The organism is Thermasporomyces composti, assembly GCF_003386795.1.
GTDB lineage: Bacteria > Actinomycetota > Actinomycetes > Propionibacteriales > Actinopolymorphaceae > Thermasporomyces > Thermasporomyces composti.
Genome location: NZ_QTUC01000001.1, coordinates 575,170 through 632,840 on the forward strand (window position 1 = coordinate 575,170; position 57,671 = coordinate 632,840).

At 70.2% G+C, this 57,671-nt stretch carries 49 protein-coding genes (2 of these 49 only partly in view); 18 read left to right on the forward strand and 31 right to left on the reverse strand.

Features of this window, described 5'->3' with window-relative positions:
• Together DFJ64_RS02485 and dapA are read right to left on the reverse strand one after the other, a co-directional pair.
• A protein-coding gene (locus tag DFJ64_RS02485; RefSeq protein ID WP_115848967.1) for a ribonuclease J crosses the window boundary here: on the reverse strand, nt 1-632 show its start. It extends 1,060 nt beyond the left edge of the window; the window shows 632 of its 1,692 coding nt (coding positions 1-632); its start codon is at nt 630-632; its stop codon lies beyond the left edge, outside the window.
• Nucleotides 629-1,546 carry a 4-hydroxy-tetrahydrodipicolinate synthase gene (gene dapA / locus DFJ64_RS02490; protein ID WP_115848968.1) on the reverse strand — a complete coding sequence of 306 codons (918 nt, stop codon included), beginning with the start codon at nt 1,544-1,546 and terminating at the stop codon, nt 629-631. The genes DFJ64_RS02485 and dapA overlap by 4 nt, the downstream gene beginning before the upstream one ends.
• Nucleotides 1,547-1,945: 399 nt before the next feature.
• Here dapA and DFJ64_RS02495 point away from each other — a divergent pair, with 399 nt between their 5' ends.
• Complete coding sequence (locus DFJ64_RS02495; protein WP_115848969.1) at nt 1,946-3,379, forward strand: aminoacyl--tRNA ligase-related protein; 1,434 nt, start codon at nt 1,946-1,948, stop codon at nt 3,377-3,379.
• Between the two features lie 39 nt (nt 3,380-3,418).
• Here DFJ64_RS02495 and thyX read toward each other — a convergent pair whose 3' ends face one another.
• Nucleotides 3,419-4,225, reverse strand: coding sequence for an FAD-dependent thymidylate synthase (gene thyX / locus DFJ64_RS02500; protein WP_115848970.1), 807 nt, complete (start codon nt 4,223-4,225; stop codon nt 3,419-3,421).
• A 331-nt stretch (nt 4,226-4,556) separates the two neighbouring features.
• Here thyX and DFJ64_RS02505 point away from each other — a divergent pair, with 331 nt between their 5' ends.
• The 7 genes from DFJ64_RS02505 to DFJ64_RS02535 all read left to right on the forward strand — a co-directional run bounded on the left by DFJ64_RS02505 (nt 4,557) and on the right by DFJ64_RS02535 (nt 12,510).
• Nucleotides 4,557-5,555, forward strand: coding sequence for an aldose 1-epimerase (locus DFJ64_RS02505; protein WP_170152470.1), 999 nt, complete (start codon nt 4,557-4,559; stop codon nt 5,553-5,555).
• Between the two features lie 279 nt (nt 5,556-5,834).
• On the forward strand, nt 5,835-8,924 hold the full coding sequence (locus DFJ64_RS02510; RefSeq protein WP_115848972.1) for a discoidin domain-containing protein: 3,090 nt from the start codon (nt 5,835-5,837) through the stop codon (nt 8,922-8,924).
• Nucleotides 8,925-9,187: 263 nt separating this feature from the next.
• Nucleotides 9,188-9,808, forward strand: a complete 621-nt coding sequence (locus DFJ64_RS02515) for a CGNR zinc finger domain-containing protein (protein ID WP_115851768.1) — start codon at nt 9,188-9,190, stop codon at nt 9,806-9,808.
• A complete protein-coding gene (locus tag DFJ64_RS02520) occupies nt 9,805-10,398 on the forward strand; it encodes a GNAT family N-acetyltransferase (RefSeq protein WP_115848973.1) in 594 nt (197 codons plus the stop codon). Before DFJ64_RS02515 ends, DFJ64_RS02520 begins: the two co-directional genes overlap by 4 nt.
• Nucleotides 10,399-10,428: 30 nt before the next feature.
• Complete coding sequence (locus tag DFJ64_RS02525; RefSeq protein WP_170152471.1) at nt 10,429-11,142, forward strand: AzlC family ABC transporter permease; 714 nt, start codon at nt 10,429-10,431, stop codon at nt 11,140-11,142.
• Nucleotides 11,139-11,444: an AzlD domain-containing protein gene (locus DFJ64_RS02530; protein WP_115848975.1), complete on the forward strand. Its 306-nt coding sequence runs from the start codon at nt 11,139-11,141 to the stop codon at nt 11,442-11,444. The genes DFJ64_RS02525 and DFJ64_RS02530 overlap by 4 nt, the downstream gene beginning before the upstream one ends.
• A gap of 163 nt (nt 11,445-11,607) precedes the next feature.
• On the forward strand, nt 11,608-12,510 hold the full coding sequence (locus tag DFJ64_RS02535; protein ID WP_115848976.1) for a phytanoyl-CoA dioxygenase family protein: 903 nt from the start codon (nt 11,608-11,610) through the stop codon (nt 12,508-12,510).
• A 62-nt stretch (nt 12,511-12,572) separates the two neighbouring features.
• On the opposite strand, the gene dapB is transcribed toward DFJ64_RS02535, so the two are convergent.
• The 12 genes from dapB to rimP form a co-directional block, all read right to left on the reverse strand.
• Nucleotides 12,573-13,322, reverse strand: a complete 750-nt coding sequence (dapB, locus tag DFJ64_RS02540; protein WP_115848977.1) for a 4-hydroxy-tetrahydrodipicolinate reductase — start codon at nt 13,320-13,322, stop codon at nt 12,573-12,575.
• Between the two features lie 27 nt (nt 13,323-13,349).
• On the reverse strand, nt 13,350-14,699 hold the full coding sequence (locus DFJ64_RS02545; protein ID WP_115848978.1) for a M16 family metallopeptidase: 1,350 nt from the start codon (nt 14,697-14,699) through the stop codon (nt 13,350-13,352).
• Nucleotides 14,696-16,903, reverse strand: coding sequence for a polyribonucleotide nucleotidyltransferase (locus tag DFJ64_RS02550; protein WP_211310468.1), 2,208 nt, complete (start codon nt 16,901-16,903; stop codon nt 14,696-14,698). The genes DFJ64_RS02545 and DFJ64_RS02550 overlap by 4 nt, the downstream gene beginning before the upstream one ends.
• A gap of 212 nt (nt 16,904-17,115) precedes the next feature.
• Entirely contained in the window at nt 17,116-17,385 is a 270-nt protein-coding gene (gene rpsO, locus DFJ64_RS02555) for a 30S ribosomal protein S15 (RefSeq protein WP_115851770.1), read from the reverse strand.
• Between the two features lie 256 nt (nt 17,386-17,641).
• The gene (locus tag DFJ64_RS02560) at nt 17,642-18,616 is read right to left on the reverse strand and encodes a bifunctional riboflavin kinase/FAD synthetase (RefSeq protein ID WP_115848979.1); all 975 of its coding nucleotides are present in this window, start codon (nt 18,614-18,616) and stop codon (nt 17,642-17,644) included.
• A 132-nt stretch (nt 18,617-18,748) separates the two neighbouring features.
• The gene (gene truB / locus DFJ64_RS02565; protein ID WP_115848980.1) at nt 18,749-19,621 is read right to left on the reverse strand and encodes a tRNA pseudouridine(55) synthase TruB; all 873 of its coding nucleotides are present in this window, start codon (nt 19,619-19,621) and stop codon (nt 18,749-18,751) included.
• 104 nt (nt 19,622-19,725) lie between these two features.
• Complete coding sequence (gene rbfA / locus DFJ64_RS02570) at nt 19,726-20,163, reverse strand: 30S ribosome-binding factor RbfA (protein ID WP_211310470.1); 438 nt, start codon at nt 20,161-20,163, stop codon at nt 19,726-19,728.
• A gap of 96 nt (nt 20,164-20,259) precedes the next feature.
• A complete protein-coding gene (locus DFJ64_RS02575; protein ID WP_245940917.1) occupies nt 20,260-20,682 on the reverse strand; it encodes a DUF503 domain-containing protein in 423 nt (140 codons plus the stop codon).
• Nucleotides 20,683-20,694: 12 nt separating this feature from the next.
• Nucleotides 20,695-23,619 (reverse strand): translation initiation factor IF-2, encoded by a 2,925-nt coding sequence (infB, locus tag DFJ64_RS02580; RefSeq protein WP_115848982.1) that lies wholly within the window; start codon nt 23,617-23,619, stop codon nt 20,695-20,697.
• A gap of 84 nt (nt 23,620-23,703) precedes the next feature.
• Nucleotides 23,704-24,081, reverse strand: coding sequence for a YlxR family protein (locus tag DFJ64_RS02585; RefSeq protein ID WP_115848983.1), 378 nt, complete (start codon nt 24,079-24,081; stop codon nt 23,704-23,706).
• A 378-nt stretch (nt 24,082-24,459) separates the two neighbouring features.
• Entirely contained in the window at nt 24,460-25,467 is a 1,008-nt protein-coding gene (nusA, locus tag DFJ64_RS02590; protein WP_115848984.1) for a transcription termination factor NusA, read from the reverse strand.
• Nucleotides 25,467-25,979, reverse strand: coding sequence for a ribosome maturation factor RimP (gene rimP, locus DFJ64_RS02595; protein WP_115848985.1), 513 nt, complete (start codon nt 25,977-25,979; stop codon nt 25,467-25,469). Before rimP ends, nusA begins: the two co-directional genes overlap by 1 nt.
• A gap of 398 nt (nt 25,980-26,377) precedes the next feature.
• On the opposite strand from rimP, the gene DFJ64_RS02600 reads away from it, so the two are divergent.
• Together DFJ64_RS02600 and DFJ64_RS02605 are read left to right on the forward strand one after the other, a co-directional pair.
• Entirely contained in the window at nt 26,378-26,986 is a 609-nt protein-coding gene (locus tag DFJ64_RS02600; RefSeq protein ID WP_115848986.1) for a hypothetical protein, read from the forward strand.
• Nucleotides 26,983-27,465 (forward strand): ferritin-like domain-containing protein, encoded by a 483-nt coding sequence (locus tag DFJ64_RS02605; RefSeq protein ID WP_115848987.1) that lies wholly within the window; start codon nt 26,983-26,985, stop codon nt 27,463-27,465. The genes DFJ64_RS02600 and DFJ64_RS02605 overlap by 4 nt, the downstream gene beginning before the upstream one ends.
• A gap of 61 nt (nt 27,466-27,526) precedes the next feature.
• Here DFJ64_RS02605 and DFJ64_RS02610 read toward each other — a convergent pair whose 3' ends face one another.
• Complete coding sequence (locus tag DFJ64_RS02610; RefSeq protein ID WP_115848988.1) at nt 27,527-29,491, reverse strand: GxGYxYP domain-containing protein; 1,965 nt, start codon at nt 29,489-29,491, stop codon at nt 27,527-27,529.
• A gap of 461 nt (nt 29,492-29,952) precedes the next feature.
• Here DFJ64_RS02610 and DFJ64_RS02615 point away from each other — a divergent pair, with 461 nt between their 5' ends.
• Nucleotides 29,953-31,740, forward strand: a complete 1,788-nt coding sequence (locus DFJ64_RS02615; RefSeq protein ID WP_115848989.1) for a gamma-glutamyltransferase family protein — start codon at nt 29,953-29,955, stop codon at nt 31,738-31,740.
• 151 nt (nt 31,741-31,891) lie between these two features.
• Nucleotides 31,892-32,860, forward strand: a complete 969-nt coding sequence (locus DFJ64_RS02620; protein ID WP_115848990.1) for a DUF1835 domain-containing protein — start codon at nt 31,892-31,894, stop codon at nt 32,858-32,860.
• A 95-nt stretch (nt 32,861-32,955) separates the two neighbouring features.
• On the opposite strand, the gene DFJ64_RS02625 is transcribed toward DFJ64_RS02620, so the two are convergent.
• From DFJ64_RS02625 to dxr, 6 genes are all read right to left on the reverse strand, one after another.
• A complete protein-coding gene (locus tag DFJ64_RS02625; RefSeq protein ID WP_115848991.1) occupies nt 32,956-34,728 on the reverse strand; it encodes a proline--tRNA ligase in 1,773 nt (590 codons plus the stop codon).
• A gap of 274 nt (nt 34,729-35,002) precedes the next feature.
• Nucleotides 35,003-38,614 (reverse strand): hydantoinase B/oxoprolinase family protein, encoded by a 3,612-nt coding sequence (locus DFJ64_RS02630; RefSeq protein WP_115848992.1) that lies wholly within the window; start codon nt 38,612-38,614, stop codon nt 35,003-35,005.
• 62 nt (nt 38,615-38,676) lie between these two features.
• Nucleotides 38,677-39,522 (reverse strand): GNAT family N-acetyltransferase, encoded by an 846-nt coding sequence (locus tag DFJ64_RS02635; protein ID WP_115848993.1) that lies wholly within the window; start codon nt 39,520-39,522, stop codon nt 38,677-38,679.
• A 36-nt stretch (nt 39,523-39,558) separates the two neighbouring features.
• On the reverse strand, nt 39,559-40,716 hold the full coding sequence (gene ispG / locus DFJ64_RS02640) for a flavodoxin-dependent (E)-4-hydroxy-3-methylbut-2-enyl-diphosphate synthase (RefSeq protein WP_115848994.1): 1,158 nt from the start codon (nt 40,714-40,716) through the stop codon (nt 39,559-39,561).
• A gap of 138 nt (nt 40,717-40,854) precedes the next feature.
• Complete coding sequence (locus tag DFJ64_RS02645; RefSeq protein ID WP_115848995.1) at nt 40,855-42,132, reverse strand: M50 family metallopeptidase; 1,278 nt, start codon at nt 42,130-42,132, stop codon at nt 40,855-40,857.
• Entirely contained in the window at nt 42,132-43,367 is a 1,236-nt protein-coding gene (gene dxr, locus DFJ64_RS02650) for a 1-deoxy-D-xylulose-5-phosphate reductoisomerase (protein ID WP_115851772.1), read from the reverse strand. The genes DFJ64_RS02645 and dxr overlap by 1 nt, the downstream gene beginning before the upstream one ends.
• Nucleotides 43,368-43,569: 202 nt before the next feature.
• Between dxr and DFJ64_RS02655 the strand changes: the two genes are divergently transcribed.
• Nucleotides 43,570-44,478: a TIGR03620 family F420-dependent LLM class oxidoreductase gene (locus tag DFJ64_RS02655; RefSeq protein WP_115848996.1), complete on the forward strand. Its 909-nt coding sequence runs from the start codon at nt 43,570-43,572 to the stop codon at nt 44,476-44,478.
• A 34-nt stretch (nt 44,479-44,512) separates the two neighbouring features.
• On the opposite strand, the gene DFJ64_RS02660 is transcribed toward DFJ64_RS02655, so the two are convergent.
• Together DFJ64_RS02660 and purU are read right to left on the reverse strand one after the other, a co-directional pair.
• A complete protein-coding gene (locus DFJ64_RS02660; RefSeq protein ID WP_115848997.1) occupies nt 44,513-45,370 on the reverse strand; it encodes a bifunctional methylenetetrahydrofolate dehydrogenase/methenyltetrahydrofolate cyclohydrolase in 858 nt (285 codons plus the stop codon).
• Nucleotides 45,367-46,275, reverse strand: a complete 909-nt coding sequence (purU, locus tag DFJ64_RS02665; protein WP_115848998.1) for a formyltetrahydrofolate deformylase — start codon at nt 46,273-46,275, stop codon at nt 45,367-45,369. Before purU ends, DFJ64_RS02660 begins: the two co-directional genes overlap by 4 nt.
• A 282-nt stretch (nt 46,276-46,557) precedes the next feature.
• Here purU and DFJ64_RS02670 point away from each other — a divergent pair, with 282 nt between their 5' ends.
• Nucleotides 46,558-47,061 (forward strand): DUF6328 family protein, encoded by a 504-nt coding sequence (locus tag DFJ64_RS02670; protein ID WP_147304569.1) that lies wholly within the window; start codon nt 46,558-46,560, stop codon nt 47,059-47,061.
• Nucleotides 47,062-47,208: 147 nt separating this feature from the next.
• Nucleotides 47,209-49,485 carry an outer membrane protein assembly factor BamB family protein gene (locus DFJ64_RS02675; protein WP_115849000.1) on the forward strand — a complete coding sequence of 759 codons (2,277 nt, stop codon included), beginning with the start codon at nt 47,209-47,211 and terminating at the stop codon, nt 49,483-49,485.
• 12 nt (nt 49,486-49,497) lie between these two features.
• Here DFJ64_RS02675 and DFJ64_RS02680 read toward each other — a convergent pair whose 3' ends face one another.
• The gene (locus DFJ64_RS02680; RefSeq protein ID WP_115849001.1) at nt 49,498-50,379 is read right to left on the reverse strand and encodes a phosphotransferase; all 882 of its coding nucleotides are present in this window, start codon (nt 50,377-50,379) and stop codon (nt 49,498-49,500) included.
• Between the two features lie 130 nt (nt 50,380-50,509).
• Here DFJ64_RS02680 and DFJ64_RS02685 point away from each other — a divergent pair, with 130 nt between their 5' ends.
• Nucleotides 50,510-50,710 (forward strand): hypothetical protein, encoded by a 201-nt coding sequence (locus DFJ64_RS02685; RefSeq protein ID WP_115849002.1) that lies wholly within the window; start codon nt 50,510-50,512, stop codon nt 50,708-50,710.
• Nucleotides 50,711-50,848: 138 nt separating this feature from the next.
• Here the strand turns inward: DFJ64_RS02685 and DFJ64_RS02690 are convergent, their stop codons facing one another.
• From DFJ64_RS02690 to rlmN, 6 genes are all read right to left on the reverse strand, one after another.
• The gene (locus DFJ64_RS02690; protein WP_115849003.1) at nt 50,849-51,151 is read right to left on the reverse strand and encodes a hypothetical protein; all 303 of its coding nucleotides are present in this window, start codon (nt 51,149-51,151) and stop codon (nt 50,849-50,851) included.
• Nucleotides 51,152-51,212: 61 nt separating this feature from the next.
• Nucleotides 51,213-53,096: an SMI1/KNR4 family protein gene (locus DFJ64_RS02695; protein WP_147304570.1), complete on the reverse strand. Its 1,884-nt coding sequence runs from the start codon at nt 53,094-53,096 to the stop codon at nt 51,213-51,215.
• A gap of 65 nt (nt 53,097-53,161) precedes the next feature.
• Nucleotides 53,162-53,449, reverse strand: coding sequence for a hypothetical protein (locus tag DFJ64_RS02700; protein ID WP_115849005.1), 288 nt, complete (start codon nt 53,447-53,449; stop codon nt 53,162-53,164).
• Nucleotides 53,450-53,543: 94 nt separating this feature from the next.
• Entirely contained in the window at nt 53,544-53,675 is a 132-nt protein-coding gene (locus DFJ64_RS20045) for a hypothetical protein (RefSeq protein ID WP_281268479.1), read from the reverse strand.
• Nucleotides 53,676-54,060: 385 nt separating this feature from the next.
• Nucleotides 54,061-54,219: a hypothetical protein gene (locus DFJ64_RS19330; protein WP_170152473.1), complete on the reverse strand. Its 159-nt coding sequence runs from the start codon at nt 54,217-54,219 to the stop codon at nt 54,061-54,063.
• Between the two features lie 403 nt (nt 54,220-54,622).
• Nucleotides 54,623-55,846, reverse strand: coding sequence for a dual-specificity RNA methyltransferase RlmN (gene rlmN / locus DFJ64_RS02710; RefSeq protein WP_425452157.1), 1,224 nt, complete (start codon nt 55,844-55,846; stop codon nt 54,623-54,625).
• Between the two features lie 205 nt (nt 55,847-56,051).
• On the opposite strand from rlmN, the gene DFJ64_RS02715 reads away from it, so the two are divergent.
• Together DFJ64_RS02715 and DFJ64_RS02720 are read left to right on the forward strand one after the other, a co-directional pair.
• Nucleotides 56,052-56,465: a TIGR03668 family PPOX class F420-dependent oxidoreductase gene (locus DFJ64_RS02715; RefSeq protein WP_115849008.1), complete on the forward strand. Its 414-nt coding sequence runs from the start codon at nt 56,052-56,054 to the stop codon at nt 56,463-56,465.
• Nucleotides 56,466-56,735: 270 nt separating this feature from the next.
• A protein-coding gene (locus DFJ64_RS02720; RefSeq protein WP_245940918.1) for an ABC transporter ATP-binding protein crosses the window boundary here: on the forward strand, nt 56,736-57,671 show its start. The gene runs 1,140 nt beyond the window's last position; only the first 936 of its 2,076 coding nucleotides appear in the window; its start codon is at nt 56,736-56,738; the stop codon falls past the right edge of the window.

Here is a 57,671-nt window from a genome sequence, read left to right on the forward strand (position 1 = left end):
TCCGCGTTCGTCGAGTCGACGAGGAAGAGGTCCACGCCCTCCTCCCCCAGCCGGGCGAACGCGCGCAGGTCGGTCAGCCGGCCGTCCAGCGGCAGCTGGTCCATCTTGAAGTCGCCGGTGTGGAGGACCAGACCAGCGGCCGTGCGGATGGCCACCGCCAGGGCGTCGGGGATCGAGTGGTTGACCGCGACGAACTCGAGGTCGAACGGTCCGAACGCCACCCGCTGGCGATCCCGCACGACGTGCCGTGGGACGTCGTGCAGCCGATGCTCCCGGAGCTTGGCGTCGACCAGGGCGAGGGTGAGCTGCGAGCCGACCAGAGGGATGTCGGGCCGCTCCCGGAGCAGGTAGGGGACGGCGCCGATGTGGTCCTCGTGACCGTGGGTGAGGACGAGCGCCTCCACGTCGTCGAGCCGGTCCCGGATCGGCTCGAAGTCGGGCAGGATCAGGTCCACGCCCGGGTGGTGGTCCTCAGGGAAGAGCACACCGCAGTCCACGATGAGCAGTCGGCCCTCGTGCTCGAAGACGGTCATGTTCCGACCGATCTCTCCGAGGCCACCCAGCGGGATGACGCGGAGCGCCCCGGGCGCGAGAGGCGGTGGTGGGCCGAGCTCGGGATGCGGATGACTCATGAGATGAGGCCAACCTCCTGCAGGTCCTTCCTGAGCTGACGCACCTGCTCCTCCGTCGCGGGAACGAGCGGTGGACGTACCGCGCGCGTCGGCAGCACCCCAAGCAGCTCGAGCGCCGCCTTCGCCATGATCGCACCCTGCGTCCTCGTCATGATGGCCTGGTAGGCGGGGATCAGCTTGCGCTCGATCGCGCGAGCGGTCGGCAGATCCCCCTTGTCCACCGCGTCGATCATCGCCGCGTACTCCCGCGCCGCGACGTGTCCGACCACGCTCACGATGCCGACGGCGCCCACCGCGAGCAGCGCGAGGTTCCACTCGTCCGCCCCGCTGTAGTACGCCAGATCGGTGCGCACGAGCACCTCCGTGGCGGCCGCGATGTCGTTCTTGGCGTCCTTGACCGCGACGATCCGCTCGTGCTCGGCGAGCCGGATCAGTGTCTCGGTCGCGATGGGAACGCCGGTACGCCCCGGGATGTCGTAGAGCATGATCGGCACGCCCACGGCGTCGGCGACCGCCCGGAAGTGGGCGAGGAGCCCGGCTTGGGGTGGCTTGTTGTAGTACGGCGTCACCACGAGCAGGCCGTGCGCGCCGGCCTTCTCCGCCTGGCGCGACAGCTCGATGGCGTGCCGGGTGTCGTTGGTCCCCGTGCCGGCGAGCACGGTCGCCCGGTCGCCGACGGCCTCGAGGACCGCGCGGAGGAGCTTCTCCTTCTCCGCGTCGCTCGTCGTGGGCGACTCGCCGGTCGTCCCACTCACCACGAGGCCGTCGCAGCCGGCGTCGACGAGGTAGGTGGCGAGCCGCTGCGCCGCGGCCAGATCAAGGTCACCAGCCGGAGTGAACGGCGTGACCATCGCGACCACGTTGCGCCCGAACGGCGCTGACGTACCGCTGACCGAGGTTGAGCTGGAGGCCATGACATCTCACGCTACCGTTCCGGGCGGCTCCGAACACGGCGGCCGGGCAAGCCGAGACGTGCCATTCGGGCCAGGGCGGAATCGGCCGAAAGGTTGTCAGCGAAGCGACCGGTGGACCGCAGATTCATCGCTCTGAGCGACGCCCGCGAGTGCTCGCCCAGGTCGAGCGTGTCGCCACGACCGCGGCACGCGAGTAGGATCCCGCCCATGGCATCCGCGCGTGCCCGACTCGGCGCTCAGCCGGGTCTCGCCGTCACGACGACGCCGCACGCCGCTTCCGGCGGTGCGGCGGCTGTCACGTGACCACGTTCTGACGGCCGCGCGGACGGCCCCGGGAGCGATCCCGGGGCCGCTGGGGTCGCTCCTGCTCGACAGAACCCGACGACGAAGGAGCACCCCATGAGTCTTCGATCCCCGTCCCCCGCGGTCGGCGACCTCACCCGTCTCGGTCGCCGACAGTCGTCCGGTCGCCCGTCCGACCAGCGGTCACCCGATCATCGGCGGCTCGGTCGAGAGCTCGGGATCTTCACCGGAGACGAGCTGATCGGCGCGGGTTTTCCGCTCTGGCTGCCGGACGGCGCCACCGTCATCGCCGAGCTCGAGCGGTTCGTCATCGAGCTCGAGCGGCGATCCGGGTACCGCCACGTCCGGACCCCACCGGTGGGGCGGCGGGAGCTGTACGAGCGATCGGGCCACTGGGCCCACTTCGCGGCCGACATGTTCCCTCCGATCCCCGTCGGCGGCGGTCGTGGGCTGAGTCCAGGAAGCGGCGCGGACGACAGGACCGGGGAGAACGACCGTGGCGCCGGCGACGACACCTCACTGTCAGGGAAGGATCACGGGCGCGACGGAGCCCGGGAGGATCTGGTCCTGCGGCCCGTGCTCTGCCCGCACCACGCCCTCGTCTACCGATCTCGCCTGCGCAGCCACCGCGACCTGCCGCTCCGCGTGGGCGAGTGCGGCCAGATGTTCCGCATGGAGCGCTCCGGGGTGGTCACCGGGCTCAGCCGGGTCCGTTGCATCAACCTCAACGACGGGCACATCTTCTGCGCGCCGGAGCAGGCGGTCGACGAGGTGGCGCGGGTCCTCGCCCTGATCGACGAGGCGTACGACGTCCTCGGGATCGAGGCCGCGTATCTGCGGCTGTCGCTGCGCGGCCCGGACGAGGATGGGATGTCCTTCGCCCCTGGGGACGCCATGTGGCAGGCGGCGGAGGGGATCCTGCGGCAGACCCTGGACCGGCATGGTCTCCCCTTCCAGGAGGCACCCGGCGAGGCGGCCTTCTACGGGCCCAAGATCGACGTCCAGGTGTACGACGTCCAGGGGCGGGAGTTCACCCTGTCCACCGTCCAGGTCGACCTGTACCAGCCGCAGCGGTTCGAGCTCGAGTTCGTCGCGCCGGACGGCAGCCGGAGCCGGCCGGTCATGGTGCACCGCAGCGTGCTGGCGTCCATGGAGCGCATGGTGGCGTTCCTGCTGGAGCGCTACGCCGGCGCGCTCCCGCCGTGGTTGGCTCCGCTCCAGGTGCTCGTGCTGCCCGTCAGCGCGGACGAGCTCGAGTGGGCGTGCGCGGTGGCGCGGATGGCGGAGGCCGCCGGCCTCCGCGTCGACGTCGACGACCGGGAGGAGAGCCTGGCCGCCCGCATCCGGGACGCGCACGTGGCGAAGGTGCCGTACGTCGCGGTCGTGGGTCCGACCGAGGTGGCGTCCGGCGCGGTCGCTCCCCGCCTCCGCGGTGGCCGGAACGCGGGCGTCCTCCCCGCCGACCGCTTCGTCGCCGCCGTCCGCGCGGTCGTGGCCACCCGCCGTTCCGACGTCACCCTCGACGTGTGACCTCCGGCCTCGGCGGCGCGTCACCCGTCGCCGGAGTGATCAGGGTGCGACACGACCGTTGCGCTCGAAGGCCGCGTGGGTGAGTGGCATCAGCCGCGCCCACGCGGCCTCCATCTTCTCGGCCACCATCTCGATCTCGCGCTGCGGGTACGACGGGAACCGTGCATCGTCCCGGCGCGTGCGCAGCGACAGGATGTTCATCAGCGAGCGAGCGTTGACCGTCACGTACGCCGACGAGTAGATGGTGAGCGGCAGCACGATGCGCGCCACCTCGCGCGCGATCCCGGCGTCGAGCATGCGGCGGTAGGCGGCGTACGCCTCCGTGCACAACCGCCGGGTCTCCTCTTCGACCAGCTTGTGCTGGTCCGGCGTGCCGTCCACGAACTGGTACTTGCCGGGCTTGCCCTCCTGGACCAGCTTCCGGTCACGGCCGGGGACGTAGAAGACGGGTCGAAGCTCGCGGTAACGTCCGGACTCCTCGTTGTAGGAGGCGATCCGGTGGCGCATGAGCTCACGGAAGACGAAGATCGGCGCCTGCACGTAGAAGGTCATCGAGTTGTGCTCGAAGGGTGACCCGTGCCGGTCGCGCATGAGGAAGTTGATCAGGCCCTTCGACCGCTCTGGATCGGCGTCGACGTCTTCGAGGGACTGCTCGCCTTTGGTCGAGACGCGCGCCGCGAACAGCACGTCGGCGTCCCGCGCCGAGGCGCGGACGAGCTCGACCGTCACGTCGCTGCGGAACTCGACCTGGGGCTCGTCGCTGCCCTGGCCACCGCCGGCCTGGCGACCTGCGAGGTCCCCATCATTGGTCGCCGAACCAGACGCAGGTGCCCTCTCCTCACCCATCTGTCACCCTTCTCGTCGCGTACGCGCTCGTGCTGTCGAGGGCCAGCCGACGGACGGTCGTCGACCCCGCCTCTCGCGCCAGCCTAGACCCGAGGTCGGACAGCCTTTCCGACGACGCCGGCGCCGGGATGGGAGGTGATCCGGGCCGCCAGCGGACGGCCGCGGGCTGGCCACGGTCCGCATCCGGACGCCCACCGTCCGATCCGCCCGGTCGGCGATGGTCGCCTCCTATCCTGAGCGACCCAAGGTCGGCCTCGTGAGGGACGGCTCGCCAAGGGGCCCGTCTCGTGAGGCCCTGCGCCGTGGGACGCGACTCGACGAGGAGGTCGGCATGACCGTGCGCCGCGACGTCGTCGTTCACCGGGGCTGGGAGGTCGTCCGCCTGTGCACGCCCGACCTCTCTGTCGACGTCGTGCCCGGCAAGGGCGGTGACATCACCTCGGTCCGGTGGCGACCCGACGACGTGGAGCTGATGTGGCAATCGCCGTGGGGCCTGCGGCACCGGGGCGCGCCGTTCATCCCGGGTGACAGCGAGGCCACCCTCATGGACTGGTACCCAGGCGGATGGCAGACGGTCTTCCCCAACGCCGGTCCCGCCGTCGAGGAGCACGGCGTCACGTGGGGCATGCACGGCGAGGCGTGGCTCGCGCCGTACGACTGGGAGCCCACGGCCGACGACGAGGTGCTCTTGCGTACCCGGCTTGTGCGCAGCCCGTTCGAGATCGAACGCCGGATCCGGGTGCGAGACGCCGCCCTCACGGTCACCGAGACCGTCCGCAACGTCGGTGGGACGCCGGTCGAGGTGGCCTGGGGACACCACATCGCCTTCGGTCAGCCCTTCCTCGATGGCGACTGCCGCCTCGAGGTGCCGACGCCGAACCCACCGACGTTCGTCGTGGACGACGAACGGGACCGTCCGGCGTCGGATCTGCCGCCGGGAGCCACGTTCCCGTGGCCGAAGGCTCGGGACCGCTCCGGCGTGGACGTCGACCTTCGGGTGGTGCCGGGTCCGGACCGGCCAGTCGACCGACTGGGCTACCTGGTCGGCCTCACCGCAGGTCGGGTGGAGCTCACCAACCAGCGTCGCCGGCTCCGGGCTCGGCTCGACTGGGACGTCACGGTGATGCCGTACACCTGGCTGTGGTACGAGATGCACGCCACGGAGACCTTCCCGTGGTACCGGGCGGTGTACGTGCTCGGGATCGAGCCGCACTCCAGCTACCCCGGTCAGGGCTTGCACGCGATCCGCGAGAAGACCGGGACGCAGCTGCGGTTCGAGCCAGGCGAGGAGCGAACCGCGACGACCACGCTGACGGTCACCCGGGTCTGACCGCGGGCCGAACGCCCTCGCCGAAGGCTCACTCGTCACCAGACGTCCGTCACACGAGGCTGCGTGCGCGCGACCTGATGACCTGACAAACGGTGCCTCCAGACCGGTCCAGGACATCCGTGATCATCGTCGGCGAATAAGTCCTACAACTCCAGTAGGGTGCGCCCAGCGACGGGCAGGCCGTCCACGCCGTCCCCGCCACCGCCGGCTCGAGACCGGCCTGGTGGGAGTGGACGGACGGGAGCCCGTCGGTCACGTCTGCGCGGAAGGGGCGTCGAGGTGGTACGTCGGCTGCGAGCGCTGTGGATGGCCATTCTCCTCGGGCTGGTTGTCGTCGTCTCTCCACCACCGGTGGCGGCGTCCTCCGACCTCCCGCCGGGCTCGGAGGACGACCTGGCCCGCCTCTACTACCGCCTGCTGCTGGAGAACACCCGCTTCCAGGAGAGCACCTGGAACGAGGACGAAGGCTCGTACGGCGTCGAGAACTGGGACGTCGTCGGCACCCTGGGCAACGCCGTCCTGCTCAAGTTCGGCACCTACGACGAGACGATCGCCGGGGTCGACAAGGAGACCTTGCGCGACCACACCGTCCGCAGCATCGCCAAGGCCGTCGCCAGGAACCGCTTCGTGGATCCGGAGCAGGGCACGTGGGGAGCGCGCGTCTACTGGGACGCCACGATGGAGGCCTACCTCGCGGATGCCGCGCACCTGATGTGGGACGAGCTCGACGCGACGACGCGGGAGAACGTCCTGACGATGATCCGTGGCGAGGCCACCTACCTCGCCGACGTCGGCGCCGACCCCACCGACCCCAGTCGCGAGGGCGGCACCACCAACGGGCTCGCCGGTGGCTACCTGCGCGACACCAAGATGGAGGAGATGGGCGCCCGCACGATGATGCTGTCGGCGGCCGACGCCTATCTCCCCGGTGATCCGGACGCGCCCAGGTGGCGAGAGTGGCTGGATCGCTGGACGCTCAACATGGCCGGCCTGCCGGTCGCGGACCAGGTGAACCCCACGCCGATCTCCGGCACGCCGGTCTCGGAGTGGAACACTGCGCACAACATCTTCGACACCTACACGTCGGAGAACCACGACACGTGGAACGGGATGTACCAGCAGTCGGCGAGCGCCTATCCCGGCCGCAACATCCCTCGTTACCTGCTCACGGGGCGTCCGATCCCGCCCAGTCAGCTCACTCCCCCGAACAACGACGAGCTCACCGACGTGCTGAACCGCCTCGGCACCCGCGCGGGCGTGCCCGTCGAGCACATGATCGCCGACCGTCAGCACCTCTACGGCCGCAGCCTGCTGCCCCTCACCTACCGGGCGACGGTGACCGGTGACCGCATGGCCGCGCGAGCGGAGCGGATGCTGGCCGAGCACTTGGTCCCCTACGTGGCCGCACCACCCGTCGGGCGCCTGGTCAAGTTCGGGCAAGGCACTCAGTACGAGACGGAGGCGCGGGCGGAGCTCGCCTACGCCTACCTGTTGCATTACTGGCGGCACCGGCTGGCCGGTGACGTGCGGCCGGTGAGCGAGCGCGAGTACTTCCGGTTGGCGTCGGGGGTCAGCGACTTCGGCGAGGTGCCGGGACACGTCGCCCACCAGACCGAGCATGCCCTGGCGATCCCGGTGAGCAAGCCCGGCTACGCCAAGTTCGTCTACCTTCCCAACCACGACGACTGGTTCGTCAACCCGGCGAGCAAGTCACCGTCGTTCCTCCCCTCGGTGGCCACGCCGGACTCGTTCACCGTGCGGACCTACACCAAGACCCGCGACGGTGTGGACGCGACCGCAAGCGTGGTGCGCCGAGGGACGTCGTACGCGGGCTTCACCACGCTCCCGGACGGCTCGGTCGTCTACGCCACCACGGGCACGGGTGAGGACGAGGGCTACCTCCGGCTCTTCAACCTCTCCATCCCCGGCATCCCGGGACTCGACGGCGACCGGACGTTCACGACGGCGTCGGGCCAGGTCACGTTGCCGCGCGACGACCTCGGCAACGGCGGCACACAGACGCTGACGTTCCCCGCCACGACGGTGCGCCACCTGCGGATGGTGGGCGTGCAAGCCCAGTCGCAGTGGGGCTACTCGATGTACGAGTTCGAGGCGTACGGGCCGGACAGCGATGTCAACCTCGCCTTGGCGAAGCCGGCCACAGCGTCGTCGTTCTACGGAGAGGCCAGCACGCCGGACAAGGCGGTGGACGGCGACCCCACCACCCGGTGGGCCAACTCAGCGGACGAGCGGCCGACGATGCGGGCCTGGTGGGCGGTCGACCTGGGCGCCGAGGTCGAGGTCGCCCGGGTCCGGATCCGCTGGCAAGAGGACGCCTGGCCACTCAACTACCGCATCGAAGGCTCGGTCGACGGCGAGACCTGGACCACGCTCGCGACCGTTCCCCGCTGGACCACGCTCGACGGCGACTGGCTCAACGTGGACGGCCGCGCCGGCTTCGTGATCAAGGGATCGACGAATCCGATCGGTGTGGCCCCTGAGGCCGTTGCGCTCTCGCACGGGCCGGCTGCGGGGGCGGCCGGCATGGTGGTGCGTGGCTACCCCGCGCAAACGCCGGACGAGACGGCGAGGCTCGCCCGGCAGCCACAACCGTCTGGCGGGCCGAGCACACTGCGGGCGGCTCTCAACGGCGAGTACCTCTCGCTGTTCAACCTCTCCGACGACCCAATCGACAAGGCTGCCTTGACAGTGCCGCAGGAGGGTGCCACGCGGACGCTCTACCGGGGCGTCCAACGCCTCACGCCCGACGGTCTCACGTACACCGTCTCGCTCCCCGCCGCCTCCGCGGCCGTCGAGCCGCCCCGCTTCACACTGACCAGCTCCCGGCGAGTGTCCGGCCTCACGGTGGAGGTCGCCGACTCGCACACCGTGGTGATCCACCACGAGGGGAGCGAGCGGGCCGTGGTGCGGCTCACCTCGCTCGCCACGGGCGAGCGTCGGACCGTCAGCGTCGCGCCAGGCGAGGTCACCACGGTCGGGTTCGCCAAGGGTGTGCGCACGCCCACCACCGACCTGGCACGCGGCCGGCTCACCTACCCCGGCTCACCGCTGCCAGCGGGGATGACGGACCCAGACCTGGCCGTCGACGGTGACCCCGACACGGCGTGGCGCCCGGGCGGACCTGACCGATCGCTCGTGGTCAACCTGGCCGGACGACACCGCGTGCGAGCGGTCACGCCCGTGTGGACCTCCGGCTCCGTGCCGCCCTACACCGTGGAGACGTCCGTCGACGGGGTGACCTGGCAAGGCTGGACGCCAGGTGCAGAGGCTCACTACCTCGCGATCCGGGTGCCTTCCTGGCGGCCGAGCCACGCCAGCCTCGCCGAACTCCGAGTGACGGGTGAGTGACCTCCAGCGCGAGCCACGCCCGGGGCTGGGGCTGAGCCAGGCCTCGAGCGAGCACCAGTCACGTCTCCGCAGCACGAGGCCCCGCGATCCCACGTGGGCCCTCCGTGTCGGACCCGGCGCTGCCCCCACGCCGGGCACCGCACGCTGGGCACCCTGCGCTGGGCGTGTCCTGGAGCTGGCATGCTGACCACGACGGTGGCTTCCGTCGACAGCGCAACCTACTATCGGTAGACGGTGGTGTCGGCGTAGAGGTGAGCGGGTTCATGACAGCCGGGATCGCGGACACGGCACAAGCGAGACAATCGGACGTCTGCACACTGCTCTGCGCGTTCGCCAACACATTCGACGTCGAGGATGGGTCGGACGCACTAGCAGACCCGGCGGGGCTCACCGCATGGCTGAGCACGTACGGCCTCCTCGACCAGCCAGCGACGGCCGGCCCCGCCGACGTCCAGCTCGCGCGCCGCCTGCGCGACGGGGTCCGGCAGGCGATGGCCCAGCACCACGATGGCGACGTCGAGACCGCGATCCCCGATCTCGACGAGGCGGCCCGCGCGCTTCCCCTCAGGACGACCTTCGACGGCACGCGACCCCGCCTCGTTCCAAGCATCACGGGCGTCCGGGCAGGACTAGCCCGAGTCCTCGTCGCCATCATCGAGGCCCAGACCGCCGGCGCATGGATTCGGCTCAAGCTGTGCGGCGCCGACGACTGCGCATGGGCGTACTACGACACGTCCAAGAACCGCTCTCGGCTCTGGTGCTCCATGGAGGTCTGCGGCAACCGCCAGAAGACCCGCGCCTACCGGGCGCGGCGACGGGCGAGCCAGCGGAACTCCGACGGGCAGCCGGCTGCCGATGGCGAAGCTGCGAGGATGGGGCGATGAGCAAACAGACGGCCGACGTCCGCGTGCGTGTCGCGTGGCCGGCCGACACACCCGCCGTCGCACGGGTCCAAGTTCGCGCGTGGCGCCAGGTCTATGCCTCGGTCCTGCCTCGCGAGGTGCTGGACGCCCTGGACGAGGAGGCGATCGCGCAGCAGTGGCGGCTCTCCCTGCTCCGGCCGCCCGACGCCCGCCACCGGCTGCTCGTGGCCTTCGAGGGCGACCAGCTCGTCGGCTACGCGGCCACCGGCCCGGCCGACGATCCCGACGCCGACCCGATCGCCGACGGCGCGATCAACGCTCTCCACGTCGATCCGGACTACACCGGTCGCGGGCACGGCTCCCGACTGTTGCAGGCCTGCGCGGACACCCTCGTGGCCGATGGGTTCCGCCGTGCCGTGACGTGGCTGGTGAGCACGGACGACGTCCTGCGGCGGTTCCTCAGCGAGGCCGGCTGGGCGCCCGACGGCGCGTTCCGGGAGCTGGACCTCTACGGCGATGGGGCGGTTCGGGTCAAGCAGGTCCGTCTGCACTGCGCGCTGCCCGAGCCGGATCCCGAAGGCGACCCCCAGGGCGACACCACCGACTCGTAATTGTCGGTGTCGTCCGTCAGAATGCCCCGCATGACCGACCTCGACACCCAGACCGTGCCCACCGACGCCCGACGAGCCGTCATCCGTGACGCGGCCGCCATCGGCGTCGCCACCGGTGCGTACGGCGTCTCCTACGGCGCGATCGGCATAGCCGCCGGGCTGTCGGTGGCGCAGACCTGCGCGCTGTCGCTGCTGGCCTTCACCGGTGCCTCCCAGTTCGCCTTCGTCGGCGTGGTCGGGGGCGGCGGCGCCCTGGTCTCCGCCGTCGCCACCGCGCTCCTGCTCGGCACGCGCAACGCCTTCTACGGCCTGCGCCTGACCAGCCTGCTCGATCCGCGCGGGCTCCGCCGGCTCCTCACGGCGCACGTGGTGATCGACGAGACCACCGCGATGGCCGTGGGCCGTCGCACACCCGAGCTCGCCCGTCTGGGCTTCTGGGCGACCGCGATCATCCTGTTCTCGCTGTGGAACCTTGGAACCCTCATCGGCGCGCTCGCTGGAAGCGCGCTCGGCGACCCCCGCGTGTACGGCTTCGACGCCGCCGCACCAGCCGCCTTCCTCGCACTCCTGCGTCCGCAGCTGGCTAGTCGGCGTGCGGGGGCCGTCGCGATCGCGGCCGCGCTCATCGCCATCGCTCTCGTGCCGCTCGTTCCGGTCGGCGTCCCTGTCCTGCTCGCCGGCGCCGCCGCCGTCGTCGCGGGGCTGTGGCGGGCGACCAACGCCACGGTGGAGGAGAACCGATGACGCTGTGGACCGCCGTCCTCCTGGCCGCCGCCGGGTGCTACCTGCTCAAGCTCGCTGGGCTGTCCGTGCCACAGCAAGTCCTGGAGCGGCCCGCGGTGCGGCGAACCGCCGCCTTGCTGCCGGTGGCGCTGCTGGCCGCTCTCGTGGTCGTCCAGACCTTCAGCAGCGGGCAGCGGCTGGTCCTCGACGCTCGCGCGGTGGGACTCGGTGTTGCGCTGGCGGCGGTGCTGCTCCGCGCGCCCTTCATCGTCGTCGTTGCGGCAGCCACGGTCGCGACCGCGCTCACCCGACTGATCCTGTGAGAGCGCTCGTCTCTCCACCGTCGACTCGACGACCTCGACCAGCGCGGAGAGCTCGGCCAAGGTCGGACGGCTGTCTCAGCGCCTGAGACCCTCCACGCCGTCCGCCAGCACACCTCCCATGCGCGGCCTAGCGTCGAAGCAGAGGTCGAGAAGGGGAGGCGCCATGGCCGCGTACCGCATCCTCACCGACGAGCAAGCCGAGCACTTCCTCCAGCGGGGCTACGTCGTCATCCGAGAGTGCTTCAGCCGAGAAGCGGCGGCTGAGTTCACCGACTCGGTCTGGACTCGCCTGGGATACGACCCCCACGACCCGTCCACCTGGGCCGAGCCGTCGGTGCACATGCCCACCCACCGGACCGTCGAGGTCAAGGACTTCGCACCCAAGGTCTGGGCGGCGGTGTGCGACCTGCTCGGTGGCGAGGACCGCATCGCCCAGCCATACCTGTGGGGTGACGGCTTCATCGTCAACCTGTTCGAAGGCGCCGACCGCCCCTGGCAGCCGCCGTCACCGGAAGCCCGTGGCTGGCACAAGGACGGCGACTTCTTCCGCCACTTCCTCGACTCCCCCGAGCAAGGTCTGCTCACTCTCGTGCTCTGGTCCGACGTCCGCCCGCGAGGCGGCGCGACCTTCATCGCGGCGGACTCGGTCGGACCCGTCGCTCGCTACCTCGCCGAGCGGCCGGGCGGCGTCCGGCCCGACGAGTTCGACATCCCCGCGCTCATCGCCCAGTGCTCCGACTTCGTCGAGGCGACCGGTCGGGTGGGTGACGTCTACCTCCTCCACCCGTTCGTCCTGCACGCCAAGGCGCAGAACCTGCTGCGGCTGCCGCGGCTCATCACCAACCCGCCGGTCCACCTCGCCGAGCCGATGCGCTTCGACCGCGACCCCGACGAGCTGTCGCTCGTGGAGCGGGCGGTGCTGCGTGGCCTGGGCGTGGACAGCTACACCTTCACACCCACCGCCCCACGGGAGCGGATCACTCCTGAACGGGTCCGGCGGCAGGAGCGGATGTTGGCCGAGGAGCGACGCCGGCTCGCCGCCGGCCTCGGCGACGCGGCCCGGTGACGACGTGCCTCGGTGACGGAGCCGACGACGTGCCGCGGCCGGGGCCTCGCTGTCGAGAACCCTCAGCGCAAGCCCAGGAGGTGCTCGAGGCCCACCGTCAGACCCGGCCGGTCGACGACCGACCGAACGGCCAGTAGGACACCCGGCATGAACGACGTCCGGGACAGCGAGTCGTGCCGGATGGTGAGCGTCTCGCCGTGGCCGCCGAACAGCACCTCCTGGTGCGCCACGAGCCCGGCGAGTCGCACGCTGTGCACGCGGATGTCGCTCACCCGCGCGCCTCGCGCGCCCTCGACCTCCTGGGTGGTGGCGTCGGGCGGCTCACCGAGACCCGCCGCCTTCCGCGCGTCCGCGACCAGGTCGGCGGTCCGCGCTGCCGTTCCGGACGGCGCGTCCGCCTTGCCCGGGTGGTGAAGCTCGACGATCTCGACCGACTCGAAGTGCGGGGCGGCGAGCTCGGCGAAGCGCATCATCAGCACCGCGCCCACGGAGAAGTTCGGTGCGATCACAACGCCGACCCCTGGCGCGCCGTCGAGCCATCCGCGCACCGTTTCCAGCCGCTCAGTCGTGAAGCCGGTCGTGCCGACCACGGCGTGCAGACGGTTGTCCACGCAGAAGCGGAGGTTGTCCATCACCGCGTCGGGATGGGTGAAGTCGACGACGACCTGGGCACCTCCCGCGACGAGTTGGTCCCTCGGGTCGCCCACGTCCACCTGAGCCACGAGCTCCATGTCGTCGGCGGCACTCACCGCTCGACAGACCTCCGAGCCCATCCGCCCGCGCGCGCCGAGCACACCCACCTTGATCGTCATCGACGTCCCTCTCTCGTCCGACACGACTCAGCGCACAGCCGACGCGAACCGCTCCGGGTCGTCGAACGGTCCGACCACCGCCAGCGACGGGGTCGCGGTGAGCAGCTCTCGCGCGACCGCGCGGACATCGTCCAGGGTCACCGCGTCGATCCGGCGCAGGATCTCGTCGACGCTCAACAGCTCACCGTAGACGAGTTCGGCCTTGGCCAGGCGCGACATGCGAGAGCCGGTGTCCTCCAACCCCAGCACCAGCGAGCCGCGCATCTGACCTTTCCCTCGCGCGAGCTCCTCCTCGGTGATGCCGTGCTCGGCGACCTTGGCCAACTCCTCCCGGCACAGCTTGAGCACCTCGTCGGCCTTGCTCGGCAGGCAGCCGGCGTAGACGCCGAACATGCCGGCGTCCGCGTAGTGGGAGACGAAGGAATAGACCGAGTACGCCAGGCCCCGCTTCTCGCGAATCTCCTGGAACAGCCGGCTCGACATGCCGCCGCCGAGCGCGGCGTTGAGCACGCCCAGCACGAACCGCCGTTCGTCCGTGCGAATCAACCCGGGGACACCGAGCACGAGGTTCACCTGCTCGGTCGACCGGGAGACCAGACCCACCTCGCCATGCCGTACGGACGGCCCCGCGCCACCGACGCGTGGCGGCGCCGGGGAGGCCTCGCCGTCCAGCGAAGCGCCGAACGCCTCGCGGACCAGCCGAACCACTTTCCGGTGGTCGACGTTGCCAGCCGCGGACACCACCGTGACCGGAGGTCGGTACCGGCGCCGGTAGTACGTGACCACCTGGCGGCGCGTGAGCGCCTGAATGGACTCCACCGTGCCGAGAATCGGCCGGCCCAGGGGCGAGTCACCCCACAGCTGCCGCGCGAAGACGTCGTGCACGGCATCGGACGGGTCGTCCTCGTGCATGGCGATCTCCTCGAGGATGACGCCCCGCTCGCTCTCCACGTCCGCGGAGGCGAGGACGGAGGAGGTCACCATGTCGCAGACGACGTCCACGGCCAAGGGGAGGTCCGTGTCGAGCACCCTGGCGTAGTAGCAGGTGTACTCCTTGGTGGTGAAGGCGTTCATCTCGCCGCCCACCGCGTCGATCGCCGAGGAGATCTCCAGGGCGTCGCGCCGCTTGGTGCCCTTGAACAGCAGGTGCTCCAGGTAGTGGCTGGCGCCTGCGAGCGAAGGTGTCTCGTCCCGCGACCCCACGCCCACCCAGACACCGAAGGTCACCGAGCGCACCTGCGGCATCGCCTCGGTGACGACACGGAGTCCACCCGGCAAGACCGTCCGGCGGACGATGCCGCCGTCCTCCTCCGTGAGCAGGGTCCTGGTCGTGCCGGGTGGTTGACTCGTGCGAAGCCGAAGGGAACGCGGGCTCACTTCTTGCGGGGCTTGTTGGAATCGTCGAGGACGGGCACGAGGGACAGCTTGCCACGTTCGTCGATCTCGCCGATCTCCACCTGCAGCTTGTCACCAACCTTGAGGACGTCCTCGACGTTCTCGACCCGCTTACCACCCGACAGCGCGCGCAACTTGGAGATGTGCAGCAGCCCGTCCCGGCCCGGCACCAAGGAGATGAACGCGCCGAAGTTCGTGGTCTTGACCACCGTGCCGAGGTAGCGTTCGCCGACCTCCGGCATCGCCGGGGTCGCGATGCCCGCGATCATGGCGCGCGCCGCCTCCACCGACTCGCCGTCGACAGCGCCGATGAAGATCGTGCCGTCGTCCTCGATGGTGATCTCGGCACCGGTGTCGTCCTGGATCTGGTTGATGACCTTGCCCTTCGGCCCGATCACCTCGCCGATCTTGTCCACCGGGATCTTCATCGTGAGGATGCGCGGCGCGTACGGCGACATCTCCGCCGGCGCGGAGATCGCCTTCTCCATCACGCCGAGGATCGTCAGCCGAGCGTCCCGCGCCTGCCGCAGCGCCGACGCCAGCACCGACGCCGGGATGCCGTCGAGCTTGGTGTCCAGCTGCAGCGCCGTGATGAAGTCCCGAGTGCCGGCGACCTTGAAGTCCATGTCGCCGAACGCGTCCTCAGCACCGAGGATGTCGGTCAGCGTGACGTACCTGGTCTCGCCGTCGACCTCGTCGCTGATGAGCCCCATCGCGATACCGGCAACTGGCGCCTTCAGCGGTACCCCAGCGCTGAGCAGGGACAGTGTCGAGGCGCAAACCGAACCCATCGAGGTCGAGCCGTTGGAGCCGATCGCCTCCGAAACCTGGCGGATGGCGTACGGGAACTCCTCACGGGACGGGAGGACGGGCACCAGCGCCCGCTCGGCGAGCGCGCCGTGACCGATCTCGCGCCGCTTCGGTGAGCCGACGCGTCCGACCTCACCGGTCGAGTACGGCGGCATGTTGTAGTTGTGCATGTAGCGCTTGGTGGTGTCCTCGGCCAAGGTCAGGCCGATGCGACGCTCCATCGACAGCATGTTGAGCGTCGTGACACCGAGGATCTGGGTCTCACCGCGCTCGAACAGCGCCGAGCCGTGGACCCGGGGCACCACATTGACCTCCGCCGCCAGCGGACGGATGTCGGTCGGGCCACGACCGTCGATGCGGACGCCTTCCCGCAGCACCCGGTCGCGGACCAGCTTCTTGGTCAGCGCACGCAGCGCCGCAGCGATCTCCTTCTCGCGGCCCTCGAAGTCGGCGCCGAGACGCTCCAGGGCCAGCGCCTTGACCTCGTCGAGGCGGTCCTCCCGCTCGGCCTTCTTCGAGATCGTCAGCGCCTCAGCGAGCTCGGACTGCACCGCCTGAGACACCGCCTCGTAGACGTCGTCCTCGTAGTCGTTGAAGAGCGGGAACTCCGCGACCGGCTTGGCGGCCTTCTCGGCGAGCTTGGCCTGGGTCTGGCACATGACGCGGATCGGCGCCTTCGCGGCCTCCAGGCCCTCGGCCACGACCTCCTCAGTCGGCGCTTGACGGCCGGACTGGACGAGGTTCCAGGTCGCCTCGGTGGACTCCGCCTCGACCATCATGATCGCGACGTCGCCGTCCTCGAGCAGCCGCCCGGCCACCACCATGTCGAACACGGCGTTCTCGAGCTCACTGCGCCGCGGGAACGCCACCCACTCGTTGTCGATCAAGGCCACCCGGACCGCGCCGACCGGGCCGGAGAACGGGAGGCCGGCGAGCTGGGTGGAGGCTGACGCGGCGTTGATCGCGAGGACGTCGTAGATGGCGTCCGGGTGCAGCGCCAGCACCGTGACGATGATCTGCACCTCGTTGCGCAGACCCTTGACGAACGACGGCCGCAGCGGCCGGTCGATCAGTCGGCAGGTCAAGATCGCGTCCTCGCTGGGCCGGCCCTCGCGACGGAACACCGAGCCGGGGATCTTGCCGGCCGCGTAGCTGCGCTCCTCGACGTCGACCGTCAGCGGGAAGAAGTCGAACTGATCTCTGGGCTGCTTGCTCGCCGACGTCGCCGACAAGACCATCGTCTCGTCGTCGAGGTAGGCGACGGCCGAGCCTGCCGCCTGCTGGGCGAGCCGCCCGGTCTCGAAACGAATCTTGCGAGGGCCGAAGCGGCCGTTGTCGATGACCGCCTCGACGCTGTGAATACCGGGACCCTCCACTGGGCGCCCTCCTCATGGTCGGGGAGCGTCGGCGAACCCAGGGTAGGAAGCGAAGCCGGTCTTCGATCGAGGCGCTCGGGACGCAGCCGTCAGCGGACAGCCCGAGGGCCACTACCGAGGACCGGCGAGCTCTCTGCCAGTGGTCGCCGACCGCTCCTGCTGTTGTGTGACCGGGAGCGGGACGAAGCACCGCTCCCGGGATATGTCGACCGCTACCGCCGCAGACCAAGCCGCTCGATGAGCGACCGGTAGCGCTCGATGTCCTTCTTTGCCAGGTAGTTAAGCAGCCGGCGCCGCTGCCCCACGAGAAGGAGCAGCCCGCGGCGGCTGTGGTGGTCGTGCTTGTGCACCTTGAGGTGCTCGGTCAGGTGGTTGATCCGATGCGTCAGCAGCGCGACCTGAACCTCGGGCGAGCCTGTGTCGCCCTCTTTGGTCGCGAACTCTTCAATGATCCGCTTCTTCGTGGCGGTGTCGAGCGACACGACGCTCCCTCCCATAGGTCCGTTGCGCGGCGCACCAGGGCACGTCCACCTGGGCACTCTCTGTCCGCGGCCGGTTCACGGCCCAGTCAGGTTATCAGCAGCCCCGCTCCCCGTCCGACTGGTGGTGGGATGACACCCGCTGAACGGCGCCCAAAGGGGCAGATAGCGGTCCGGTCGCTCTCCTGGAGCAGGCGCTCTCGAACCGGGCCGAGTGGGGCGCCGGTGGACGCCAGATCGGTTCGGCTCCGGGGGTTGTTCAGGGGCGGGGCACGTCGAGGATCTGCCGGATCCGCTCGACGTCCTCTCCCATCTGCGCGACCAGCGCCTCCACGGAGTCGAAGCGCTGCTGCCCACGAACCCGCTCGACGAAGCTCACCACAACCCGGACGCCGTACAGCTCGAGGTCGTCGCGGTCGAGGACGTACGCCTCGACCCGGCGGGGCTCGTGCCCGAACTGGGGGTTGGTGCCCACCGAGATGGCCGCGGGCAGCGGCGTGCCGGCCTTCGTGCCGTCGTCCACTCGGCGAAGCCACCCGGCGTAGACGCCGTCGGCCGGGAGTGCCATACCGGGCGAGGGGGGCACGTTCGCGGTGGGATAGCCCAGCTCACGACCGCGATGAGCACCTTCGACCACGGTGCCCTCGACCTCGAACAGACGGCCGAGCAGCTCGTTCGCGCCGGCGACATCGCCCTCCTCCAGCCGCTGACGCACGACCGTGGACGACACCGCCTCCGCCTGCGCGGGCCGATCGAGCTCGGCGTCAACCCGTCGGCTCAGTCCCTCGACGGTGAAGCCGAACCGTTCGCCCAGTCGGCGCAGCAAGGCGACATCGCCCTTCGCCTTGTGACCGAACCGGAAGTCCTCGCCCACAACGACGGCCACCGGCCGCAGCGTGTCGGTGAGTTCCCGCACGAACTCCTCAGCCGGCTGCTGGGAGCGCTCCTTGTCGAACGGGATCACCAGGGCGGCGTCGACACCGAGGGCCTCGAAGAGCTCCAGGCGCCGGTCCACCGTGGCCAGGAGTGGCGGTACGGCGTCGGGTCGGACCACCGCGGTGGGATGTGGGTCGAACGTGACCACCACCGCCTTGGCACCGTGAGCCCGCGCCTGCTCGACGGTACGCCCGATGACCCGCTGGTGGCCTCGGTGCACTCCATCGAAGACGCCGATGGTGACGGCTGTCGGCCCCAGGTCGGAGGGCACCTCGGTCACATCGTCCCAGCGTCGCATCAATCACGTCTCCGTCATGTCGTCCACCCACCGCCGGGTGGTCCGGTTCAGCCTGTCCAGGGTGCCAGACGGCCGGCAGCGACAGTGGTCGGTCCGGCCCACGCCGCGTGTCGTTCCTCGCCGCCCACCCGCTCAACCCGCGAACACGGCGACAGGCCGCGCGCCCTGCTCGGTGTCCTCGTACAAGGCCAGGAACCGGCCGTCCGGCCCGAACATCGCCACCCGACCCGCGCCGAGGCGCACATGGGGCAGTCGCTGTCCGAACCCCACCAGTCGGGCAGTCTCCGCGTCCAGGTCGTAGCGGGGGAACGTCTCGGCGGCAACCTCGGCGATCGGCTGGACCTGGAAGTCCTCCTCCAGCTCCGCCAAGGGCCGAGCTCGGTCGAGCCCATACCGGCCGACCCTGGTCCGGCGCAGAGCGCGCAGGTGGCCACCGACGCCGAGCTTGGCTCCCAGGTCACGAGCCAGAGCCCGGATGTACGTGCCGCTCGAGCAGTCCACGACCACGTCCAGGTCCACCTCGTCGCCCAAGCGGCGGATCTCTCGAACATCGAACCGACTGACCACGACGCGCCGGGGTGGCAGCTCGACCCGCTGGCCCGCTCGGACCTTGCGGTAGGCACGCTCGCCGCCGACCTTGACCGCCGACACCGCTGACGGCACCTGGAGGATCTCGCCGGTCAGCTCCGCGACGCCGGCATGGATCTGCTCGGTCGTGACGTGCCCGGCCGGTGTCCTCGACACCACCTCCCCCTCGGCGTCGTCGGTCTGGGTCGCGACGCCGAGTCGGATGGTGGCCTCGTAGGACTTGTCCTCCAGCGCGAGGTGTCCAAGCAGCCGCGTGGCGCGCTCAACGCCGAGCACCAGCACCCCGGTCGCCATGGGGTCGAGCGTGCCGGCGTGTCCGACGCGACGTGTCCTGGCCAGCCGCCGAACCCGGCTCACCACGTCGTGGGAGGTCATCCCGGCTGGCTTGTCGACTATGACGATCCCGTCGACCGCCACACTCACACACTCCTTGTCTTGAGGATCGCCCGATCTTCGGACCGCTCCGGTGAACGGCCGGCTCACCGAAGGACACGCCGGCGTCGGCCGTGTCCCTCGACGTCTTACTCCGCCTCAGAGTCATCCTCCGACGGGGTCCGATAAGGATCGGGGTCACCGGCGTACTGGGCGTTGGCCGCCCGCCGGGCCACCTCCGCGTCGGACTCCCGTGCCCGGCGCAAGAGATCCTCGATGTGCGCGGCGTTCTCCGGTACGGCGTCAGGCACGAACCGAAGGCTGGGCGTGTGCCGGAGCCCGAGCTGGCGGCCCACCTCGGACCGGATCATGCCCGTGGCGCTGGCCAGGGCCGCCGCCGTGCCCGCTCGGTCCTGGTCACCGCCGAACACCGTATAGAAGACCGTCGCGTCGCGCAGGTCCCCGGTGAGGCGGACGTCCGTCACGGTCACGAAGCCGAGTCTGGGGTCCTTGACCCTCCGCTCGAGCATTCCCGCGACGATGACACGGATCCGGTCGGCCAGCTGGTTCACCCGCGCTTGGTTCATCGCCATCCTCTCCTTGGCCTTCTCAGCGACGGATCCTGTCGTCCTTTGTCCGGGGTCGTGGACGTGCTCAGCTTCCCGCCAGCGACCGGTTGACGCCTAGTCGTCGGCGGAGAAGAGCTGCCTGCGTACGTCCAGGATCTCAATCTCCGGTCTGCTCGCCAGCAGGCGCTCCACGGCGTCGAGAACATCTCGGCACTGGCGCGCTTCCCCGCTGACCACCGCGACCCCGATCTCGGCGCGACGGTAGAGGTCGTGATAGCCGGTCTCGGCGACCGAGACACTGAACCGACGTTGGATCTCGGCCACGATCGGACGGATCGTGGAGCGCTTCTCCTTCAGGGACCGAACCGCCCCGAGGCGCACATCGGCGCACAACGTTCCCGTGAACACCTTGACTCCGACACGCCCTCGCGCGTCGACCCAGTGACGCCTGGCCAGGACCGGGTCCGGCAGCACCGGCCGGGCGCCACTGACCCCGCCGGCGGGCCGGTGGCTGGTCACTGTCGAGCGACCAGCCACCGGCCACCTCGGTCAGTCGCGGGGCTTCTCTCGCATCTCGAACGTCTCGACGACGTCGCCGATCTTGATGTCGTTGAAGTTCTGCAGGGTCAGACCGCACTCGAAGCCCTCACGGACTTCAGTGGCGTCGTCCTTGAACCGCCGCAGCGAGGCGATCTCGGTGTTGTCCGCCACGACGGCGCCGTCGCGGAGCAAGCGAGCCTTGGCGTTGCGTCGGATGACCCCGCTCGTGACGAGGCAACCGGCGATCGTGCCGAAGCGGCTGGACCGGAAGATCTCCCGGACCTCGGCGGTGCCGAGCTGGACCTCCTCGTACTCGGGCTTGAGCAGGCCCTTGAGGGCGGCCTCGACCTCCTCGATCGCCTGGTAGATGACCGAGTAGTAGCGGATCTCCACGCCCTCTTGCTCGGCGAGCCGCTCGACCGACCGGCTCTGCGCCCGGACGTTGAACCCGATGATGATCGCGTTGTCGATGCTCGCCAGGTTGACGTCGTTCTCGGTGACGGCGCCGACGCCGCGGTGCAAGATCCGCAGGTCGACCTCCTCGCCGACATCGATCTTGCTGAGCGCGTCCTCGAGAGCCTCGACCGAACCCGACACATCGCCCTTGATGATGAGGTTGAGCGCCTGGCGCTCGGTGAGCAGCTCGGTGAGGTTCTCGAGGCTGACCCGCGGCGACCGCTTCGCGAACGACGCGTTGCGCTCGCGCGCCTCCCGCTTCTCCGCGATCTGACGCGCCACGCGGTCGTCGGGGACGACCAGGAAGTTGTCGCCAGCACGGGGCACCGACGACAGACCCAGGACGAGCACCGGCCGAGACGGCAACGCCTTGTCGACCTGCTGGCCGTGCTCGTCGAGCATCGCCCGGACGCGCCCGTACGCGGGACCGACCACGATCGAGTCGCCGACCTTCAACGTGCCTCGCTGCACCAGCACCGTGGCGACCGGGCCACGCCCCTTGTCCAGGTGGGCCTCGACGGTGACACCTTGGGCGGCCTGGTTGGGGTTCGCCCTGAGGTCGAGCGTCGCGTCGGCGGTCAGCACGATCGCCTCGAGCAGGTCGTCGAGGTTGAGTCGTGCCTTCGCCGAGATGTCGACGAACATCGTGTCACCGCCGTACTCCTCCGGCACCAGGCCGTACTCGGTGAGCTGGCCCCGCACCTTGGCCGGATCGGCGTCGGGCAGGTCGATCTTGTTCACCGCGACGACGATCGGCACACCGGCGGCCTTGGCGTGGTTGAGCGCCTCGATGGTCTGCGGCATCACACCGTCGTCAGCGGCCACCACCAGCACCGCGATGTCGGTCAGCTGGGCACCACGCGCACGCATGGCGGTGAACGCCTCGTGACCCGGGGTGTCGATGAAGGTGATCTTGCGTTCCTCTCCATCGACCTCGGTCGACACCTGGTAAGCGCCGATGTGCTGGGTGATGCCACCGGCCTCCCGGGCCGCGACGTTCTCGCCGCGGATCGCGTCGAGGAGCTTGGTCTTTCCGTGGTCGACGTGACCCATCACCGAGACCACCGGCGGACGAGGCTGCAAATCCTCCTCGTCACCCTCGTCCTCGCCGAACTCGATGGAGAACGACTCGAGCAGCTCGCGGTCCTCGTCCTCCGGCGAGACGATCTCGACGTCGTAGTCGAGCTCGGCGCCGAGCAGCTGCAGGGTCTCGTCGCTCACGGACTGGGTCGCGGTCACCATCTCGCCGAGGTGGAACATCACCTGGACGAGCGCCGCCGGGTCAGCGCCGATCTTCTCGGCGAAGTCGGTGAGGCTGGCACCGCGAGGTAGACGCACCTTCTGACCGCCGCCGCGCGGAACCCGCACGCCGCCGATCGTCGGCGCCTGCATGTTGTCGAACTCTTGCCGCTTCTGCCGCTTGGACTTACGGCCACGTCGCGTCGGTCCGCCCGGGCGTCCGAAAGCACCCGCGGCACCGCCACGGCCGCGTCCGCCGCCGCGGCCACCGAAGCCTCCACGCGGCGGAGCACCAGCCGGTGCACCGCCACCAGGACGCCCACCGCCACCGAGACGGCCGATCCCGCCACCAGCGCGGCCGGGCGTGCCCGTGCGACCGCTCGGAGCACCTGCGCGGCTCCCGGCTCCACCGGTGCGAGCGCTCGGTCCACCGGAGCGGCCACCAGGTCCACCCCGACCGGCGGGCACGCCACGACTCATCGGCCTCGGCGGCATCATCGCCGGGTTCGGGCGTGGGCCACCAGGCCGGTCGTCGGCGCGTGGCGGCATCATCGCTGGGCTCGGCCGAGGGATGCCCGTGCGGTCCTCACGACGGGCAGCGGGCTCTTGACGCTCAGTCCGTGGACCACGCATGCCAGTCGTCGACGTGAACGGGTTGTTTCCAGGACGAGGCCCAGCCCCCGGACGTGGCGCGGCGGGCTTAGGCCGCGGCTGCTCGCCGGCGCGGACCGCAGGGCCGCCCGGCGTTGGTCCTGGCGGACCAGGCCGCGGCGGGGTCGGGACCGGCCGAGGTGTCGGCGCCTGGCCAGCACCCGCGTCGGTACCGGGTGCGGCCGGACGCGGCCGTTCCGCCGCCTGCTCGTCGGTGGGCTGTGGGGACGGTGTGCCGACCTTCGCCGCCGGGGACTCGGCGGGAGGAACGACTGGGGAGGTCGGACGAGACGGTGCCGGCTTGCCTCCGTCCGTGGGAGCCGGCGCGGCCTTCTCGGCCGCTGGCGCTTCCGCGCGAGCCTGCGTCGGGGCGGCGTCGGTAGCCGACGCGGTGTCGGCCTTGCCGTCACCCTTGCCGCTCGCGGCTGCCTCGGCAGCGAAAGCCTCCTTGAGCTTGCGAACGACAGGCGCCTCGACGGTCGAGGACGCCGACCGGACGAATTCGCCCAGCTCCTGGAGCTTGGCCATGACGGCCTTGCTCTCGATGCCGAACTCCTTCGCGAGTTCGTAGACCCGGACCTTTGCCACTGCTCTCCTTTGCCGGCCCGGGCCCCTCGCGGGTCCAGGCCGCTAGTTCCTGCGCGTGCTCATCGCTCGGTTCTCATCGAGTGGTCATGAGCCGCTCGACCCACTTTCTTGCTCGGGCGTCACCCGTCGCCGGGTGTCGCCTTCGTCAGGTGACGCGTTGGGTACCAACGCTGGCCTGTCGGGCTGGCGGGTGGTTGTCGCTCCCTGCCCCTCGACGTCTCGTGCCGCGATGTAGCGGCGGAGCACCTCCAGATCGACCGGCCCTTCCGCGCGGAGCGCCCGGGGAAAGGCCCGTCGCCGTTCGGCCAGTCCGAAGCATTCTCGTGTGGGGTGCACGTGCGCCCCGCGCCCCGGTGCGCGACCGGAGGCGTCAGGGAGCACCCAGGCCGCGTCGCCGTCGCGCACGAGAACGACTCGGAGCAGTTCGGACTTGTCCGTACGATGCCGACACCCAACACACATCCGCACCGTGCGCGGACGTGTGTTCGGCTCCTGACCCGTACGACCCACCTCGGGAGAGTGTACCCAGACCGCCGGAGTCAGCCGGTGGTGGATCTCCGCCGGGGCCGGGCCGCCGGGGCACAGGAGGGCGTTTCGCTACGGAACCCGCCGGAAGAAACACCACGTCGACCTGGTTGATTCCCGCTCCGCTCGGCTGGCGTGGCCCAATGCGGTCAGTCGTGCCCGACCACGGTCATGACGACGGTCCACTCGGGCGCCGGAGCGAGGGCGGTCCGGGAGCACGAGCCGCTCAGCGGGCCCGAGACAGCCGCACCACGTCGGCGAGCGAGCGCAGCCACGGACGAGCTGACAAACCGCGGACGGGACGGGCTGACGGGCCTACGTGGTCGGCTGCTGATCGGTGGTGTGTCCGGCGACGGCCGGTTCGGTGTCAGGCCGAATGTCGATGCGCCAGCCGGTGAGGCGAGCCGCCAGCCGGGCGTTCTGTCCCTCACGCCCAATGGCCAACGACAGCTGGTAGTCGGGGACGATCACCCGAGCAGACTTCGACGCCGGGTCGACGATGTGCACCTGGCTCACGCGTGCCGGCGACAGCGCGTGCTTGATGTACTCGGCCGGATCCGCCGACCAGTCCACGATGTCGATCTTCTCGCCGTTCAGCTCGCTCATGACGTTGCGGACCCGAGCGCCGAGCGGTCCGATGCACGCACCCTTGGCGTTGACCGCCGGATTGTGGGACCGCACCGCCACCTTCGTCCGGTGACCCGCCTCGCGCGCGATCCCGGCGATCTCCACGACCCCGTCGGTGATCTCAGGGACCTCGAGAGCGAAGAGCTTCTTCACCAGGTTGGGGTGCGTACGGGAAAGGGTGATCTGCGGGCCGCGGAAGCCCTTGCGGACGGCGACCACGTAGCACTTGAGCCGGGTGCCGTGGGTGTACCGCTCGCCTGGCACCTGCTCCTGTGGCGGCAGGACACCCTCGACCTTGCCGAGATCGACCAGGACGACCCGGGGGTCCTTCCCTTGCTGGATCACCCCGGAGACGATGTCGCCCTCCTTGCCGGCGAACTCGCCGAACATCTGGTCGTCCTCGGCGTCACGAAGGCGTTGCAGGATGACCTGCTTCGCTGTCGTCGCCGCGATGCGGCCGAATCCGGACGGCGTGTCGTCCCACTCGCGAACCGCGCCGGTCTCCTCGTCCACCTCCTGGGCCCAGACGGTGACGTGGCCGGTACGTCGGTCAAGCTCGACGCGCGCCCGCGGCTGCGCGCCCTCGGTGCGCTGGTAGGCGATCAAGAGCGCCTGCTCGATCGCCTCCGCCACGGCCTCGAGCGGGATCTCCTTCTCCCGCTCGAGCGCACGCAGGACGGCCATGTCGATGTCCATCAGCGGTCACCCTCCTCTGCCTCCGGCAGGTCGGATGGCTCCTCCGGGCCCGGCTCGGTGAACTCGACCTGGACCTTGGCCTTCGCCACCGTCTCGTACGGCACGCGGTGGCGGCGGCCGCTGACATCCAGCTCGGCGGCCTCCTCGTCGGCATCCGCGATGCGACCGACCAGCTGACTGCCGTCGTTGTGCACGACCTTGACGAGCCGACCGATGTTGCGCCGCCAGTGCCGGGGCATCGTCAACGGCCGATCGACCCCACGGGAGCTCACCTCGAGGGTGTAGGACCGTGCCCCCATGACGTCGCTGGAGTCCAGGACCTCGGCGACCCTGTTGGAGGCATCGGTGAGCTTGTCCAGCGTGACACCACCGTCAGCGTCGACGACCACGCGCAGCAAGGTGCGGCGTCCGGCGGGGATGAGCTCCACGGCCTCGACGTCCAGCCCTTCGTCGGCGAGGACGGGCGTGAGGAGGTGCGCCACCCGCTCACGGGTCGCCGAGCCGCTCGCCATGGTGCCCTCCTCTCTCCAGTTGTCCGCGGGCTTCCGACTGGGTGTTCCGTCGATCGTGTTTCCCCGGATCGTGGTCGCCTGATCGTCGACTGACCGTGGGCGCGCGCCGTCAACCACGTCTTTGTCCGGCCAGGTCAGCGTACCTGCCAGGAGAAAAGCCGATCAAACCGCGCGCGGTCGGGACCAGGCCACGAAGCCGCAGGTGACGCACCATCGGTCACGGGGTGTGACGCAGGTCGAGTGCGACCATCGCCGACCCGCACCGATTTCGAGCCATTCTCGATGATTGGGACTTCTTGTGTGCTGTCGGACGAGAAGGGCTTGTCGGATGAGCTCGTCGGATGAGAAGGTCGTCGTCTCCGCCAAGAGGGACGACCGCTTTCGGTAACGTCCCATTCGTGACCGTCCCGCCCACCGAGCGAACCTCGCACGACCCGAGGGGTGGACACCCACCGACCCGCCGCCGCGTCCTTCGGGTCGGCATGACCGTGCTCGGACTCTCCGGACTGGCTGGACCGGGGTTGGCCGGCTGCACCACCTCCTCGCCGGATGCCACGCCGGCCACGAAGCGACCCGCGGCGCCGGTGACCACTCCTCCGCCACCACCTCCGGACCCGGATCTGCCGGTCCTGTCCGCCGCCGTCGAGAGCGAGCGCCATCTCCTCTCGCTCTACACGGCAGCGTTGGAGCGTCTGCCCGATCTGCGCGACGACCTCGAGGAGTTCGTGCGACGCCACGAGGAGCACCTCGCCGCGCTCACCGCGCTGGTCGGTCCCGAGGTGGACGCGACCGCCGCGGGGCTCGCGACGACCGCACCCAGCACCACACCCCCCTCACGCTCCGAGACGCTCGCCGCGCTTGTGGCCGCGGAGAAGGCAGCGGTCACGGATCGGGACAAGGACCTGCGGGCGGTTCAAGGAGCCGATCACGCCCGGCTGCTGGCTGTCATCGGCGCCTGTGAGGCGACGCACGTGGTAGCACTCGACGAGCTGGTGGAGAAGCTGTGAGCCCTCGACCGAACACCCACAGCGAGATCGAGACGCTCCAGGCGGCTCTCGCCGGCGTCCACGCGGCGTTGTGGGGATACGGCGTTCTGGGACCTCGGCTGTCGGGCGAGGAGGAGGAGCGTGGCCGCCGCGCCTACGTCCGCTACCGCGAACTGCGTGACCACCTCGTGGCCTTGCTCAGCGAGCGGTCGGTCGAACCCGTCGCGGCAGCCGCCGGCTACACCCTCCCCTTCCCCGTCAGCGACGCCGCCTCGGCCCGACGGCTCGCAGCTCACCTCGAGGCCGGCTGTGCAGGGGTCTTCGCCGACCTGGTGGCGGGAGCGACGAGCGCCAAGCTCCGCGGCTTCGCGGCGAGCACCCTCCGCGAGTGCGCGTTGCGCCACCTCGCCTGGGGAGGCGCGCTCTCCGCGTTCCCCGGCCTGCCGCGGCCACCGGCCAGGACGGCGACCACGCCAACCCCCGACGCGCCGGCCCGCTGAGGAAGGCCGCCTGGCCGCCTCGTGCGCTGACCGCTGGCGCCGGGCTCACCACCTGGGGTCGTCAGGACAGCCGCCCGCCGCGCAGATGCTGACGTACGAGTGCGTAGAAGGTGTGCGCGTCGACGATCTCCACCGCCGCTTCCGGCGCCTGCGCGTGGAGCCTCTCCACGACCTCGCGATGCCAGCTCGGCGACTGCAGGATGGTCCGGACGCTGTGGAACGTCGGGGTCGACGGGGGCCCGCCGAGGTCGCCGCCCAGCGCCGCCGCCAAGGCGTCCGCCGCCGTGGCGGGATCGGCACGGGGCAGGTCAGGCCCCATGCGCACGTACGGCGTGTCACCCACCAGGCCGAGCGGCTCGACCTTCTGCGCGGCGAACCCGTCGGGAGAGAAATCGGAGTAGGCCCGGAGCGTCGCCGCGTCCATCGCCGGCGCGAACCCGTCGATGATGAAGCCGGTGACGGTGAGGTCCCACCGCTCGTAGTGCCGCCGGCAGTGGTCGCGCCAGACCTCGACCCCCGACGGGAGGCCGGAGAACTCGCGGGGCTCCTGGAGCATGCCGGGGTTGACGTAGCCGGCACCGCTGTCACCGGCCACGAACGTGTCCTGGGAGCTGGCGGTACGCCGAACCAGGTCCAGCGCCACCGGCATGCGCGCCGCCAGGTTCGGGTTGAACGCCCAGTTGAGCGGCACGCTGCCGCGCGCGGGGTCGTCCCACATGTACGGCAGCACCTGGTACAGCCAGGCCGCCGAGTCATAGTCACCGACGTAGAACATGACGTAGCGGCGCGGCGCGACCGTGTCGTCCTCGGTCACGAACCCGCGCGCCCGAAGGTCGGCCAGGCTCGGGCGTGGACCTTGCGGATAGCGCGGACGCAACGGCGCGTGGGCGAACACCGAGGCGTTGGCCATCGCGTCGAGGTGCTCCGCGTCGGCGTCCAGGTAGGCGTTGTACGCCGACGCCAGCTGCACGAAGCGCCACTCGGTCGGGACCGGGTCGTGGTGACCGCCCCCCGACCCGAAGGTCGTGTACTTGTACGCCCAGGGGACGAAGCCGTGCACGGGCGCCAGCCCGCCGCGGGTGCGCTGGTAGGCCACCCGAAGGATCTCCTGCAACGTGCGCTGGTCCGTTCCCAGCGGCTGGTCGGGGTCGTCGACCGGCGTCTCATCGTCCCAGGGCAGCAGGTCGAAGAAGAACCCACGTCTGGCCACCAGGTAGTCGTGGTTGGTCAGCAAGCACTGCGGCAGCTTGCCCTGCGGACCGCGCAGCCAGAACGAGTCCAGGTAGTAGCCGAACTCCGGTGCGCACCGACCGGTGCGGAGGAACCGCTCCACCGCCCAGATGTAGGCGTCGCACTTGGCGCTCCCGGTGGATTCGCGTCGAGTGCCCGGAATCCTCCCCCGCCCGGTGAACAACGATCGGCCGTCCTCGCGGACGAGCCGTACCACCGGAGGTAGGCGCAGCGGACCGGCGACGCCGATGAAGCTCCGGTACAGCGACCCTGGGGTCGGGTCGTAGCGCACGGCCACCAGGTCCATGGCACCGGCGACCGTGGAGGCGACATTGGAGGTCGCTGGAACGGCCGGGTCCCACACCACGGCGCCGCGCAGCAGCGGACGGAACACCGAGACGAGCTCGTCGAGCGAGCTCAGCACGCGTACCGGCCGATCGGCGAGGAAGCCACCGGACTCGAGGGTGCGCGACAGCCAGTAGTCGTCGATGTCGATCGTGCCGAGCTCGTTGTGGGTGACGAAGTGCACGTGGAGTCGAGGCAAGTCGCGGTTGACGATGCCCTGGAGTGTCGCGACGAAGTGCAGCTCGTCGTAGGCACGGGCAGCCTGCGCCGGATCGTCCAGGTCCAGCTGGTACAGGTGCGCAAGGTCGTACAGCCACAAGGGCTCCGTGACCGTCGCCGCTGAGGCCGCCTCCGGCGCGAGAGTGCCCATTCCGACCCCTACCCCAGCCAGCCCGCCGAGGAAGCCACGCCGGCCGATGCGTCGCGCAGGTCGTTCCCCCGAGAGTGTCATGGGTTCCTCCCCCGAACGGACGCCGCCACATGGCTGTCACGTCGTCGTGACGTTCTGCCATGTCAGCGTGGCGCGGAGCGCCGGACAACTCCGGCGGCCGCTTCCGGTTGGCCGGATCACGCCACACGTGCACAGGTGCCCTCGACTGTGTCAGCGTGCCGCTGGCCTTTCTCGCAGGCTACGTGCGCGGTCCGTGATCGGGACAGTGAGCTCGGTGACGCCCCCACAACGGACGTTCGGCCCCTCCCTCGATGGGCCCACACTGGTCGGGAGCGAGGACACTGGACGGCGGCGGCCCGGCGCAGGCCACCTCGTCGTGGACCATGGGGACGCCCGCCGGGAGCGGCCAGATCGTTGGGAGCGGCCAGGTTGTTGGGAGGAGATGGCGCTAGGCACCAGACTCTGGGGAAGCCGACACCCGCTCCCACCGACAGGGACCTACGACGGCACGAGGACGGCACATGACGTTCACGACCCGACCTACCCTCCGCGGCACGTTCGGCATGGTGGCCTCGACGCACTGGCTCGCCTCCCAGGCGGCGATGGGCGTTCTCGAGCGGGGCGGGAACGCCTTCGACGCCGCCTGCTGCGCGGGATTCGTGCTGCACGTCGTCGAACCTCACCTCAACGGACCCGGCGGGGAGGTGCCCGCCATCGTCGCGACCGCTGACGACCACATCCCCAAGGTCTTGTGCGGGCAGGGTCCGGCTCCGGCGGGCGCGACGATCGCGCACTATCGCGACCTCGGCCTCGATCTGATCCCCGGCTCAGGTCCCCTCGCGGCCACCATTCCGGGCGCGGTCGACGCCTGGCTGCTCCTCCTTCGCGACCACGGCACGTGGCGCTTGCGTGACGTCCTGGCACCGGCGATTGACTACGCCCGCAACGGGCATCCGCTCGTCCCCGGCGCGGTGGAGACGATTCGCACGGTCGAGCGCCTCTTCGCCGAGCACTGGCCGACCTCCGCGGCCCTCTGGCTGCCGGACGGCGCACCGCCGAAGCCACACGCCCGGTTCGCCAACCCCACCTATGCCGACACCCTGGAGCGCCTGGTCAAGGAAGGCGAAGCGGCGGGACCGAGCCGAGAGGCGCAGATCGAGGGCGCCCGTCGAGCGTGGCGGGAAGGCTTCGTCGCCGAGGCCATCGACGCCTTCTCGCGCAAGGCGTTCCGCGACTCCAGCGGCCGCGACCACAGCGGCCTGGTGACCGCGCACGACATGGCGTCCTGGTCGGCGAGCTGGGAGCTCGCGACCACCCTGGAATGGCGCGGGCTCACGGTGGCCAAGACGGGACCCTGGGGCCAGGGGCCGGTGCTGCTCCAGGCGTTGGCGATCCTCGACGCGCTCGGGGAGCCCGGCGACCTGAACCTGCGTACCGAGCGCGGGATCCACTTCGTCGTCGAGGTGATCAAGCTCGCGATGGCGGACCGCGAGGCCTGGTACGGGGACGTCCTGGACTCGGCTCTGCCTACGCTGCTGTCGAAGGAGTACGCCGCTGAGCGGGCCAAGCTCGTCGGCGCCCTCGCGTCGGGCGAGCTGCGCCCCGGCGCACCGGACGGCCGGGCGCCACGGCTCCCCGAGCTGTACGCGGGACGGCGCCTGCTCAGTGCCGACCTCGCGGGTACCACGGGCGAGCCCACCGTCTCGGTGAACGGACGGACGCGTGGCGACACGTGTCACGTCTCAGTCGTGGACCGGTGGGGCAACATGATCGCGGCGACGCCGAGCGGCGGCTGGCTGCAGAGCTCACCAACGATTCCCGAGCTCGGCTTCTGCTTGGGGAGCCGAGCGCAGATGTTCTGGCTCGAGGAAGGGCTGCCCTCGTCGCTGGCCCCGGGACGACGGCCGCGGACCACCTTGTCTCCGACGCTGGTGCTGCGGGACGGCCGCCCGATCCTCGCCTGCGGCTCACCCGGTGGCGACCAGCAGGACCAGTGGCAGCTGCTCTTCCTGCTCCGGCACTTCGTCGAGGGCATGTCCTTGCAGGAGGCGATCGACGCCCCGGCCTTCCACACCAGCAGCTTTCCTGGCTCGTTCTACCCGCGCACGATGCAGCCGCGGAGCCTGATCGTGGAGGATCGTCTCGGCGACTCCTTGATCGGCGCGCTCGAACGCCGCGGCCACGTCATCACTCGCTCCGGTCCGTGGAGCCTGGGTCGGCTCTGCGCGGTGGCGCGGGATCCCGACACCGGGGTGCTGTCCGCCGCGGCGAACCCGCGCGGCATGCAGAACTACGCCGTCGGGAGGTGACGGCTCCCTCCACACGTGTCCGCCTGGTCTTGACAGAGCCCAGGTCGGTCAGGACGATGCACTGGCCTCGCCCCTGGGACCCGGGAGCGAGCGTCGAGTCAGGCTGCCCGACTGGCCTGCCCGGTGAGCGCGACGAACAGATGGAGGCGTGATGCTGCACATCACGAACGGCGACGTGGCCGCCGACCGCCTCCGCGAGGCCGGTGTCGAGGAGCCGATCCTCCCGTGGCGCGACGTCCTGCACGACGGTCCGGTCCCGGCCGGCCTCAGCGACACCGAGCTCGCCCAGGTGCGAGCCGCCTTCCTCGCTCGGCAAGGTTCCGTTGACGACGAGCAAGCGATCCTGCGCGATCTCCAGGTCCGAGACGACACACTCCGGCGACTCGCGGGCGAGCCCATCCTCTTGTGGTTCGAGGCGGACCTGTACGACCAACTGCAGATTCTGCAGGTCCTCGACCGTCTTCGGCGCCTGGACGTCGACCCGTCGACGGTCACCCTCGTCTGTGTCGGCGAACACCCGGGCCTGACCCGGTTCCTGGGACTCGGCCAGCTCGAGCCACGCGCCCTCCTCAGCCTTCGGGAGCAGGCGAGGCCACTGACGCCCGATGCCTTCGACGCCGCCGAAGCCGGCTGGGCGGCGTTCACCGCACCCGAGCCACGGGACCTGGCGGCCATGGCACGCGGCACCTCGGCGTCCCTGCCTTACCTGGGAGAGGCGTTCGGACGGCTGATGCGGGAGTACCCAGGCGTCTCCGACGGTCTGTCCCTCACCCAGCGAAGGATCCTGGCCGCCGTGGAGGCCGGCGCCGGGACGATGGGCGAGGTCTTCCGCTGGGTCGGGGAGCAGGAACGCCGGCCGTATCTCGGCGACCGGTCGTGCTTCGCCGTCATGACGGAGCTGGCGACCTGCCCGGAGCCACTCCTCACGCTCGGAGACGACGACACCGAGGAGGCTCGCGCCGTCCAGCTCACCCCCGCCGGCCGCGACGTGCTCGACGGTCGACGTGACCACCTAGCACTCAACGGCGTGAACCGCTGGATCGGCGGTGTCCACCTCACCGATCCGGAGACAGCCTGGCGCTACGACGAGCGGCGGGAGACGCTCACGCCACCACGCTGAGCACGGCGCCGCGCCAACCACGCCACGGGTCGAGGCATGGCGGTCGACGGCTCGGACGACCGGCGCTAGGGAACGGAGCCACGCCCCGACCGGAGCTACGACTCGGCGCAGACCTCGACGAGGTGGTCGGCGACCTTGTCGATCGGCAGGTCAATGCGCTCGCTGGTGCGGCGGTCCTTGACCTCGATCTTGCCGTCGACGATACGGCGGCCGCAGACGACGATCGTCGGGACACCGATCAGGTCCGCGTCGTTGAACTTCTCGCCAGGGCTCGCGCTACGACGGTCGTCGAGCAGGACGCGGATGCCGCGCGCGTCGAGGTCGGCCGCCAGCCGCTCAGCCACCTCGAACGGCTCGTCGGTCTTCCCGGTCGCCACGATGTGCACGTCCGCGGGGCTGACGGCACGAGGCCAGATGAGGCCCTTCTCGTCGTGGTTCTTCTCCGCGATCGCGGCCACCAGGCGGCTGACCCCGATGCCGTAGGAGCCCATCGTGACGGTGACCTGCTTGCCGTTCTCGTCGAGCACCTTCAAGTCCAGGGCTTCGGCGTACTTGCGCCCCAGCGCGAAGATGTGCCCAATCTCCACACCACGCGCCATCGTCAGCGACCCGCCGCACCGAGGGCACGGGTCGCTCTCGCGGACCTCGGCGGCCAGGATCGTGCCGTCAGGCTCGAAGTCACGCCCAGCCACCAGATCGATGACGTGCCGGTCCGGCTGGTTGGCGCCAGTCACCCAACGGGTGCCGGTGCCGACCCGGGGATCGACCAGGTAGCGAATCCCGGCGGGCTTGTTCGCGCCCAGCACCTCCGGACCGATGTAGCCACGCACCAGCTCGGGGTGGGCGGCGAAGTCCTCGTCCGTCGCCGGCTCGAGCGTCGACGGGTAGAGCTGCGCGGCCAGCCGCTTCTCGTCGACCTCGCGGTCACCGGGGACGCCGATCGCCAGCAGCTCCGACCCACCGCCGGGATGGGAGACCTTGACGATGACGTTCTTCAGCGTGTCGGAGGCCTGCCAGGGACGATCGTCGCGGCGCAGCTTCTCGTCAGCGTTGAGCAGCGCGACGAGCGACTCGATGGTCGGGGTGTCGGGCGTGTCCACGACCCGAGGAGCCGGCACGTTGTCGTACGGCTGAGGCTCGGCCGGCGGCACCTCGACCGCCTCGGTGTTGCTGGCGTAGTCACACGAGGTGCACTTGACGTAGGTGTCCTCGCCCACGTCGCACGGCGTCAGGAACTCCTCGCTCAGCGAGCCACCCATCGCTCCCGACATCGCCTTGACGATGACGTAGTCCAGACCGAGCCGCTGGAACGTCTTCTCGTACGCCTCACGGTGCTTGGCGTAGGAGCGGGCCAAGCCCTCGTCGTCGATGTCGAAGGAGTAGGAGTCCTTCATCGAGAACTCCCGGCCGCGGAGGAGACCCGCCCTGGGCCGCGGCTCGTCGCGGAACTTCCACTGGATCTGGTAGATCGACAGCGGCAGGTCGCGGTAGGAGGAGACGAGATCCTTCACCATCAAGGTGAACATCTCCTCGTGCGTGGGCCCGAGCAGCATGTCCTGGCCTCGACGGTCCTTCAGCTTGAAGAGGTCGTCGCCGTACTCCGTCCAGCGGCCGGAGCGCTCGTAAGGCTCGCGCGGCAGGAGAGCGGGCAGGTGGATCTCCTGGAAGCCGGCGGCGTCCATCTCCTCGCGGATGATGCGCTCGACGTTGAGGTGGGTCTGCCACCCCAGCGGCAGCCACGCGTAGATGCCCGGGGCGACACGCCGGATGTATCCGGCACGCACCAGCAGCCGGTGGCTCGGGACCTCGGCGTCCGCGGGATCCTCGCGCAGCGTTCGCAGGAACAGCGTCGACATCCGCAGGATCACGATGCTTCTCCTCAACGGGCGCAGGGGCGACGCGGTGCCGCCCGGGATTGTCGCCGAGAATACCCACCCACTCCTCGCCGCACGTAGCTGGTTTCGCCCGGCGCGTCGGGGTCAGGAGATCGCCCGCCCCGCGCCCTCCCACTCTCAGATCGGTCCCACTCTCAGATCGGTCCCACTCTCAGATCGGTGTCGACTGGCGAAGCCGTCCGTGATCACGGACGCTCGTCGGGCCGGCCGAACCGATCCCGGATCCGCGAGACGACGTCTCCAGCCCTCACTCGGGCCGGCCGTACCCGCCACCACCCGGCGTCTCGATCACCAGAACGTCGCCGGGTTCGACGTGCGCGGAGTCGGCGCCGGCGAGCTCGACGACAGTCCCGTCAGCCCGCTCGATCCGGTTCCTGCCCAGCGCACCGGGCGCGCCACCCGCCATGCCGTACGGCGGGACTCTGCGGTGGCTCGACAGCGTGCTCACCGTCATCGGCTCACGGAAGCGCAGTCGGCGGACCGCGCCGTCACCGCCTCGCCAGCGGCCGGCGCCCCCGCTGCCCCGACGGATCGCGAAGCTGTCCACGAACACCGGCACTCGCCACTCGAGCACCTCCGGGTCGGTCAGGCGGGAGTTCGTCATGTGGGTCTGCACCACGGCGACACCATCGAAGCCGTCACCGGCGCCAGAGCCCGACCCGATCGTCTCGTAGTACTGGTGCCGCTCGTTGCCGAACGTGACGTTGTTCATCGTCCCCGAGCCCTCCGCCTGGACACCCAGAGCGGCGTAGAGGGCTCCCGTCACGGCCTGGGAGGTCTCGACGTTCCCGGCCACGACCGCGGCCGGGTAGCGAGGAGCAAGCATCGACCCCTCCGGCACGATGATGCGCAGCGGACGCAGACAGCCGTCGTTGAGCGGGATGTCGTCGTCGACGAGGGTTCGGAAGACGTACAGCGCCGCCGCCTTGGTGACCGAGGCCGGCGCGTTGAAGTTGGTCTCCAGCTGAGGAGACGTGCCGGTGAAGTCGATCGTGGCGGTTCGCTGGACCTTGTCGACGCTCACCCGCACCACGATCCGGGCCCCGGAGTCCATCTCGTAGCTGTAGGAGCCGCCCTCCAGGCGGTCGATGACCCGGCGGACGGCCTCCTCGGCGTTGTCGAGGACGTGCCCCATGTAGGCCTGGACGACGTCCAGGCCGAAGTGGTCGATCATCTTCCGGACCTCTTCGACACCCTTCTCGCTCGCGGCGATCTGGGCCCGCAGGTCGGCGATGTTCATCGCCGGGTTCCGGGAGGGGTACGGCGACTCGGTGAGCAGGCGGAGCGTCTCCTCCTCGCGGAAGCGTGGTCCCCCGGGTGCCCCGCCGTCGACGAGCAACCAGTTGTCGAAGAGGACGCCTTCCTCGTGCACCGTGCGGCTCAACGCGGGCATCGAGCCCGGGGTGAGCCCGCCGAGCTCGGCGTGGTGGCCACGCGACGCGACGAAGAAGAGCACCCTTGTCCCCGCGTCGTCGAAGACCGGTGTGATGACCGTGATGTCGGGCAGGTGGGTTCCGCCGTGGTAGGGGTCGTTGACGGCGTAGACGTCACCCGGCCGCATCCGCCCCCGTCGGCGGCGGATGACCTCCTGCACGCTCGCCCCCATCGAGCCGAGGTGCACCGGCATGTGCGGCGCGTTGGCGATGAGGTTCCCCTCGGGATCGAAGAGCGCGCACGAGAAGTCCAGCCGCTCCTTGATGTTGACCGACTGAGCCGTCGCGGCCAGCCGGACACCCATCTGCTCGGCGACGGACATGAAGAGGTTGTTGAAGATCTCCAGCAGGACCGGATCGACCTCGGTGCTCACCCGTCCCGCGCCGGTGCGGGCGCGGACGTGCTCCACCTTGAGGTGGCCGTACTCGGTGACGCTGGCGACCCAGCCACGATCGACGACCGTCGTCGCGTTGGCCTCGGTGATGATCGCCGGGCCAGTCACCGTGTGCGACGGTCGGAGGTCCTCCCGCCGGTACAGCGGCACGTCTCGCCAGCCGCCCTCGACGTACATCGGCACCGAGGCGGCAGGCGTCGCAGGACCCGTGGCTTCGTCCAGACGGGGAAGCTCCGGCTGCTCGGTGAGCCCCACCGCCTCGACCGACACCGCCTCGACGACCAGCGGCCGATCCATGAGGAACGAGTAGGTCCGCCGGTAGGCGGCCTCGAACTCCGCCACCATGCGATCGATCTCGGCGAGCTCCACGGGGATGGCCGTGTCCGTGCCCTCGTAGCGCAGGTGAGCGCGCCGGATCACTCGGATCCGCTCGGGCGGCACACCCTGGTCGAGGAGCTCCGCTCGGGTGGTCTCCGCGAGCGTGCTCGCCACCTCGGTGATCCGTCCCATCGCGTCGGCGTTGAGCCGACACTCGACGGACTGTTCGCGCATCGCGGTCACGTCGGCCAGCCCGATCCCCAGGGCGGACAACACGCCCGCCATCGGCGGCACCAGCACCGTGCGGACGCCCAGCGACTCCGCGACCGCGCACGCGTGCTGGCCACCAGCGCCACCGAATGTCGTGAGGACGTAGTCGGTGACGTCGTGGCCCTTCTGGACGGAGATCTTCTTGACCGCGTTCGCCATGTTCGCGACGGCGATGTCGAGGTAGCCCTGGGCCACCTCCTCCGGTGACCGGTCGTCGCCCGTCGCCTCGGAGATCTCCCGAGCTAGTTCGGCGAACCGACGCCGCACCACCTCCACGTCGAGGGGTTGGTCGCCGTGCGGGCCGAAGACACGCGGAAAGTACTCGGCTTGAATCCGACCGAGCATGACGTTGGCGTCGGTGACCGTGAGCGGCCCGCCGTTGCGGTAGCAGGCCGGGCCGGGGTCCGCACCGGCGGAGTCCGGGCCCACGCGGTACCGGCTGCCGTCGAAGTGGAGGATCGACCCGCCCCCGGCGGCGACGGTGTGGATGTCGAGCATCGGGGCGCGCAACCGGACGCCGGCCACCTGGGTGTGGAACACCCGCTCGTAGGAGCCGGCGTAGTGCGACACGTCGGTGGAGGTGCCGCCCATGTCGAAGCCGATGACCTTCTCGTAGCCGGCGAGCTGCGACATCCGCACCATGCCGACGATGCCGCCCGCCGGTCCGGACAGGATCGCGTCCTTGCCGCGGAAGTGCCGCGCCTCGGCCAGGCCACCGTTCGACTGCATGAACAGCAGCCGGACGCCGTCGAGCTCCGCCGCGACGCGCTCGACGTACCGGCGCAGGATCGGCGACAGGTAGGCGTCGACCACCGTCGTGTCGCCGCGCGGCACGAGCTTCATGAGCGGGCTGACCCGGCTCGACAGCGACACCTGGGTGAACCCGACCTGCTCGGCGACCTTGCCGATCGCCTCCTCGTGCGCGGGATAGAGGTGGCTGTGGAGGCAGACCACCGCGACCGCACGGATGCCGTCCGCGTACGCCTCCCGCAGCTGCTCCGCGAGCATGTCAAGGTCGGGTTGGCGAAGGACGGTGCCCTCGGCGGTGATCCGCTCGTCGACCTCGATGACGCGCTCGTACAGCATCTCCGGCAGCACGATCTGCCGGTCGAAGATGCGGGGTCGGTCCTGGTAGCCGATGCGGAGCGCGTCGCCGAAACCCTTGGTGATGACCAAGAGCGTGCGTTCGCCCTTGCGCTCCAGGAGCGCGTTGGTCGCCACGGTCGTGCCCATGCGCACCGAGGCGATACGGTCCGCAGGAATCGGATCGGTGGGGTTGAGCCCGAGGACGTGGCGGATGCCGGCGAGCGCGGCGTCAGCGTATCGCGCGGGGTTGTCTGACAGGAGCTTGTGAGTGACCAGGTGCCCATCCGGCGCGCGCGCCACAACGTCGGTGAACGTGCCTCCCCGGTCGATCCAGAACTGCCAGGCGCCGCCTGCCATGTCAGGCCCCCTTCCGTTCCTCGCCGCGACGCCGACGCGGAGCGGCACGGGCGGATGCCGGGCTAGAACAGCACGGTCATGAAGGTCGCCGTCTGCGTGAAGCCCACGCGAGCATAGGCGCGGCGAGCCGGAATATTGAAGTCGTTGACGTACAGGGAGGCTACGGGCGCCACCTCGCGCAGGCCGGCGGAGACCACCGCCGCGACGCAGGGAGCCGCCAGCCCCTCGCCACGGCGGTCGGGCCGAACCCAGACTCCCTGGACCTGGAACGCTCGGGGCGTCGCTATCCCGATCTCGGCCTTGGCGACCACCTCGCCGTTCTCGAACCGCGCGAAGGCGTACCCGCGCCGGATGAGGTCGGCGACCCGGGCCCGGTAGTAGCTGCCGCCGTCGCGTTCCTCCGGCGAGACCCCCAGCTCCTCGGTGAAGAACGCCACGCTGGCCTCGTAGAGCGCGTCCAGCTCGTCCATCCTGACCCGCCGCACGCGCGGATCCGGCGCGATCTTCGGTTGGGAGCGCATGGTCAGGAACGGCTGGACGGCTCGGACCCCGCGCGCGCGTCCCCACACCGGCTCCAGGACCTGCCAGATGGTGGCGACCGCGTCTCGGGGGCCCCACACCGAGGAGCAGGTGCGGCCGTGCTGCAGCGCCCGCTCGGCGAAGGCGAGCGCCGCCGCGCGGGTGGCGCCCACGGGGACGAGGTTGGCGCCGGCATAGCACAGGGAGACCAGCTCGCCCCGTTCCTCGTAGCCCCACAGCTGGGCGCCCATTCGGCGCGGGTCGAAGCCGGCGGCCCGGACGCGAGCGTCGACGAAGGCGTTGACGGCCGGGTCGGCGTCCAGGATCCGTCGGATCGCGGTCAGATCACTTCCCCGAAGGAGCCGGACCTGATCGGTGGTCTGGAGCATCCCGCCTCCTCAGGGTGGGTCGGCGCGGCGTTCCGCCTAGCGCACCTCAACCGTCGGCGATCCTGACGGTATACCCGATGCCTTCATTTCGTGAGCAAGGCGTCGCGCTTCGTCGATCAACGTCGGGACGATCTCGCTCTCCGGGACGGTCCGGACGACCTCGCCCTTGATGAAGATCTGCCCCTTGCCGTTCCCCGACGCGACACCGAGGTCGGCCTCCCGGGCCTCCCCGGGGCCATTGACCACACAGCCCATGACGGCGACCCGGAGCGGCACGTCCATGCCCTCCAGGCCAGCCGTCACCTCGTCGGCGAGCTTGAAGACGTCAACCTGCGCCCGACCGCACGACGGGCAGGAGACGATCTCGAGCTTCCGGGGCCGAAGGTTGAGCGACTCCAAGATCTTGACGCCGACCTTGACCTCCTCCACCGGAGGGGCGGACAGCGAGACCCTGATCGTGTCGCCGATGCCCTTCGACAGGAGAGCCCCGAACGCCACGGCCGACTTGATCGTGCCCTGGAAAGCCGGACCTGCCTCGGTGACGCCGAGGTGGAGCGGGTAGTCGCACCGTTCGGCGAGCATCTCGTAGGCGCGGACCATCACCACGGGGTCGTGGTGCTTGACCGAGATCTTGAAGTCGCGGAACCCGTGCTCCTCGAACAGGCTCGCCTCCCACAGGGCGGACTCCACCAGAGCCTCCGCGGTGGGCTTGCCGTACTTGCGAAGCAGCCGCGGGTCGAGCGACCCGGCGTTGACGCCGATCCGGATCGACACGCCGGCCTCGGAGGCGGCGCGGGCGATCTCGGCCACCTTGTCGTCGAACTTCTTGATGTTGCCCGGGTTGACCCGCACGCCCGCGCAGCCGGCGTCGATGGCGGCGAAGACGTACTTCGGCTGGAAGTGGATGTCGGCGATCACCGGGATCGGCGACTTCTTGGCGATCGCCGGCAACGCCTCGGCGTCGTCCTGGCTCGGCACCGCCACGCGCACGATGTCGCAGCCGGCGGCGGTGAGCTCGGCGATCTGCTGGAGGGTCGCGTTGACGTCGGTGGTGGGCGTGGTCGTCATGGACTGCACCGAGATGGGCGCGTCCCCACCGACCAGGACCTTCCCCACCCGGATCTGCCGCGTCTTGCGGCGCGGGGCGAGCGTGGGCGGCGGCGCGGAGGGCAGTCCGAGATCGACGCGTGTCACCTTGTGTCCTTCACGTCCAGAGCCTTCGTCAGGTCGAACCAACCCGTCGACCGGATCGGTCGACCGTCAGTGTCCCATCCTGCCCCCAATCGAGCCGGTCAGGCGCACCCGGTTCAGTTACCCGCCGGCTCGTCACCGTCACAGTCGCACGGGGTTCACGATGTCGGCGTAGATCAACAACACGCCCATGACCACGATCACGCTGGCGACCGCGTAGGCCAACGGCAGGGCTCGGGCCACGTCCACGTAGCCTGGGTCGGGCCTGCGCAGCAGCCGCGCGATCCATCGGCGGAGAGCCTCCCACAGCGCCCCCGCGATGTGCCCGCCGTCCAGGGGCAGCAGCGGGATGAAGTTGAACAGCGCGACGAAGAGGTTGAGCGCCGCCAGCCACTGGACGAAGCTCGCGACCCGGCTCGACACGGGCGCCTCGAGGGTGGCGATCTGACCGGCCACCCGGCTGGCGCCGATGATGCTCATGGGGCTGTCCTGCGCGCGCTCCCCGCCGAACGCGGCTTCGACGACACCGACCATCCGCTCGGGGACGTGGACCAGGGCGTGCGCGGTCGCCGCGGTGAGCCGGCCCATCTCGCCGACGACGGCGGGCAGGTCCTTGCGCTCGTGGACGATTCGAGGGCTGATGCCGAGGAACCCCACCGTCTCGGTCTTGGACATGTTGGTGGGTTTGGGACGTTCCGCGGCGATGAGGGTCGGCCGGAGGGTCAGGCGTCGCCCGTCGCGCTCGACGACGACCGTGGCCGGTCCGGCGCCGGCCTGGCGGATCAGCTCCGAGAGCTGCTCCCAGGAGGTGACGGGCGAGCCGTTGAACGCGACGATCGTGTCACCGGGACGAATGCCCGCCTGCTTGGCCGGCGCCACCGGGTCATCGGGCCGGCAGGTGCGCTGCTCGGTCGCCGGGATGACGCAGTCCGGCACCTGCGCGACGATCGGCTTGGGCTCGTTGACGCCGAAGCCCATGAAGACGATGGAGAACAAGATCACGGCCAGCAGGACGTTCATCAGCGGGCCGCCGACCATGATGATGAGCTTCTGCCACCACTTCTTGCGGTAGAAGAGGCGGTGCTCCTCACCTGGCCGGACCTCCTCAGCGGCAACGGCGCGTGCCTCCTCGATCAGCGTCTGGAACGGACCGGTGCTCGACCGCCGCAAGCGCCCGTCCTTCGCCGGTGGGAACATGCCGATCATGCGGACGTAGCCGCCCAGCGGGATGGCCTTGACCCCGTACTCCGTCTCGCCTCGTCGACGCGACCACAGCGTCGGACCGAAGCCGACCATGTACTGGGTGACCCGGACGTCGAAGAGCTTGGCCGGGACCATGTGCCCGACCTCGTGCAGGGCTATGGAGGCGAGGACGCCGACGAAGAAGACGACCGCACCGAAGATCGCGATCAGGTCCATCAGGAGCGGCCCTCCCCGTCCGTCACGGCCACGTCAGCAGCCCCCATGATCTCTCTCGCGCGGGTGCGTGCCCACGTCTCCGCCTCCACCACGTCGGCGAGGGTCAGCGGATCCGATGGGTCAGGCGTCGACTGCTGAGCGTACTCCTCGAGAACCTGAGCGATCGTGTCGACGATGCCCAGGAACGGCAGCTGACGGTCGATGAACGCGGCGACGCACTCCTCGTTGGCCGCGTTGTAGACGGCGGGTGCGAGACCGCCCCGCCGGCCTGCTTCCCGAGCGAGCTGGACGGCCGGGAAGGCCTCGTCGTCGAGCGGCTCGAAGTGCCAGGCGGCCGGCCGTGACCAGTCACACGCGGGCGCGGCGTCGGGGATCCGGTCCGGCCACCCGAGTGCGAGGGCGATCGGCAGGCGCATGTCCGGCGGGCTGGCCTGGACCAGCGTCGAGCCGTCACAGAACTCCACCATCGAGTGCACGATCGACTGCGGGTGGACCACGACGTCGATCCGGTCGTAGCCGATGTCGAACAGCTCGTGCGCCTCGATGACCTCCAGACCCTTGTTGACCAGGGTCGCGGAGTTGATCGTGATGACCGGGCCCATGGACCAGGTGGGGTGGGCCAGCGCCTCCTCCGGCGTGACGTCCGCGAGCTCCTCCCGTCGGCGACCGCGGAACGGCCCACCGCTCGCCGTCAGGATGAGGCGACGGACCTCCGCTCGGCTGCCGCCCCGCAAGCACTGGGCCAAGGCGGTGTGCTCGGAGTCGACCGGCACGAGCTGGCCGGGCTTCGCCACCGCTCTCACCAGCGGACCGCCCGCGATGAGCGACTCCTTGTTGGCGAGCGCGACAGTACGGCCCGCCTCGAGCGCGGACAGGGTCGGGGCGAGTCCCACCGAGCCGGTCATGCCGTTGAGCACGACGTCGCACGGCCAGGCCGCGAGCTCGGCCGCCGCGTCCGGGCCGGCGAGGATCTTGGGAATCTTGAACTGCCCCTTGGCGTACCCCTGCCGCTGCGCCTCGGCGTAGAACGCCAGCTGCAGGTCCTGGACCACGCTCGCCTTGGCCACCGCCACGACGTCGACCCGCAGGTCGAGTGCCTGGCGGGCGAGCAGCTCCACCTGACCGCCACCCGCGCCGAGGCCGACCACCCGGAAGCGGTCGGGATTGCGTTGGATGACGTCGATGGCCTGGGTGCCGATGGAGCCGGTGGAGCCGAGCAGGACGACCTCGCGCATGAGCACCAGTCTCCCCCACCCGGGGGACCTGGGTCGCTCGCCGGGCCGCCACACGCGGTCGGCCGGACGATTCAGGCCCGCCGACGGCGCAGGACGGTCGGGATGTTCCGGCGAAACCTCTCCGGAGACTCTGACGGGTACGGAATGGGGCGAACGCCGCCGCGGTTACCGGTGGGCGGACAGTCCTTGGGAGGAGAGCTTCATGGCAGTCGACACGAGGGCCACCCGGCAGCGCCTGGGCCGGGTCGGTGTCTGGCTCGGGGCGCTGAGCGGCGTCTCGACGGCGAAGGCGCGGGAGGCGGCGACCGAGATCGAGAGCCTCGGCTACGGCTCGTTGTGGATCGCCGACTCACCGGTCAGCAAGGAGCCGTTCGTGCACGCCTCCCTGCTGCTCGCGGCGACCCGGAACCTGATCGTCGGCACCGGCATCGCCAACGTGTGGGGTCGGGACGCCGCGGCGACGAACGCCGCCGCGCTCACCCTCGGTGAGGCGTTCCCTGGTCGGTTCGTGCTGGGTCTCGGAGTGAGTCACCTGCCGTCCGTCGAGCTGCGTGGGCACCGCTACGAACGCCCACTCGCCAAGATGCGGTCGTACCTCGACGAGCTCGCCCGCGCGACCTACCAGGCGTACACGTCCGACGAGCCGGTGCCGACCGTTCTCGCCGCACTCCGGCCGAAGATGCTCGAGCTCGCCCGCGACCGTGCCGACGGCGCCCACCCGTACTTCGTGCCTCCCGCGCACACGGCGCGCGCTCGGGAGATCCTGGGCTCCGGGCCGCTGCTACTCCCCGAGCAGGCGGTGGTGCTGGAGACCGACCCGACGAAGGCACGCGAGGTCGCCCGGGCCCACACCCACCGGTACCTGCAGCTGCCCAACTACCTCAACAACCTGCGCACGCTGGGATTCGGCGAGGACGACCTCCGCGACGGCGGGAGCGACCGGCTCGTCGACGCCATCGTGGCGTGGGGTGACGTCGAGCAGGTTCAGGCGCGGGTGAAGGAGCACCTCGACGCCGGCGCGGACGCCGTGCTCATCCAGCCGCTGCCCGCCGCGGGTGGGCTCGGGCTCCCCGAGCTCCGCACCCTCGCGCCCGCGCTCCTCAACCAGTGACCGATCCTCGAGGGGGCCGAGCGGCGGACCTCGGTCAGGCGACCGCCGCCTCGGCCGCCTCCACGACGTTCGTGAGCAGCATCGCCCGCGTCATCGGACCCACGCCGCCCGGCATCGGCGCCAGCCAGCCGGCGACCTCGCGGACATCGGGGTGGACGTCGCCCACGAGGCCGTCGTCGGTGCGGGTGATCCCTACGTCGAGCACCGCCGCGCCCGGCCGGACCATATCCGGAGTGACGAGGTGCGGCACACCGGCCGCGGCCACGACGATGTCCGCCCGACGCACGTGGGCGGCGAGGTCCTTGGTGCCGGTGTGGCACAACGTGACCGTGGCGTTCTCCGACCGACGGGACAGCAGCAGGCCGAGCGGCCGACCGACGGTGATGCCGCGGCCGATCACGCACACCTCCGCGCCGGCGATCGGAACGTCGTACCGGCGGAGCAGCTCGACGATCCCGCGCGGCGTGCACGGCAGCGGGGCGGGATGACCGTGGACGAGCCAGCCCAGGTTGACCGGGTGCAGGCCGTCGGCGTCCTTGCGCGGGTCGATCCGGGCCAGGACGCGGTCGGCGTCCAGGTGCGGAGGCAAGGGCAGCTGGACGATGTAGCCCGTGCAAGCCGGGTCGTCGTTGAGCCGGTCGACCGCCGCCTCCACGTCCTCCTGGGTCGCGGTCGCGGGTAGGTCGACGCGGATGCTCTCGATCCCAACCTTCGCGCAGTCGCGGTGCTTGCCGCGGACGTAGGCCTGGCTGCCCGGGTCGTCGCCCACCAGGATGGTGCCGAGGCCCGGCGTGACGCCCCGGGCGCGGAGGGCCTTCACCCGCTCGGCGAGATCCGCCCGGATCTCCGCCGCGGTCGCCTTGCCGTCCAGGATCCGCGCGGTGTCGGTCACCGGAAGACCACCGTCCTTGTCCCGTTGAGGATGACGCGATGTTCGAGGTGCCAGGTGACCGCCCGGGCGAGCGCGAGACACTCGAGGTCACGTCCGACGGCCGCGAGCTTGGCGGGCGTCAACGAGTGGTCGACGCGGGCGACCTCCTGCTCGATGATAGGCCCCTCATCGAGCTCCTCCGTCACGTAGTGGGCGGTGGCACCGATGAGCTTGACGCCGCGCTCGTAGGCCTGGTGGTACGGACGCGCGCCAGCGAAGCTGGGCAGGAACGAGTGGTGGATGTTGATCGCCCGGCCGACCAGCTTCTCGCACATCTCCTTCGACAGCACCTGCATGTAGCGGGCGAGGACCACGAGGTCGACCTGGTACTCCTCGACGATCCTGAGGATCTTCTCCTCCTGCTCCCGCTTGGTCTCCGGGGTGACCGGGAAGTGGTAGAAGGGCAACCCGACCGACTCCACCATGGGCCCCGCGTTGGGGTGGTTGGAGACGACCGCCACGATGTCGCCTGGGATCGCGCCCACCCGGCAGCGGTACAGCAGGTCGTTCAGGCAGTGGTCCTGCTTGGAGACCAGCACCAGGATCCGCTGGCGGACGGCGAGGTCGTGCAGCTGCCACTCCATGCCCCAGGCCGCACCCACGGGCGCGAACTCCGCCTGAAGCCGTTCCAGGGTGACCTCACGGCCGGCCTGCACGTGGACCCGCATGAAGAAGCGCCCGTTGATCGGGTCGCTGAACTGCTGGCTGTCGACGATGTTGCAACCTCGCTCGGCGAGGAAGCCCGACACCGCGTGGACGATGCCGAGCCGGTCCATGCAGGACAGGGTGAGGACGTACTCCTGGCCCGAGCTGGAAGCGCGCGCGCCGGAGCCGCCCGTGGTGGAGTCACTCACCTGGGTGCTCATGGTCCGTTCCTCGTCGTTTCGTCGAGCCTCGTCGGGCGGGCAGGCGGGTCGCTTCGGGGCACCGCGAGCGTCCCGGCCCTCTCCAGTACCCGTTCCATCGTCGACGGGGGCGTGCTCAGCCGCTGGCCATTGTCTCGATCGGGGCGAGGCGCCCGGCGCACGCCCCCTCGCCGGCCGCGGCCGGGCATGCGACCGCGATGCCCGACCCGTCCGCTACGCCCGGCTCGCCCGGTGGGCCGACCCGCGGAGACCCCCACCATCGCCACGGGGCATGATGCAGGGATGGCGAGGAGTCACGAGCGCGCGGTCATGGAGGCCCGGCGCGAGACCCCGTTCCAACGCGCGGACCGCAACTTCCAGGAACTGCTGGCCGAGCTGCGTGTGCTGCAGACGGTCGTCCAGATCCTCTTCGGCTTCATGCTGATCCTCGCGATCCAGCCGAGGTTCGCCGCCGCCTCGGGCTTCACTCACGTGACGTACCTGATCGCCCTCGTGCTGTGTTGTACGGCGACCGCACTGCTGATGGCGCCGGTGGCCTACCACCGCACGCTCTTCGCCCGCGGCCTGAAGCCGGAGGTGGTGCGCGTCTCCGACCGGCTGGCCCGCGGCGGCATGGTGGCGCTGTTCCTCGCGATCGTCGCCTCGGTCCTGCTGGTCTTCGACCTCGCGGTCAACCGGTTCGTCGCTGTCGTGCTGACGGTGTGCGTCGCGACCGTCTTCGTCCTCCTGTGGTACGTCATGCCGCTGCGCCGGCTGCGTCAGCTGCAGCTCGCCGACGACCAGTGACCTGACCGCTTTGGGTCCTTTTCACCGAGCGGACGCCCAGGCGTGATCGCCGCCCGCTACTCTCCCTGCCCGCACGTCCTGCTCGAGCGCCCACACGGGCGGCCCACGGCAGGACGGCGCTCTCACGTCAGGACGGAGGAGGCTGTCATGCCCGAGACGAGTGGCCCGCCACTCAGCCAGTCCACCGCTCCAGGCTCAGCAGGTCAGGGATCTCGGTCCTCGCTCGGCCGGCGGCGCCTGCTCACTCTGGCTGGTGCCGGCGCGGTCGGCGCCGTCGGCGGTCTTCACGCCATCGGGCCCGCGCTCGCGGACAGCCGGACGGCGACCCGGGCAAGCCGCGCCGCGCCGCCGGCAGGCGGTCAGTCGTTGTCGTTCGCGGTCGTCACCGACACGCACGCCACGCCCACGGAGCCAGCACGCCTGGACATCCTGCGGCGGACGTTCGCGTCCATCGCCTCGGCCTCGCCGACCTTCGTCCTCAACTGCGGGGACATCACCGACCACAGCGGGGAGGACGAGTACGCCGCGTACCTGTCGACGATTCCCGACTCGCTGCGCGGCCGGATCCGACACGTCCCCGGCAACCACGAGGTTCGCTGGGACGTCAACGCCAAGCAGCTCTACCACCGGCTGTTCGGGCCGACTCCCTACTCGTGGGACGTCGGCGGCCTGCACCTGGTCGGACTGGACCCGACCCAGACGCTGCAGGAGCCGGGCCACTTCGGACGGGAGCTGTTGGACTGGCTCGCCGCCGACCTGCGCACGGCCGGTCCGAGCGTGCTCTTCCTCCACTATCCGCTCGGGTCGGAGCACTACTACGTCAACGACCAGGACGCGTTCTTCGAGACGATCGCGCACCTGCCGGTCCGCGCGGTGTTCGCCGGGCACATCCACCGGGAGCACGTCGTTCGGACCAACGGCTTCACCCAGCTCGCCGGTCCCGCGGTCAGGAACGGCGCGAACTACTACTGGGTCGAGCGTGGCGACGACGCCCAGCACACCGTCCTCCGGGTCTGGATGGTCACGGTCGCGGAGGACGGCACCGAGACTCGGCGTGAGGTGACGACGATCCCGCTGACGGGTCGGGACGAGGACCAGCATCTCCGTCCGGTCCGGATCGACGTCGGCGCTCCCGCACCGACCGGCAAGATCCCGGTCACCGTCCGCCTTCGCGGCTCCTCGACCGCGGCGTCGGTGCGCGCCCAGGTGTATCCGCAGCATGTGTTCGGCGGCGGGAACGCCGGCAGCTGGGTGGAGCTGACGCCGACGCCCCAGGGTTGGCGGGGAACGGTCGACGCTGACGCGATGGCTGCGGGCGTGCACCGGCTCCAGGTGCGCGTCGCTGACGAGCGTGGCGCGAGCTACGACGCCACCGAGCTGTTCACGATCTCGTCGACCGGCCCCGCGCCGGTCGAGCGGTGGCAGGCCCGGATGACCGGCTCCATCCAGGGCGCCTTGGCCGAGCGGGACGGCCTGGTCGTGGCCGCCACGACGAAGGGGCACGTCGAGGCGTTCCGTCCCGAGCGACGTCGTCGCCGGGTGGTGTGGCGGTCGCACGTCGGACCCGTCTATCGCGGCCCGGCGTTCACCCTCGACGGCGCGAGGCTCGTGGTTCCCTCGGCCGACCACCACCTGTACGTCCTCGACGCCGGGACAGGTCAGGTTCAGCAGCGACTGCGGCTGGCTGGACCGGTGCTCAGCAGCCCGCTCGTCACAACGGTCGACGAGACGGAGACCGTGTTCGTCACCGCCGGCACCACGCTCTACGCCATCGACCCTCGGGCCGTTCGGATCCGCTGGTCAGCCGACCTGCACGGGTTGTTCGCCGGCCGGCCGGCGTGCGACGGCGAACGCGTCTACGCCGGAAGCGGCGACGGCAACGCGTACGCGTTCGACGCCGCCAACGGCGCGCTCGTCTGGTCGGTGTCGATGACGACCCGCGAGGACCCGCACGGACGCCTGCTCTACGGTCCGTGGGACGACGTGGTGACACTGCTCCCGGACGGCGCGGTGCTCTTCTCCACCGTGAGCACCGCCACCGCGCTCGACCGAGCCACCGGGTCCCAGCGGTGGTCGGCATCCGGCGGTTTCCTCTACCCGCCGGCGCGGCTCACCGACCAGGGCCTGCTTCTCGTGGACGAGTGGGGCAAGGCCCAGCTGGTCGACCCGGCGAGCGGGACGGCGACGTGGGTCACCGAGCTCGGCGTGCGCGTGTTCAACGCCGGGCCGGTCCTGCGCAAGGGCCAGGTCTGGATCGTCGCCGCGACCGGGCTCCTCAGCGGGATCGACCTCGCGACCGGCGAGGTGCGCCACCAGCGCCAGCTCGGCCCGGGCAACACGTTCAGCACGCCCGCTCTCGTCGGCGACCTGCTCATCACCGCCGACCAGGACGGCCTGCTGCGCGGCGTCGAGCTGCCGGCCTAGGCATCCGCCAGGTCAGCGGTCCATGCCGGCCTCGGCGACGTCGAGCCAGTGGTCGACGTCGCCTGGGCCGAAGTGGCGGATCGCCCAGTCGGCCATCCGCAGGCTCATGTGCGCCCAGGACACCCGGCGGGTCGCCGGGTCGAGGAGATCGTCCACCAGTCCGTCCACCCAGCGCGCGAGCGTCTCGTCCCGACCCGGCTCGCTCAGGGCGAAGCGCAACGTCACCAGCGCGAACCGCCGGTCGCCTCGACCGATGCCGTCCCAGTCGACCACGCCGGTGATCGCTCCCGACGCGTCGACAGCACGTTCCCCGTGGTAGTCGAGGTGGACCAGGTCGGCACCGGACATCACGGCATCCGACGCCGCACCGACGTCCCTCACCCACGCGAGCAGTCGCCGGCTTCGTGCGCTGTGCAGCTCCAGGGGCCGGTGCAGGCAGAACCCCGGCCCACTGGCTCGCAGGTAGAGGTCGGGGACCTCGACGTCGGTCCGCCCGGCGAGCAGCCCAGCGAAGCGTTCGTGGAGCGCCACCATCTCCTCGACCAGGCGTCGGTCGACTCGGGACGGCGGCGATCCAGGCAGGCGCTCCTGCACGATCGCGGTGGCGTCGGGCACCTCGGCCACCAGGTCGTACGCCGGCACCGGCAGCCCCCGCTGTCGGGCGAGGTTCAGCACCTCGCCAACCTGCCGCGCCCGCGCTCCATGACCGCCCGGAAGCAAGGTGAGAACACCCTCCCGACCGTCGGGCCAGCGAACGTAGGCGGCACAACCTGGCCACCGGGCGCGGGGCCGAGCAGGGTGAGCCGCGCGCCGGCGTGGTCGTTCACCAGCGCCGCGAAACGAGCGGCGTCGAGCCTCCGGACAGCGCGAGGTCGGGATCGACAGACGCGTCACTCGACATGGACGCTCACCTAGTGTCCCCCGGCCGACGTAGGTCGCGCTGTCATCTCCCCATCAGCCACGATGTCGATCAGCCCAAGGCTCTGAGACCGGTATTCTCCCGCTCGAGGCAAAGGAGGCCACCATGGGACAGCAGCCAGCCGATCCCCAGTGCGACCGTCCCGAGCGTACTGACGACACCGACAAGCCTCAGGCCGAGACGACCACGTTCCGCTCCGACCGGTTCACCTGGGACGCACCCGTCGCCATCCTCTATGACCCACTGCGCGACGGACCGAAGCGACCACAGCCCGACCACCGCGGCGAGCCTGGGACGCGCCAATGACAAGGGGGAGGCGACAGGACGCTGACGTCCTCGTACGCGGCGGTGGTCGGAGCTCACCGCGATTCCCGACCTTCGCCTGAGCCCGGCGGTAGAGGCTCGCCGTGGCGCGTTGCCACTCCATCAACACGCGCCCTGAGTTCAGACGGCTCGGCGGCACCTCGGGACACTGATAACCCACCGCGACGATGTGGTTCGAGAACGCGGCTCCGGGGCGAGACCGTCCTTGCCGAGGTAGTACCCCATGCCGTCCTGCCATACCCACGTGCCGTCCGTGAGAGTGTTGGCCGGCACCACCTTCCCCCGATCCGGGTCGAACACGTCTCGCGCCAAACCCGCGGTGCCTGCAGCGCCGCTCCGGAAGCCGTAGCACTGCGTGCACTCCTTCGCCTTACGGGCGTCGAGGAACTTGAGCTCTTCCGCCTTCTGGCTGCTCCGCTTCACGTCCGCCCCTGGCCTGCCGCGACTGCTCTTGTCACGCGCTTCCGACGCTGAGCGCTGCTCGTCACGACCTCGACGTGGATGGTCGGTCCTTGGCCGGCAGCGCCTTTCCCATGTCGTCATCGCGAACGACCGTTGCCGCGCCGGAGGTCACCGCCGAGCGCGCCACCTCACACAGCCACTCCGGGACGGGCACGAGCTGCCGCAGGAACACGTCGAAGCTGTCCGCGCACCGCCGCAACAGGTCACGACACACGATCACGGCGTCGTAGCGGTCGTCATCGTGGAAGTCGTCAGCGTCCCAGAACCACACCGACCCGGCGTCTGGGTCGGTGAGTCGGAGCGCGAGCATGCCGCCCTGGACGCGCGCGATGCCCAGGAAGTCGTTGGTGAATCGGTCGCCGAGGAACGGGCGCAGGTACCTGAGGTTGTTCAATAGATTCCTCCTGCCACGGGCGGCGTGCAGGAAGGTCTGGTCCACCACGAACCCGAAATCCGGGTGCACCGCTGGCCTGGTCGGTCGACCTCCGCCCGTGGCGATCAGGAAGTCTCGGTACGGCTCTGGGACCGGCACACCGAGAGACGTCTCCAGCCGGTCGACATCCACCTCGGCCTGCTCCGGAACCGGCTCGAAACCGACGGGCTCGGTCCCGCACATCGAGACGCCCCGGCCGGGATGCGGCGTGAGTCGAGTCGCGATCCCACCCGCGTGCCGAAACGCGACCGCGAGCTCCGCGGGAACCAAGGCCACCTGCCGGCTGTACGGAAGGTGCCGCCACAACCAGCCATCCGGGGTCGCGAGGCTGCCGGCCGTGCCGGCCCAGAGCGGATCCTGAGCCTCGACCATGACCGCGTTCGCGGTCAGCACATCGAGCACACGGAGCTCGTCGGCGGTCAACGCCTCGTCCGCCTCTGGAAGCTCCACGATGGCTCGCGCGTATGGAATCCAGTCCACGCAGCCGCGCAGGTTCACGTACACCCCGTACGGATACCTGGTGCGCAGCAAGGGAGGCTCGAACCTGACGATCTGCCCGAGCCAGCGTGACGCGGGCGGGACGAACTCGTCCGTCGCCGCGATGCGGGTCAGCGTCCGGCTTGCGCGACTGCGGCGGTAGAGCTTGGCCGTGGCACGCTGCCACTCCATCAAGGCCCGCCCTGCCGCCTCCAGCCGACTCGAAGGCACCTCGGGACACCGGTAACCCGCCGCGACGATGTGGTTCAGGAACTCCGGTTCCGGGGCGAGCCCGTACTTCTCGAGGTAGTAGACCATGCCCTCCTGCCACACCCAAATGCCATCCGTCAGAGTGCTGGCGGGTACGACCTCGCCGCGATCCGGGTCGAACATGTCCTGCGCCCGACCCGCGACCGCCTGCAGCACGGCTCCGGACTGGAGATAACCGCGTATCTTCGCCTTCTCCTCCAGATCGATGATCATCCGCCGCGCAGGGAGGATCGCGGGACGACCCTCGTCGTCGAAGCCGTCGGCGAGAGCGGCGAACCGAAACTCCCCGACCTGGGTCACCGGCAGGGTCACGGGATCCCTAGTCCGCGCTATCGCGAACAGCTTGACACGATGTTGTTCGGCAAACTTGCGGATATCGGGGAAGGCCTCCGGCAGGATGTGCAGCTCGCTGTCGCTGTCGGGATTGACCACCAGGCCGTACTCGGTGCTCTTCCAGCTCTCGACGAGTTCAACGAAGTGTCGGCTCACCGGCGCGTTGAGGTCCACGCCCGGGACCACGACCGATTCGGCACGCTCCCGTGAGGTGTACGTGTGCACCAGCTTGTAGCCATCCCGTTCGGTGACGACGTACCCGTTGTTCGGCGCCATGACCGGCAACCACAGGGTCATGCCGAGCAGGAGGCGTACACACTGCTCAGGGTCCTTCGCCTGGCACGCGTCGATGAACTGAAACTCCCGGCGATTCCACACCGTCGCATCCCCCACGGGAGCCACCCACACCCTACGGCGACGTCCGACGGTACAGGTCAGCCGTGAGCCGTTGCCATCCATCAACGCACGCCCAGCGAACTTTGCCGACTCTGCGGCACCTCCGGGCACTGGTAGCCGGCCGCGGGCGATGATCCATACTCCGGCTCCGAGGCGAGCCCGTACGTGTCCAGGTAGTAGACCATGCCCTCCTGCCACACCCAGGTGCCAGCGGTTAGCGTGCTGGCGGGTACGACCTCGCCGCGAGTTGGATCGAACGTCTCCGGGGCCCCGCCCGCGTGTGCCTGCACGACGGCTCCCGACCGGAGGTAGTCCAGGATCCTTCGCTTCTCTTCCAGGTCGGTGATCACCCGCCGCGCGGGGCGGATCCGCGGGGCGACCCTCGTCGTCGAAGCCGTCGACGAGGGTCCGAACCGGAGATCGTCAGGCAGGACAGCGGCAGCGTCACGGGCTTGCGTCGCGCGCCATCGGGACCATCTCGACCCGAATCCGTTGGGCGAGCTCCTCCACCTTGGGGGAAGGATGCGGTGGGACGTGGGTCTCGGGGTCGCGGTCGGGGTTGACGATGAGCCCCACGGTGGAGGAAACGGCCAGTACTCGACAAGGTCCACGGACGCGCGACGCACCGCCGCGCTCACACCCACGTCCGGCCGGTCGACCGCTTTGACCGGCTCCGGCGAGGTGTACGAGCGCACCAGCCTCCGGTCACCCCGCTGGACGACGAGGTAGGAGCCTCCCATTGTGACCGGCAGCCACAGCGTCATGACGAGCAGCAGGCGCACGGTCAACGTGATGTCCTTCGCCCATGGCGTCCAGGAACCGCTGCTCCGGCGGAGGGTTCCATCCGGTCACCATCCGCTCCCCTACACTCAGCGATCCGCACGCCCAGCGACGACACGTCGAGCACAATGCCGAGCGGTTCGAACGGCAGACATAGCCCGTCGACGAGGCTCGCCCCGCGCTAACGCTGACCCTGGGAGAACCACCAGTCGTGGGCGTGCCGTGGAACTCCCTCTGGGGGTGTCCCGACCCGCTCCAGGCGGCTCGCCGCGTCGGCCAGCTCCTGATGGAGCTCCATCAGCTGGTCCCCGTCGACCAGCTCGAACGTGGCACTGCCCACGAAGTGGGAGGACAAGGCCTCCATTCCGGATCGCCGGACGCACGCCCTCGTCCAGGCGGAGATTCCGCCGCGTCGCGCATCGGCGACGGGAGGGCGACGTAGTTCGCGAGGAGGTCGGCACCGTCGGCGAGAAGGGGATCATCGCCTCCTGCAAGCCGTAGAGGCGATGACGAGGCAGCGGACCCTCTCGTCGCTCGGCGATCGCGAACCTGAAGGCCATGAGCATGGCTCGGGCGAAGTGGCCCCGCGCCATGGTGTCGAGCTCCGCGCCGACCTCCGTGTCCCTGTGTCGTTCGACCGCCTCGCGGAGGTCGGCGAGCAGGTGTTCAGCGTACGCGTCGGCCGATCCGCCGAAGGCGAGCGCTGGTTCTCGATGGCGAGCGCTCGTAGCGACGGACGCTCTCTACGAGCCGCTCTCCTTGGCGGCGAGCTGCCCGCAGGCCCCTTCGATCTCCCGCCCGCGGGTGTCGCGCACGGTCACCGGAACGCCGTGGTCGCGGAGCCGACGAACGAACTCCCGCTCGTCCTTCGGTCTGGACGCCGTCCACGTCGAGCCGGGCGTCGGGTTGAGCGGGATGAGGTTCACGTGGGCGAGCCGGCCGGAGAGGAGCCGTCCCAAGAGGTCCGCCCGCCAGGACTGGTCGTTGACGTCTCGGATCAGGGCGTACTCGATCGACACGCGCCGCCCGGTCTGCTCGGCGTACTCCCACGCGGCGTCGAGAACCTCCGCCACCTTCCAGCGCGCGTTGACCGGGACGAGCTGGTCCCGGAGCTCGTCGTCTGGTGCGTGCAGGGACACGGCCAGGGTGACGGACAGCCCTTCCCGCGTGAGCTGGCGCATGCGGGGGACCAGGCCCACCGTCGACACCGTGACGGACCGCTGGGAGATGCCGAGACCGTCGGGGACGGGATCGGTGATGCGCCGGACGGCGGCGAGAAGCGCCCGGTAGTTGGCGAGTGGCTCACCCATGCCCATGAAGACGACGTTGGTCACCCGCGTGGGCGTCTGCACGATCGCGTCGTCGCTGTCGCGGCCACGCTGCCCCGTCGACTCCCCCGCGGGCTCGGGGACCTCACCCGCCGCCAGCATTCGGGCCCCGGCCACCACTTGGCCGACGATCTCGGCCGTGGAGAGATTGCGGGTCAGGCCCGCTTGTCCGGTGGCGCAAAAAGGACAGGCCATCCCGCACCCGGCCTGGCTGGACACGCACATCGTGACCCGTCCCGACCGGAGCCGACCGTTGGTGCCCATCGTCGCCGGGTAGCGCATGAGCACGCTCTCCACCAGCGCGCCGTCGAAGAGGCGCCAGACCGTCTTCACCGTGGCGCCGCCGTCGCAGGCGACGGTGCGAACCGGGGTGAGCAAGCGTGGCAGGAACTCCTGGACCAGACGCTCCCGAGCCGCCGCCGGGAGATCGGTCATGCGTCCCGGATCCTCGACGTATCGGGCGAAGTAGTGGGTGGACAGCTGCCGGGCTCGATAGGCGGGCTCTCCCAGGGCGACCATCGCCTCCCGACGCTCGGCGGCGTCCAGGTCGGCGAGGTGCCGGGGTGGCTTGCCGCGGCGCGGCGGAACGAGGACGAGGTCAGCGACAGGCATGGCGGGTCCAGTGTCGCACGCGGCCATCCTCGACCGAACCACCCGAGGCTGGTCGTAGCGTCCGGCGACTCGAGCAGCGAGTCGTGGATGTGACGACGCCCGTCCGGGCCTCCCATCGGGCCGCGTCGTGGCGACCTAGTCTGCGGCGCATGACGCTTGACGCGCCGCGCCCGCGACACCACCCCGGGCGGCCGGCCCGCCACCGCGCGAGGTGTGCCGGACAGGTGCCGCCGTGCGCTTGACGGAGGACGAGGCGCGCCGGCGGTTCTCGACCGGACGGGTCGCTCGCCTTGCGATGGTCGACGAGACGGGTCAGCCCTTCCTCGTCGTGGTGACGTTCGCGGTCTCCGGCTCCATGGTCGTCACGGCGGTGGACCAGAAGCCCAAGACCACTCGACACCTGCGCCGCCTCCGCGTCATCGCGGCGAACCCTCGGGTCAGTCTCCTCGTCGACCACTACGACGAGGACTGGAGCACGCTGTGGTGGGTCCGTGCCGACGGCACCGCCAGGATCCTCGCGGACGACGTCGCCGAGCCTCGAGCCTTGCTCGTGGCGAAGTACTCCCAGTACCGCGACGACCCGCCCACCGGTCCCTACATCCGGATCGACGTCGCCCGTTGGCACGGCTGGGCAGCCGCCCAGTGATGGTTCCCAGTGATGGGCCACGTTTCGCGACACCACCGGCACCGTCCGTCGACGCGCGCGACGGAACGCGACCGATCGATTTCGACGTGTTGATCGAATTCCGAAAAAGAAAAGTGCTGACGTTATCAGCGACCATCGACAGTTCAAGGCCTCGTGGAAATTGGCTGGCGGCCGAGCCCCAGGCTTGCTACATCTGGTAGGTCTCGCGTCTCTCGCGCCAGGCGAGACGTACGGCGCTTCCCCCTTGTGTCTCGTGGAAGGCAACATCTCGTGGCCACGCGCAGGTCAGAGTTCACGGTCGCTGACCAACGCCCCACCGACCGACGCGGCCCCATCCGGTGGATCCTGTCCCACCAACGCCGCAACGGTCGGTACGTCGCGGGCTTCCTGCTCGGATCGCTGCTCATGGTGCTGCTCAACTCGAGCATTCCGCACCTGACCGGAGCGGCGTTCGACGCGGTCCTCGCCAGGGACGAGAACACCGCGAGAACCCTCACCGCGATCGCCGTCGCCTTGCTGGTGATCGTGCTGGCCCGCGGTGCCTTCGACCTGCTCGCGCGGCTGAGCGTCGAGGTCCTCGCCAAGCGCATGGAACGCGACGCCCGCGACGAGCTCTACACCAGCCTGTTGGGCAAGAGCCAGACGTTCCACAACCGGCAACGGGTCGGCGATCTCATGGCCCGGACCGCCAATGACGTCCGGCAGCTGGGCCACATGTTCTCGCCTGGCATCGATCTCATCGTCGACTCGATGCTGCAAGGCCTGGTGCCACTCGCCTTCATCGCCTTCATCGACCCGCGCCTGCTGGCCTCTCCGCTCCTCTTCGCGGTCGGCTTCGCGATCGCGATCCGCCACTACATGCGCCAGCTCAACCCGGTCTCGACGCGCATGCGGGAGCAGTTCGGCGACCTCAACGCTGGGCTCAACGAAGCGGTCCGCGGCATCGAGGTCGTCAAGGTCACCGCGCAAGAAGACCAGGAACAGCGCCGGTTCGAGACGAGCGCTCGCGCCTACCGCGACTACTTCGTCCGTCAGGGGATGGTGCAGGCGCGCTACCTTCCGACGTTGCTCCTCGCGGTGGCGACCGCCGGCGCCCTCCTGCACGGACTGCTGCTCTACCGCGACGACGCCATCACCTTGGGCGACCTGGTCGCCTACCTCGGTCTCATGGGGATGCTCTCGTTTCCGACCCACATCTCGATCTTC

What these genes read in the sequence shown, in the direction of transcription:
- dapA (WP_115848968.1), bottom strand. Translation starts at nt 1,546, where the DNA reads ATGGCCTCCAGCTCAACCTCGGTCAGCGGTACGTCAGCGCCGTTCGGG.
- DFJ64_RS02495 (WP_115848969.1), top strand. Translation starts at nt 1,946, where the DNA reads ATGAGTCTTCGATCCCCGTCCCCCGCGGTCGGCGACCTCACCCGTCTC.
- thyX (WP_115848970.1), bottom strand. Translation starts at nt 4,225, where the DNA reads ATGGGTGAGGAGAGGGCACCTGCGTCTGGTTCGGCGACCAATGATGGG.
- DFJ64_RS02505 (WP_170152470.1), top strand. Translation starts at nt 4,557, where the DNA reads ATGACCGTGCGCCGCGACGTCGTCGTTCACCGGGGCTGGGAGGTCGTC.
- DFJ64_RS02515 (WP_115851768.1), top strand. Translation starts at nt 9,188, where the DNA reads ATGACAGCCGGGATCGCGGACACGGCACAAGCGAGACAATCGGACGTC.
- DFJ64_RS02520 (WP_115848973.1), top strand. Translation starts at nt 9,805, where the DNA reads ATGAGCAAACAGACGGCCGACGTCCGCGTGCGTGTCGCGTGGCCGGCC.
- DFJ64_RS02525 (WP_170152471.1), top strand. Translation starts at nt 10,429, where the DNA reads ATGACCGACCTCGACACCCAGACCGTGCCCACCGACGCCCGACGAGCC.
- DFJ64_RS02530 (WP_115848975.1), top strand. Translation starts at nt 11,139, where the DNA reads ATGACGCTGTGGACCGCCGTCCTCCTGGCCGCCGCCGGGTGCTACCTG.
- DFJ64_RS02535 (WP_115848976.1), top strand. Translation starts at nt 11,608, where the DNA reads ATGGCCGCGTACCGCATCCTCACCGACGAGCAAGCCGAGCACTTCCTC.
- dapB (WP_115848977.1), bottom strand. Translation starts at nt 13,322, where the DNA reads ATGACGATCAAGGTGGGTGTGCTCGGCGCGCGCGGGCGGATGGGCTCG.
- DFJ64_RS02560 (WP_115848979.1), bottom strand. Translation starts at nt 18,616, where the DNA reads ATGCGACGCTGGGACGATGTGACCGAGGTGCCCTCCGACCTGGGGCCG.
- rbfA (WP_211310470.1), bottom strand. Translation starts at nt 20,163, where the DNA reads ATGAACCAAGCGCGGGTGAACCAGCTGGCCGACCGGATCCGTGTCATC.
- DFJ64_RS02585 (WP_115848983.1), bottom strand. Translation starts at nt 24,081, where the DNA reads ATGTGTGTTGGGTGTCGGCATCGTACGGACAAGTCCGAACTGCTCCGA.
- nusA (WP_115848984.1), bottom strand. Translation starts at nt 25,467, where the DNA reads ATGGACATCGACATGGCCGTCCTGCGTGCGCTCGAGCGGGAGAAGGAG.
- rimP (WP_115848985.1), bottom strand. Translation starts at nt 25,979, where the DNA reads ATGGCGAGCGGCTCGGCGACCCGTGAGCGGGTGGCGCACCTCCTCACG.
- DFJ64_RS02610 (WP_115848988.1), bottom strand. Translation starts at nt 29,491, where the DNA reads ATGACACTCTCGGGGGAACGACCTGCGCGACGCATCGGCCGGCGTGGC.
- DFJ64_RS02615 (WP_115848989.1), top strand. Translation starts at nt 29,953, where the DNA reads ATGACGTTCACGACCCGACCTACCCTCCGCGGCACGTTCGGCATGGTG.
- DFJ64_RS02620 (WP_115848990.1), top strand. Translation starts at nt 31,892, where the DNA reads ATGCTGCACATCACGAACGGCGACGTGGCCGCCGACCGCCTCCGCGAG.
- DFJ64_RS02630 (WP_115848992.1), bottom strand. Translation starts at nt 38,614, where the DNA reads ATGGCAGGCGGCGCCTGGCAGTTCTGGATCGACCGGGGAGGCACGTTC.
- DFJ64_RS02635 (WP_115848993.1), bottom strand. Translation starts at nt 39,522, where the DNA reads ATGCTCCAGACCACCGATCAGGTCCGGCTCCTTCGGGGAAGTGATCTG.
- DFJ64_RS02645 (WP_115848995.1), bottom strand. Translation starts at nt 42,132, where the DNA reads ATGGACCTGATCGCGATCTTCGGTGCGGTCGTCTTCTTCGTCGGCGTC.
- dxr (WP_115851772.1), bottom strand. Translation starts at nt 43,367, where the DNA reads ATGCGCGAGGTCGTCCTGCTCGGCTCCACCGGCTCCATCGGCACCCAG.
- DFJ64_RS02655 (WP_115848996.1), top strand. Translation starts at nt 43,570, where the DNA reads ATGGCAGTCGACACGAGGGCCACCCGGCAGCGCCTGGGCCGGGTCGGT.
- purU (WP_115848998.1), bottom strand. Translation starts at nt 46,275, where the DNA reads ATGAGCACCCAGGTGAGTGACTCCACCACGGGCGGCTCCGGCGCGCGC.
- DFJ64_RS02670 (WP_147304569.1), top strand. Translation starts at nt 46,558, where the DNA reads ATGGCGAGGAGTCACGAGCGCGCGGTCATGGAGGCCCGGCGCGAGACC.
- DFJ64_RS02675 (WP_115849000.1), top strand. Translation starts at nt 47,209, where the DNA reads ATGCCCGAGACGAGTGGCCCGCCACTCAGCCAGTCCACCGCTCCAGGC.
- DFJ64_RS02685 (WP_115849002.1), top strand. Translation starts at nt 50,510, where the DNA reads ATGGGACAGCAGCCAGCCGATCCCCAGTGCGACCGTCCCGAGCGTACT.
- rlmN (WP_425452157.1), bottom strand. Translation starts at nt 55,846, where the DNA reads ATGGCCGCGTGCGACACTGGACCCGCCATGCCTGTCGCTGACCTCGTC.